47 protein-coding genes (2 of these 47 cut by a window edge) are annotated in these 57,671 nt (G+C 54.6%); 4 read left to right on the top strand and 43 right to left on the bottom strand.

The annotated features are described in order from the left end of the window. The 14 genes from AC0YNX_RS17185 to AC0YNX_RS17120 form a co-directional block, all read right to left on the bottom strand. A protein-coding gene (locus tag AC0YNX_RS17185; protein WP_475816924.1) for a lipid II flippase Amj family protein crosses the window boundary here: on the bottom strand, positions 1-161 show its 5' portion. It extends 631 nt beyond the left edge of the window; the window shows 161 of its 792 coding nt (coding positions 1-161); its start codon is at positions 159-161; the stop codon falls past the left edge of the window. Between the two features lie 32 nt (positions 162-193). After that, positions 194-664 (bottom strand): N-acetyltransferase family protein, encoded by a 471-nt coding sequence (locus AC0YNX_RS17180; protein ID WP_475816923.1) that lies wholly within the window; start codon positions 662-664, stop codon positions 194-196. A 987-nt stretch (positions 665-1,651) separates the two neighbouring features. Further along, positions 1,652-2,392: a glycerophosphodiester phosphodiesterase gene (locus AC0YNX_RS17175; protein ID WP_475816922.1), complete on the bottom strand. Its 741-nt coding sequence runs from the start codon at positions 2,390-2,392 to the stop codon at positions 1,652-1,654. Between the two features lie 24 nt (positions 2,393-2,416). After that, on the bottom strand, positions 2,417-3,340 hold the full coding sequence (locus tag AC0YNX_RS17170) for a carbohydrate ABC transporter permease (protein WP_475816921.1): 924 nt from the start codon (positions 3,338-3,340) through the stop codon (positions 2,417-2,419). 16 nt (positions 3,341-3,356) lie between these two features. Continuing rightward, positions 3,357-4,229, bottom strand: a complete 873-nt coding sequence (locus tag AC0YNX_RS17165; RefSeq protein ID WP_475816920.1) for a carbohydrate ABC transporter permease — start codon at positions 4,227-4,229, stop codon at positions 3,357-3,359. Position 4,230: 1 nt separating this feature from the next. Continuing rightward, entirely contained in the window at positions 4,231-5,286 is a 1,056-nt protein-coding gene (locus tag AC0YNX_RS17160) for an ABC transporter ATP-binding protein (RefSeq protein ID WP_475816919.1), read from the bottom strand. Next, entirely contained in the window at positions 5,240-6,136 is an 897-nt protein-coding gene (locus AC0YNX_RS17155; RefSeq protein WP_475816918.1) for an HAD family hydrolase, read from the bottom strand. The genes AC0YNX_RS17160 and AC0YNX_RS17155 overlap by 47 nt, the downstream gene beginning before the upstream one ends. 84 nt (positions 6,137-6,220) lie before the next feature. Beyond that, positions 6,221-7,573: an ABC transporter substrate-binding protein gene (locus AC0YNX_RS17150; RefSeq protein WP_475816917.1), complete on the bottom strand. Its 1,353-nt coding sequence runs from the start codon at positions 7,571-7,573 to the stop codon at positions 6,221-6,223. 164 nt (positions 7,574-7,737) lie between these two features. Then, positions 7,738-8,391: a glycerol-3-phosphate responsive antiterminator gene (locus AC0YNX_RS17145; RefSeq protein WP_475816916.1), complete on the bottom strand. Its 654-nt coding sequence runs from the start codon at positions 8,389-8,391 to the stop codon at positions 7,738-7,740. After that, positions 8,388-9,230, bottom strand: coding sequence for a metallophosphoesterase family protein (locus tag AC0YNX_RS17140; protein WP_475816915.1), 843 nt, complete (start codon positions 9,228-9,230; stop codon positions 8,388-8,390). The genes AC0YNX_RS17145 and AC0YNX_RS17140 overlap by 4 nt, the downstream gene beginning before the upstream one ends. A 380-nt stretch (positions 9,231-9,610) precedes the next feature. Next, entirely contained in the window at positions 9,611-12,091 is a 2,481-nt protein-coding gene (locus tag AC0YNX_RS17135; RefSeq protein ID WP_475816914.1) for a carbohydrate-binding protein, read from the bottom strand. 111 nt (positions 12,092-12,202) lie between these two features. Next, positions 12,203-14,182, bottom strand: coding sequence for a D-apionate lactonase family protein (locus tag AC0YNX_RS17130; protein WP_475816913.1), 1,980 nt, complete (start codon positions 14,180-14,182; stop codon positions 12,203-12,205). 86 nt (positions 14,183-14,268) lie between these two features. After that, on the bottom strand, positions 14,269-15,321 hold the full coding sequence (locus AC0YNX_RS17125) for a Gfo/Idh/MocA family protein (protein WP_475816912.1): 1,053 nt from the start codon (positions 15,319-15,321) through the stop codon (positions 14,269-14,271). Between the two features lie 131 nt (positions 15,322-15,452). Then, positions 15,453-17,543 carry a LuxR C-terminal-related transcriptional regulator gene (locus AC0YNX_RS17120; protein WP_475816911.1) on the bottom strand — a complete coding sequence of 697 codons (2,091 nt, stop codon included), beginning with the start codon at positions 17,541-17,543 and terminating at the stop codon, positions 15,453-15,455. A gap of 188 nt (positions 17,544-17,731) precedes the next feature. Between AC0YNX_RS17120 and AC0YNX_RS17115 the strand changes: the two genes are divergently transcribed. Further along, positions 17,732-18,499, top strand: a complete 768-nt coding sequence (locus tag AC0YNX_RS17115; RefSeq protein WP_475816910.1) for a stalk domain-containing protein — start codon at positions 17,732-17,734, stop codon at positions 18,497-18,499. A 146-nt stretch (positions 18,500-18,645) separates the two neighbouring features. After that, on the top strand, positions 18,646-19,851 hold the full coding sequence (locus AC0YNX_RS17110) for an outer membrane protein assembly factor BamB family protein (RefSeq protein WP_475816909.1): 1,206 nt from the start codon (positions 18,646-18,648) through the stop codon (positions 19,849-19,851). Between the two features lie 61 nt (positions 19,852-19,912). On the opposite strand, the gene AC0YNX_RS17105 is transcribed toward AC0YNX_RS17110, so the two are convergent. From AC0YNX_RS17105 to AC0YNX_RS17020, 18 genes are all read right to left on the bottom strand, one after another. Continuing rightward, positions 19,913-21,373 (bottom strand): leucyl aminopeptidase family protein, encoded by a 1,461-nt coding sequence (locus tag AC0YNX_RS17105; RefSeq protein WP_475816908.1) that lies wholly within the window; start codon positions 21,371-21,373, stop codon positions 19,913-19,915. A 37-nt stretch (positions 21,374-21,410) separates the two neighbouring features. Next, a complete protein-coding gene (locus AC0YNX_RS17100) occupies positions 21,411-22,130 on the bottom strand; it encodes a glycerophosphodiester phosphodiesterase (protein ID WP_475816907.1) in 720 nt (239 codons plus the stop codon). Between the two features lie 49 nt (positions 22,131-22,179). Beyond that, on the bottom strand, positions 22,180-23,190 hold the full coding sequence (locus AC0YNX_RS17095; protein ID WP_475817229.1) for a LacI family DNA-binding transcriptional regulator: 1,011 nt from the start codon (positions 23,188-23,190) through the stop codon (positions 22,180-22,182). Positions 23,191-23,225: 35 nt separating this feature from the next. Beyond that, positions 23,226-24,044: a 5-deoxy-glucuronate isomerase gene (gene iolB / locus AC0YNX_RS17090; RefSeq protein WP_475816906.1), complete on the bottom strand. Its 819-nt coding sequence runs from the start codon at positions 24,042-24,044 to the stop codon at positions 23,226-23,228. Positions 24,045-24,068: 24 nt separating this feature from the next. Next, positions 24,069-25,112: an inositol 2-dehydrogenase gene (iolG, locus tag AC0YNX_RS17085; protein WP_475816905.1), complete on the bottom strand. Its 1,044-nt coding sequence runs from the start codon at positions 25,110-25,112 to the stop codon at positions 24,069-24,071. Positions 25,113-25,140: 28 nt separating this feature from the next. Further along, positions 25,141-26,610, bottom strand: coding sequence for a CoA-acylating methylmalonate-semialdehyde dehydrogenase (locus tag AC0YNX_RS17080; RefSeq protein WP_475816904.1), 1,470 nt, complete (start codon positions 26,608-26,610; stop codon positions 25,141-25,143). A 22-nt stretch (positions 26,611-26,632) separates the two neighbouring features. Then, the gene (gene iolC, locus AC0YNX_RS17075) at positions 26,633-27,646 is read right to left on the bottom strand and encodes a 5-dehydro-2-deoxygluconokinase (RefSeq protein WP_475816903.1); all 1,014 of its coding nucleotides are present in this window, start codon (positions 27,644-27,646) and stop codon (positions 26,633-26,635) included. A 3-nt stretch (positions 27,647-27,649) separates the two neighbouring features. Beyond that, complete coding sequence (gene iolE / locus AC0YNX_RS17070; RefSeq protein ID WP_475816902.1) at positions 27,650-28,555, bottom strand: myo-inosose-2 dehydratase; 906 nt, start codon at positions 28,553-28,555, stop codon at positions 27,650-27,652. A gap of 18 nt (positions 28,556-28,573) precedes the next feature. After that, positions 28,574-30,439: a 3D-(3,5/4)-trihydroxycyclohexane-1,2-dione acylhydrolase (decyclizing) gene (gene iolD / locus AC0YNX_RS17065; RefSeq protein ID WP_475816901.1), complete on the bottom strand. Its 1,866-nt coding sequence runs from the start codon at positions 30,437-30,439 to the stop codon at positions 28,574-28,576. 209 nt (positions 30,440-30,648) lie between these two features. Next, a complete protein-coding gene (locus AC0YNX_RS17060) occupies positions 30,649-32,247 on the bottom strand; it encodes a methyl-accepting chemotaxis protein (protein WP_475816900.1) in 1,599 nt (532 codons plus the stop codon). Positions 32,248-33,449: 1,202 nt separating this feature from the next. Continuing rightward, positions 33,450-34,253, bottom strand: coding sequence for a glycosyltransferase family 2 protein (locus AC0YNX_RS17055; RefSeq protein WP_475816899.1), 804 nt, complete (start codon positions 34,251-34,253; stop codon positions 33,450-33,452). 40 nt (positions 34,254-34,293) lie between these two features. Beyond that, positions 34,294-35,310 (bottom strand): NAD-dependent epimerase/dehydratase family protein, encoded by a 1,017-nt coding sequence (locus AC0YNX_RS17050; protein ID WP_475816898.1) that lies wholly within the window; start codon positions 35,308-35,310, stop codon positions 34,294-34,296. Next, positions 35,292-36,155 (bottom strand): dTDP-4-dehydrorhamnose reductase family protein, encoded by an 864-nt coding sequence (locus tag AC0YNX_RS17045; protein ID WP_475816897.1) that lies wholly within the window; start codon positions 36,153-36,155, stop codon positions 35,292-35,294. Before AC0YNX_RS17045 ends, AC0YNX_RS17050 begins: the two co-directional genes overlap by 19 nt. Next, positions 36,152-37,135, bottom strand: a complete 984-nt coding sequence (locus AC0YNX_RS17040) for a polysaccharide biosynthesis protein (protein ID WP_475816896.1) — start codon at positions 37,133-37,135, stop codon at positions 36,152-36,154. The genes AC0YNX_RS17045 and AC0YNX_RS17040 overlap by 4 nt, the downstream gene beginning before the upstream one ends. Next, on the bottom strand, positions 37,125-38,222 hold the full coding sequence (wecB, locus tag AC0YNX_RS17035) for a non-hydrolyzing UDP-N-acetylglucosamine 2-epimerase (protein ID WP_475816895.1): 1,098 nt from the start codon (positions 38,220-38,222) through the stop codon (positions 37,125-37,127). The genes AC0YNX_RS17040 and wecB overlap by 11 nt, the downstream gene beginning before the upstream one ends. A gap of 43 nt (positions 38,223-38,265) precedes the next feature. Then, positions 38,266-39,795 (bottom strand): glycosyltransferase family 4 protein, encoded by a 1,530-nt coding sequence (locus AC0YNX_RS17030; protein WP_475816894.1) that lies wholly within the window; start codon positions 39,793-39,795, stop codon positions 38,266-38,268. 242 nt (positions 39,796-40,037) lie between these two features. After that, the gene (locus AC0YNX_RS17025; protein ID WP_475816893.1) at positions 40,038-41,177 is read right to left on the bottom strand and encodes a CgeB family protein; all 1,140 of its coding nucleotides are present in this window, start codon (positions 41,175-41,177) and stop codon (positions 40,038-40,040) included. 50 nt (positions 41,178-41,227) lie between these two features. Further along, the gene (locus tag AC0YNX_RS17020; protein WP_475816892.1) at positions 41,228-42,319 is read right to left on the bottom strand and encodes a CgeB family protein; all 1,092 of its coding nucleotides are present in this window, start codon (positions 42,317-42,319) and stop codon (positions 41,228-41,230) included. 236 nt (positions 42,320-42,555) lie between these two features. On the opposite strand from AC0YNX_RS17020, the gene AC0YNX_RS17015 reads away from it, so the two are divergent. Beyond that, entirely contained in the window at positions 42,556-42,762 is a 207-nt protein-coding gene (locus tag AC0YNX_RS17015) for a cold-shock protein (protein ID WP_090576719.1), read from the top strand. A 282-nt stretch (positions 42,763-43,044) separates the two neighbouring features. Continuing rightward, a complete protein-coding gene (locus tag AC0YNX_RS17010; RefSeq protein WP_475816891.1) occupies positions 43,045-45,267 on the top strand; it encodes a putative bifunctional diguanylate cyclase/phosphodiesterase in 2,223 nt (740 codons plus the stop codon). Positions 45,268-45,407: 140 nt separating this feature from the next. Here AC0YNX_RS17010 and AC0YNX_RS17005 read toward each other — a convergent pair whose 3' ends face one another. From AC0YNX_RS17005 to AC0YNX_RS16955, 11 genes are all read right to left on the bottom strand, one after another. Continuing rightward, on the bottom strand, positions 45,408-45,710 hold the full coding sequence (locus AC0YNX_RS17005; RefSeq protein ID WP_475816890.1) for a hypothetical protein: 303 nt from the start codon (positions 45,708-45,710) through the stop codon (positions 45,408-45,410). After that, the gene (locus tag AC0YNX_RS17000) at positions 45,710-46,069 is read right to left on the bottom strand and encodes a hypothetical protein (RefSeq protein WP_475816889.1); all 360 of its coding nucleotides are present in this window, start codon (positions 46,067-46,069) and stop codon (positions 45,710-45,712) included. The genes AC0YNX_RS17005 and AC0YNX_RS17000 overlap by 1 nt, the downstream gene beginning before the upstream one ends. Further along, positions 46,066-46,413: an alpha-helical endospore appendage domain-containing protein gene (locus AC0YNX_RS16995; RefSeq protein ID WP_475816888.1), complete on the bottom strand. Its 348-nt coding sequence runs from the start codon at positions 46,411-46,413 to the stop codon at positions 46,066-46,068. The genes AC0YNX_RS17000 and AC0YNX_RS16995 overlap by 4 nt, the downstream gene beginning before the upstream one ends. 21 nt (positions 46,414-46,434) lie before the next feature. After that, positions 46,435-46,722, bottom strand: a complete 288-nt coding sequence (locus tag AC0YNX_RS16990; RefSeq protein WP_475816887.1) for a nucleoside-diphosphate sugar epimerase — start codon at positions 46,720-46,722, stop codon at positions 46,435-46,437. Between the two features lie 110 nt (positions 46,723-46,832). Then, complete coding sequence (locus tag AC0YNX_RS16985; RefSeq protein WP_475816886.1) at positions 46,833-48,188, bottom strand: glycosyltransferase family 2 protein; 1,356 nt, start codon at positions 48,186-48,188, stop codon at positions 46,833-46,835. Positions 48,189-48,216: 28 nt separating this feature from the next. Further along, positions 48,217-49,398 (bottom strand): GT-D fold domain-containing protein, encoded by a 1,182-nt coding sequence (locus AC0YNX_RS16980; RefSeq protein WP_475816885.1) that lies wholly within the window; start codon positions 49,396-49,398, stop codon positions 48,217-48,219. After that, on the bottom strand, positions 49,395-50,117 hold the full coding sequence (locus tag AC0YNX_RS16975) for a sugar phosphate nucleotidyltransferase (protein WP_475816884.1): 723 nt from the start codon (positions 50,115-50,117) through the stop codon (positions 49,395-49,397). Before AC0YNX_RS16975 ends, AC0YNX_RS16980 begins: the two co-directional genes overlap by 4 nt. Before the next feature lie 24 nt (positions 50,118-50,141). Continuing rightward, positions 50,142-50,894: a glycosyltransferase family 2 protein gene (locus AC0YNX_RS16970; protein WP_475816883.1), complete on the bottom strand. Its 753-nt coding sequence runs from the start codon at positions 50,892-50,894 to the stop codon at positions 50,142-50,144. Continuing rightward, a complete protein-coding gene (locus tag AC0YNX_RS16965) occupies positions 50,891-51,964 on the bottom strand; it encodes a hypothetical protein (RefSeq protein WP_475816882.1) in 1,074 nt (357 codons plus the stop codon). Before AC0YNX_RS16965 ends, AC0YNX_RS16970 begins: the two co-directional genes overlap by 4 nt. An 8-nt stretch (positions 51,965-51,972) precedes the next feature. Next, positions 51,973-53,127: a glycosyltransferase family 2 protein gene (locus AC0YNX_RS16960; RefSeq protein ID WP_475816881.1), complete on the bottom strand. Its 1,155-nt coding sequence runs from the start codon at positions 53,125-53,127 to the stop codon at positions 51,973-51,975. Between the two features lie 239 nt (positions 53,128-53,366). Then, positions 53,367-57,671, bottom strand: partial view of a WIAG-tail domain gene (locus tag AC0YNX_RS16955; RefSeq protein WP_475816880.1) — the 3' portion only. The gene runs 1,581 nt beyond the window's last position; the window shows 4,305 of its 5,886 coding nt (coding positions 1,582-5,886); its start codon lies off the right edge, out of view; the stop codon is at positions 53,367-53,369.

The following is a 57,671-nucleotide window of genomic DNA, read 5'->3' as shown; positions in this document are numbered from 1 at the left end:
AGGTTCGCCGTACGCGAGACGAGAACGACGATGCCGGTTAACGACAGCGCGACAGCGATTTTGTTCAGCCGGACGCCAGCGAGTCGGACTGCATAGGATAGCGTTTCTGTTGTATGGATAATCATCGTCATCAAGAATACGATAATCAGATTGTTCGTCAACGCTACGTCATCTCCATCGTGTTCAAAATAAGCTACCAGTGTTTCTCCAGCGCTTCCTCACTCGGACGGAATCCGCTTCTTTCATAGAATTGAACACTGGTGCTGCTCGGCCATAGAATGAGAAACTCGACTGCTTGCTCCTTCGCCCACTGTTCCATCGTTTGATGAATTCGGGTACCGATTCCTCGGCCTCTATAGGCGGGACGGGTATAGACGTTCGTGACGTAACCGAAGTAGGGGTCCTCGCATCTGCCGGGTCTAGGCACTTTATGAATGAGCTGCAGGTACATATGCGAGACAATTCGCTCGTCCTCTTCGGCGACCCAGATGTACCAGTCTCCGCAAGTAAGTGCCCGTTCGAGAAACGCCGAGCACGTTTGGTAGAACTGTTCTTCGCCTTCGGCCTCCTGCTGCAGCTCCGGATAATCCTCCATCGTGAACGCATAGCGGATGTGGACAAGCTCACTTATATCGGCTTTCGTTGCTAATCGGATTGTCGTCAATAGGACTCCCCCTTCATGTTCCTCGCAACTCTACTATACTAAACTACTCTACGAATGGAAAATCTATGATTCTTATACAAAAAAATCCGCCTGCTTGGGCTGCTGCTCGAAGCTTAAACGGTCGGGGGTTGTGAGCGAGAGAAGGTGTGTCTCGGGAGGGGGGAGTTTGCCGGGTGCGGGGCTTGAGAGAGGGTTTTGCCTCTCTCGAGTCGGAATTTTCCGGCTGTCGGGGCTGAGAGAGGGTTTTGCCTCTCTCAGCGGGGCATGAGCCTGTTTTCACACTGCTTTAGCCACTGAGAGAGGGTTTTACCTCTCTCGAGTCGGAATTTTCCGGCTGTCGGGGGCTGAGAGAGGATACATCCTCTTTCGGCTTGCTTTGCCAGACTTGAGAGAACATATATGTTCTCTCACCACAAATTGCTGCACTTTCTCGCGCCGAGAGAGCGTTTGTGTTCTCTCAGACATTCCCGGTCGACTTCGTGGCTAATATACGCTCTGAGAGAACGTATATGTTCTCTCACCACAAATTACGACACTTTCTCGCGACGAGAGGACGTATGTGTTCTCTCAGACAATTCTCCGTTTACTCCTAGGCTAATTTGCACTCTGAGAGAACGTATATGTTCTCTCACCACAAATTGCAGCACTTTCTCACGCCGAGAGAACGTATGTGTTCTCTCAGCCAATTTCCCGTCTGCTCCTAGGCTAATTTACTCTCTGAGAGAACGTATATGTTCTCTCGCCACAAATTGCAGCACTTTCTCACGCCGAGAGAACGTATGTGTTCTCTCAGCTAACTTTCAAAGCGTCATCGAGCAGCTGAGAGGTGGAATCCCCAACTCTCTCCTCTCTCCTCTCGCCTCCCGACTCTCAACTCCCCTTTCCCCCTCCAACTATCCATCCCCGCCCATCACAATAAAGCCCGAATCCGAACAACGGATTCAGGCTTGGATTCCAGCTCAAATTCAGGCTTCCCTTACATCTAACCTATCGCGACGCGGGCTGCTGTCTCGCAAGCTCCAACAAACGATCCGGGTAGTTGGTCGTAATGCGGATATCGGGATAGGCCGCTGCGATTTGGGCGAGCTCACCGGCATCGTCCACCGTCCAGACGCCGATATCGACACCGCGCTCCTGCATCTCCTCAATCAGGTCAGCAGTCATAAAGCGATGATCGATTGAAATACTTGTCGCCCCCGTATGGACGAGCTGCTCCCAGATGAGCGTGGGCTTGCCGAAGAAGATGAGTCCCGTCACGACGGAGGGATCTATCTCATTCGCCTTCTTCATCGAATCGTGGTCGAACGACGAGAGGACGACCTGTTCTCTCATCTCATACTGCTCAACGAGCGCAAGCACCTTCGCTTCGATGCCTTCATAATTGCCACCCATCGTTTTCAGCTCCACCGCCAGCTTGCAGCGTCCCTTGGTCAACTCGAACACTTCGGCAAGCGTTGGAATTCGCTGACCTTCGAACGCCGGATCAAACCAGCTGCCGGCATCGAATTCACGCAGCTTCTCATAGGTGAAGGCATCGATCGGGCCGCTCCCATTCGTCGTGCGCTCCAGCGTATGGTCATGAATGACGACCGGCACCCCGTCTTTGGATAAATGAACATCCAGCTCGATGTAGTGGATACCCGGCTCTTGCAAAGCCAATTCGAAAGCCGCCATCGTGTTCTCAGGCGCTGCCCCGGAGCAACCCCGGTGTGCGACGATTGTTATCATAATCTAAATCATCCTTTCAACCCGTTATTTGACGCCGTTATAGACAAATGCGCGAATAATCTGCCGCTGCGAGAAGAAGAACACAATCAGAATCGGTGCTACGAGAATCAGGTTACCCGCCATCAGTGTATTCCAGGTTGCGACGCCTTCGACCTCCCTGATCTTTGCGATACCGATCGGAAGAGTACGGGCTGTTTCGTTCGTCGTCATGACGAGCGGCCAGAAATAGTCGTTCCAGTGCGCGATAAAGCTGAACAGCGTGAAGGTAACCAATACCGGCTTGACGAGCGGCACCATAATATTAACGATGATTTTCCATTCGCTCGCTTGATCCAGACGCCCTGCCTCAATCAGCTCCTCCGAGACTCGCATGAAGGCTTGGCGAAGAAGGAAAATACCGAAGGCGCTGGAAGCGAACGGAAGAATGAGACCAAGATGCGTGTTGAGCAGCTTCCACGAGCTGAGCTCCAAATAAACGGGCAGAAAGATCAGCTGGGCTGGAATCATCAGCGTAACCATAACGATCCCGAACAGGAAGCCTGATCCCGCAAACTTGTAGCGTGCAAAAGCATAGGCTGCCGGAATGATCGTCGCCATCTGCAGAATGAGAATGCCGCCAGCGATGATGATGCTGTTCGTGAAATAGTGCAGGAACGGCCCCGTGTTCCAGGCTTTCGCGTAATTTTCCCAGACGGGGTCGCGTGGAATCCATTCCGGTGGAAAGATCATCGTTTCTGGCAGTGTCTTCAGTGACGTCGAAATCATCCAAATGAACGGCATCGCAAAGATAAGCACGAGCAGAAGCAGTCCGGTAAGATTAACTGCTTGCAGGACATAACCAACCGCTCTCCTGAACAACGCCGGCCGTCTAGCAGTTCTAACCACCGGGAGTTCACCGGCAACTGCCCCGATCTGACTGACGCTTAGCTCTCGATTTACGGCTTTCATTGGAACTCACCTCTTCCTATCGATAATGAACGCGTCTAGAGAGAAGACGGAAATATACGAGCGTCAGTGCGCCGACGATACAAAGTAGAATGACTCCAGCAGCCGATGCATAGCCAATCTTGAAGAATCGGAAGCCATTCTCATAGATGTAATACACGAGCGTGTTGGTCGAGTTGATCGGACCGCCTTGCGTCATGATCGCGATCGTCTCGAACACCTGGAATGAACTCAGCATGTTGATGATGACCAGGAAGAAGATCGTCGGCGACAGCATCGGCAGAATCAGCTTCGTGAATGTTGTCCAAGGCTTGGAACGGTCAAGCGACGCTGCCTCGTAAATATCCGCGGGAATGCTTTGCAAACCTGCGATAAAGACGAGCGTGTTGTAGCCGACGCCCTTCCACACCGCGACGATGACGAGCGAGACGAGCGACGTACTCGGATGCGACAGCCAGGCCAGCTTCCCGAAGCCGAACAATCCGATGACCCAGTTGAGCAGACCGTATTCGGGATCCATGAGCCAGCTCCACAAGAGGGAGATGGAAACGAGCGAAATGATATGCGGACTGAAGATCGCCCCTTGCACGAAGCCGTAAAATAGACCTTTTCGGTTCAGCCACAACGCGAGCAAGAGTGCCGTCACAGTCGTAAGCAACACCGTTAGCACCGTATAGATCGTCGTATTCGAGAGCACCTTGCGGAAATCTTCGTCTGTCAGCAAATCCTTGAAGTTCTGCAAGCCGACGAACGCTTTCGTCGGACTGACGAAGTTCCAGTCAAACATGCTCAAGTAGATCATGTAGAAGATTGGATAAATAAAGAACAGGGAGAAGATGATAATCGCCGGAGCGACCATCCCGTACGGACGCAGCTTTTCCCAAGTCGTCATGTTATACGCCCCCTGCCGCGCTGGCATAAACACCGCGCAGCCGCTCGCCATTCAGGCCGAAATAGTATAGCCGATCATATGGGACGACGACCGACACCCTTGCATCCTCAACCATTGGCTCGAGAAACGTTTTGACGAAGAAGATGCCGGTTTGGGATTTGATCTGATAGATCGTTTCCGCTCCCAAGCTCTCACGCGTAATGATTTCTCCCTCGAACCTATACCCACGAGGCGTATTACCCGTTTGGATTAAGGCATGCTCCGGGCGGAATCCGACGTGCAATGCATGATCGCCTGCCGTAAGGGCAAGCTCCTGCGCATCCCGGATGTCCATCACGTTCATTGACGGGGTTCCGATAAACTGGGCGGTGAACAAATTCGCAGGATCATGATACAGCTTCATCGGAGTCTCAGCCTGCTGGATGACGCCGCCGTTCATGACGACGATTTCGTCGCCCATCGACATCGCTTCCACTTGATCGTGCGTGACATAGACGAAAGTCGTGCCAAGACGCCTATGCAGCTGGATCAGCTCCGTTCTCATCTGGTTCCGCAGCTTGGCATCCAGATTCGAGAGCGGCTCGTCGAGTATGAACACTTTCGGCTTCTTCACCATTGCTCTGGCGAGAGCGACGCGCTGACGTTGTCCGCCTGACAGCTGCTGCGGCTTCTTATCCAGGTAAGGCTTCAAGCCGACAATATCCGAAATATCGTTAACCAGCGCTTCCCGCTCTGTTCTGGATATGCCTCTGTTCTTCAAGCCGAACTCGATATTGCCGCGTACGGTCATGGTTGGGTACAAAGCGTAGTTCTGGAACACCATCGCAACATCCCGCATCCCTGGCGCCGTATCGTTCACGCATTTGCCCCCGATCCAGATTTCGCCGCCGCTTGCCTTCTCGAGCCCTGCGATCATCCGCAGCGTCGTCGATTTCCCGCAGCCTGACGGTCCGACCAGCACCGTGAACGATCCTTCCTTAATCGTCAAATTCAAATCCGAAATGACGGTCTCATCCTTGAACTTCTTGCTTATATGCTTCAGCTCGATCTTCGCCATCCTCGAATTGCCTCCTTGTTTTAGCTGCCTGAATGTTATGCATCAGCTGCTCCAGCTCTTCCAGCGTAGTGAATCGCAAATCCCAAGCTTCCGGATCTGCACTTTCGTAAGGTGAAATGAAACAAGTTCTGCCGCCCAGCCGCTTGACAGGATGAAGGTCGTTCCAAGGATTATCCCCGACGGACAAGATTTCATGGGGCTGATAACCCTCTTGCAGCAGCTCGTTAACTAGATGCTGAATGCCCCGCGGCTTCTCCGCGTCGCAATATATGGCGTCGAACATATCGTGAATCTGCATGTAGTGAAGAAACTCGATTCCGGATGCGAGATACGTATTCGTCATGACGATTTTTTTCTCCACCGCATCCAGCGCCGCGATCGCCTCGAACAGCTCGCTGCGAGTTTCGAACCGGTACGGAGCAAGAACCATCTCCTCGCGGACACGTTCAAACGCTTGCCTGATCTTCTGTTCAGAGACCTTATACTTATGGCCGATGACCGCGGCAATTCCCCACGGATCGCCGATATGAATCAGATCGGAAGTCGGCGCGTCTGCATCCAACCCGGCTGTAATCTGTCCGTCCCAAGTGAAGCCATGGACGAAGCCGTCACCGCTTCTTAGCAGCATGCTATCGTCGTGAATGTTATAGAAATGTCCGAATTGAACGGAATGCCTGCCAGACAGAATCGCTCTTGCGAGACTGATCGCAGCTGCCGACTCCGATTCCTGTTCAGTACCCTCTAGCATGTAGTGAATGTAACGATCCATGAAAGAATCTTCCTGATAGAGCGTGCCGTCCATATCAAAAATAATGACTTTTATAGCTGACAACCAATTCTCGTTCCGCATAAACGGGACCCTCTTTCGTTGCTGTGATTAAAGGGAGATCATCCTCGGACCGGCCGAAGACGATCTCCTGACAAGTCGATTAGATTATTTGCTTAACAGCTTGTTCGCTTTATCAGCCGCTTCGTTTAGTGCTTCCTGCGGTGTCACGTCAGGGGTCAGAATCGCTTTCTCGATCGCTTCACGAACCAGCTTAGCGACTTCCGGATAAGCATTCTCCATCGGACGAGGTCTTGCATACTCCAGCTGATCAACGGCTACTTTATACTGCGGGTATTGCTTGAAATGCTCTTGAATCTCATCTGTTTCTACCGCGGACATGCGAGTTGGCAAGTAGCCGACATGCTTATGCTGGTAGATTGTGTTTTCCTTGGTCGTCATGAATTTGATGAATGCCCATGCTGCTTCTTTCTCTTCTTCGCTGCTCTTCGATGTCATAACCAGCTGGCAGCCGCCCGTAGGAACGCCATAATTCTTATTCGAAGGCATGAACGCCGTTTGGAGCTCGAAGTTGTTTGCTTTTGCAATTTCAAGCGTTCCGGTTACGCCGGCCGTCGAAGCAAATTTAAATGCAGACAGCTGGTTGGCAAAATCTTTATCCGCCGTCGCTCCCGCTTCGTCGCCTACTGGAATTTTGATCAGCTTCTCTGTCACAAGCTTCTTCCAGAAGGTAACCGGCTCTACGCCTTCCGGCGAATTGAATGTCGCTGTTTTGCCATCTTCGGACAGCATATGACCGCCGCTTTGCGCGACTAGTCCTTCATAGAACCAGATGTCGGCCGGAACTGTCATGCCGAGCTTGCCTTTTTCTTTCAGAACGCGTGAATATTCTTCCAATTCATCCCATGTCTTCGGACCTGCCGGGTCGAGGCCTGCGTCCTTCAGCATCGTAACGTTCTTATAAAGGATCGGCGTGCTGCGCATAAACGGAAGACCGTACAACTTGCCGTCTACGTAGGCGTTCCCCATCAAGCCTTTGTTGAAATCATCCAATTGCAGCTCTTCTTTGTCGCGATCCGCGTACTCCGTCAGCTCTTGAAGCATGCCGGAATGGGCGAATACGCCAGTGGACGAAATCTCGAGATCGGTCACAGCCGGCGCGTCGCCTGCCGCGAACGCAGCTTGTACTTTCGCGTGAAGATCGTCGTAGTTGCCTTGATGCTCGGCGACGACTTCGTATTTGTCTTGCGAAGCGTTAAACTCTTTGACCAAATGCTGCTTGGCTTCCTCGATTTTTTCCCCGAAAGCGTACCAATACTTAATCGTGATCTTCTTCTCCGGCGCAGCCGCCTCGGTGGAGTTGGCATTCGTACCTACGGCATTGCCTGCCGCTGCCTTGTTATCCCCGTTTTGCGTTTCTTTCGTTGCTCCGCATGCCGCGAGAACCGTGCACATCGTGACAGCAAGCGTAAGTCCAGTAAGCTTCTTAACCAATTCCATTCCCTCCATGTTTGAATTGCAGCAAAAAAAACCTGAATCCAGCCGCCGACGCGCAAAGTGCGCATCTGCTGCTTGACCAGGTTTCTCCATTACTCCAACCCATTGCTATTTACTTTACATTGCCTATGATAACGCGCTTTTATTATTGCTGTGTTAGCGAATTGCTAAGATATCTTAAACGTGCTTGGCTGATCCGTTTCCCGAAACCCACTAGCGCATGACCACAGCTCCGGCTTGGAGGAACTGATCGCTGTCGCGCCATGGGCTAAGCAAGCAACCGCATGAGAGCATTCGAACAACAGTCCGCCGGTAATAATCGGCAGCGTGGTGAATGCTTTGACCCTTCCGATCATCTCCGGAATGCGCGCAGGCATAACCTCGATGATATCGGGCTCGATCTGCGTAATGCTTTTGGATATATTATCTAGCCCTTCGGTATCGATCAGGAAGAAGCGCTGAATTGTGACGAGTCCGAGCTTCTTAGCTGTCTTCACGACACTCGTCTTCGTGGTGATAATGCCTGTCGGTTTAATAACCTTTGCCAAATAGTCAATGCCATGAATGTCGGTGCTGAGCCCTCCAATCTTCTCCAGATGGAGAAAGACGGGAAGCCCATGATTCAGGAATAGATCGACATACCCTTTCAGAACGCCGATATGGCCGGTTAGCAGAAAGACCCCGCTCAGCTGCTCCCTGTTCTTCAAAGCGATTTCAATATGCTTCGGCTCTTTAATAGAGGCAATCATCCGCTGGGAGGAGAGTCTGCTGAAGAAAATTTCCCGATGGCTGGACTGACTTACTCTCGCTTCAGCCTTCATGGCGTCCGAATCGACCGGCGAAGCGGAAGGACGATCTCCCTTTCCTCATCTGTCCCGCGCGCTTCCGCTGTTGGGGAGAAAAATTTGATATGGCTATGAATCGTCGCCGCATGCTCCTTCAGATCCGCGTCTTCCACGTCAACCGCCGAAATCCGAATCTCTTCGCCGTCAATTTCCACAACCCGGAACGCTTGCTGATCCAGACATGCGGACAATTGGACGAATACCCAGTTGTTCTGCTGCACGATCGAATCGACATGCGTGTGACCGTTGAAATAGATGCCGGGGCCTTCCTTCTGACTCAAAATACGCCACATATCCACACTTGGATGGATCGAGCCTTTATCCTTATCCGAACGCTTCGTCGTGTTATAAACGGGGTGATGGCCGAATACAAGAAGCGGCTTCGTACCGGATAATTGGACCATCTGCTCGAACCACTTCAGCTGTTCCTCGTCGATCCAGCCTCCCCAGTCAGTAAGGTCCATTTCTTTGGCGGTATCGAGGAAAACAAGCATGGCCTTCTCGGTCATCGCCGCATGATAACGCCTTCCGCCGGTGATGTTCAGCACGTCCTGCTTGGTTTGCGCATAGAGATCGTGATTGCCTAGCACATGAATGAACATCCGGTCATCGCGTCGCAGATGCTCATACACCTCTTCCAGCTCTACGGTCGTACCATAATTCGTCAAGTCGCCGAGAGAAATATGAAAATCACCTTCCATGCACAGAAATTGCTCCAGCAACGTGCGATAAAAGGCGGCGCGGGCCTCCAGCCATCGTGGAATCGCCTCATCGATTTCGTGATAATGCAAATCTCCCATCAATACCAGTCTCATGTTCGCTCTCCTTTCGTTTAACGGAAATGTTCGTCCTCCTTTATGATAGATACAAACTATTTGTTATTGGTTAACTAAAGAGGTGATTTATGTTAACTTCGATGCGAGAGAGCGGGTTTTACCGCTCTCGGCGGCAATTTGGCCGCGGGCATCGGCCGATTGGGCAGCTGAGAGTGGCTTTTTCCTCGCTCAGCTCGCCAATTAGCGGTTTTTCGGCTGTGAGAGCGGGTATTCACGCTCTCGGAACGCAGCGACAAAAAGCTGAGAGAACATATAGGTTCTCTCAGCTCTCTTTGCTCCGTCTATTCAGATGTTTAACCATCCGAGAGAACGTACACGTTCTCTCACCACACTCTTCCTGATCAAGCGCCGGCCGACACTTAGAAACCAGTGTTCCCATTCAACGTCGGCACGAGCAAGCTGCTTGCGTTCGTATAGTTCGCCAGTGCGTTACCTGAAGCGAAGTTGAAGTTAAACTGCGTGTGGCCGCCACTGTCCCCAAAGGACGTATTGTCGATGTGGATGCCCTCGGTCTCGCCGTTCGAGATCGTGTTGAGCTCGACGCGGACATTTTGCATCGGATTCACATCCAGCCAGAAGTGAAGGCTCGCATGATTATGCCCCGTATGCCCAGCCTTGTTAATTGTGTTTCGCTGGAACTTCAGTCCATTGATGGTATACGAAGGCTTGGTCGGTTCAACCGGCTCCGTCGTCACGATCATGCCCGCATTGTAGGTGCTGTCGATCACGTTGTCGCGGTAGATCAGGCTGTTGCCGCCAACGTCCGACATCCCTCTGCCCCAGTAGCTCGCAACGATGGTGTTGAACTGCGCCGTATTGTTCTGAGCGACGCCCTCGAAGTTCATCAGATTCACTTGCGCAACGCCGTCATCGCCCAAGCCGCGCATGTAGTTGTTCTGCGCCATGTTGTTCGCGTTGCCGTCATCTCCCCAGTGGATCGCATCAAAATACGTATTCATGATCCGGTTGTTCTGAATCACTGAATTCGACCAGTCATTCCAGCCTTCGAAGCAGCCGACATGCTCTCCCCATAGATTTTGCAGCACATTGTTCGAGCCTGCACCGTCCGTTGTTGTGATGATGATGCCGTAGCGCGAGTCACGCTGCGTATCGACGCCGCTTATGCGAAGATCGGAGATCGTCGTATTGTTGTTGATCTCGAAGCCAACTTCACCGCCCCAGTCGCTATTCGTAATCGTGCTGTGCAGATGCGAATACCAGATACCTGCACCTTTGATCGTCACGCCGGACGGGACCTGGATTTTATCGCTCTGGTTGTACGTACCTGACGGGAACCAGACACCTTTGCCCGCACTCGCTGCCGCATTGACGGCATCTTGAATAGCTGTCGTATCATCGGCTACCCCATTACCAATTGCATTGTACGGAGCCGACTTGACCGAGATGAAATTCGCTGGCATCGTAAGCGGAGCCCCCGCCGTCTCCAAATCGATCAGATCGATCCCATACCACGCCAAGCTGTTCCCGGAATCCTTCTGGATTTTGACCGTATCACCCGCATTCAACTCCAAGGCAAAATCCTTATCATCAAAGCTGCGCACATACGTCGAACCTGGCGCCGTGTCATAGTTGAACGTCGAAGCCAGGGCCAGATCCTGACGTTTCACACCATTTACATAGAGCGCAATGGAGCCGCTGGTATTCTGCGGAATGCTGTACCGCAGCATGAGCCGATTCGCATCACGAACATTCGTCCACGTCACGGATTCGCCTGTTGCATCGAGATGAACGTAGCTTTTGCCAGAGGAAGCTTCCTTCTTCACGGCCGCATCGTTGTTCCGTGTCGCACCGCCGCCCAGCGTACCGCCCTCCGCTTCATAAGTGGTAAAAGGAACCGTCGCTCCCCGAGTGTTGTTATTCGTCAACCGTAACCAGTTCACGTTCGCAATCCCTGAGCCCACGACGCCTTTGATGTACAAACTGTGCACGCCCGTAGCAGTCCCCGTTATCGGCCAAACTTGTGTCTCGAACGTCGTCCAGCTGTCTGTATTCGCTACCGTAAACGTACTGATGACCGGCCCCGTCAAGCTGTCCAGCCGCATCTCGAACTTGCTGCCTGTAGCGACGGCTGCGACGCGAGCCTCCAATGTCTTGTAACCGCCGCTTAGATTGACGTTGTTGAAAACAAGATAATCATTCGCGTCGAAGCTCCCGATCAGCGAACCACCGCCCGTATCCGTTGTCGCCGTACTCGTCACACCTGACATCGCATTGTACGCTTCGGCTTCAAGCTTCACAGCCGTCGTCATCGTAATGGTCGGCGACCAATTCGTTTCATCAAAATCCATATTGCCGTTCGCGCCAATCGTGAAATAAATGGCGTCGCCCGCTTCCACATGAATATCCGAGACGCCGCTTGGTGTCACATCCGCCGATGATGTGACGGTGGCACTCCACAGCTGCGTCGTGTTTTTGCAGATTTTTGCAATGACGCCGTTGCTGCTCGCATTGACTCTCGTGATCGGCCCAGTAATTGCGATATTCCCCGCCTGTGGAGCGACCCATTTCTTCACCGCATCGGAAGCCGTTTCCGGATGGAAAAATGAATCCCGGACGTAGGGATAACCGGAGGTTTCCTTCCATTTTGCCGGAGCTATGGCATCGTATTGGCTAAGGTACGAATATGTCGTGCCTGACTTCTTCATATTGAACCAGTTGTTCACGCCTTGAACGGAACCGAAGGAGGATTGCGCGCTGTACGTGACTGTCTCGAAAATGGGAGCTGCCTTCGTCTTCTTCGCGTCTGTTACGAAACAGCTTGCAATTAGAGCTGCAGCCATAAGGCCGAAGATCCCATACTTCAGCATGCTTCTTAACATGAATGCATTTCTCCTTTGTTAGGGCGGTTGGGTGGTTGGGCCGAAAACAAAACTGAGAGACGGTTTCCTCGTCTCTCAGCCTCAATTCAAGCGCGCTTATGCGCTCATATTCTATTCATCTATAATCGCAAAAGCGAACGGCTTTAGCGTCAACTCGAGCGTGCCCGCAGAAGCAGCCGGCTGCGATGGCAGCGGACGCTCCTCCAGCTGCGGCGACAAGGCATCAGCAGCTGCGAAGCTGCGCTCGTCAAGAACGCGCAGCCGTGACGGTAATAACCCGCTGGCGCCAAGCTTCACTTGCAGCGTGACCGCTTCATTCGTGTAGTTGGCGAGAACCAGCGCCACCCGGCCATCACTTCCGCGCAACGCCGCTGCCTCGCAGCTTAACGGATCGGATACGCGGCATTCCAGCAGCTCAGCGCTTTGAAGCTCGCCAGCCAAGGCGAGGGCATGGAACAGCGGGTACACCGAAGCCGCACCTTCCCGCATCACCCCGAGCGGGCCGACCGTTTCGTAATAGCACACGCGATTCGCACCGGCTTCCGCTAGATGACGCAAGCTGCCAAGTGTCCAGCCTGCTCCGAACAAGGACCACTGGCGCGCATCTACATGATAGGCGCGATCCTCCGCTTTGCGCCTTGCCTCTATGCTTGAGGCAACCGGATTCATGCGCGGCTTCAACGCGATCGGTCCGACGCTGAGCGCAAGCCCCGGTGCAAGCTCACGAGCGCTGCGCACCGTATCGCCTTGCGCGGAGACGGTCTCCGCAATGGATGCAATATCGAAGGCATGCACCTGCGGATTGATCGTATACATCACCGCTTCAAGCTGTGGAGCGACCAGCTGCGGCGCACGGTTCAGCTCAGCGAAGTAAGCCCGGGTTCCGCCGCCGACTCGGAACTGCAAGCCCGCTGCGTCCCGCACCTTACTAAGCTCAGTCAACAGCTCCCTCGAGCTAACAATACTGCTCTCATCGTAAATAAATACCGTGTCCACGAGCACGCCGCAGTCTGCAATCGCCGCAACCAACGCCTGCAGCTGTTCCGGCCGCACCACAGCGTCGCCACTGCACACGACTTCCAGTTCCAAGCAAACGCCAAGCCTTGCTGCAGCATCCGACGCACTAGCGAACGTAGACTCCCATTCCGGCTCAGTCAGCTTCAGCAGCGTTCTTCCATAAGAAAGTTTCAACCGTTGAAGCGCCTCAATTTCCCTTTCATGATGCAGATGACCTGGCGTTATCGACAGTCCAATCTCTGGGATACGTCCAGTAACCGCTTCTCCAAGCTCGACTGCGACCGCTGCAGCCGTATCATCCGCTAGAACGAGACCTCTCCCTACATCGTCAACATACGGCTCTGAGCCAATCAGACGAAGTGTCACTTGCTGCTGCACACGCTGCCCTTGAGCGATTTCAACGGGAAAAGGCAGCCGCAGCGGCGTGCAGTAAGTTTTGAAGGAGGCGTCCGTCCAGTTGCGCTGATCCTCCATCTCGAATAGGTCGCCTGCAAAGCGCAGCTCTGCAGAAACCCCCTCCGTGGCATGATAGCGAATCGCAGTCATGTCGAAGAAAGGCTGATGCGGCGAGATACGATCCGGGAAAGCTCCCGCGAGCACACCGCCATCGGCCGACTCTACCTCAACAATGCGACCCGCCAGCGAGGACGGATGCAGGACGCAGAAGCCAATACGATTGCGTAGGAAGCTGCTGCCTGCAATCCCATCGAACGAGAACGTAATGGTGCCGTCCGCCTCGCCGACGATCAAGCCCTTCCATTCAAACTCAATCTCGCCCTGCCGATGCTCCGCGACAAAAGCGACCTCGAACGAATCGGCCCGCCGCGTCACTTGCTGCTCGCGAAACACCGGCTTAATCGTGCCCCAGTTCTGGTCACGAACAGCTGCATAGATACCGCGGACAATCTCCTGCCCTCGGTAACGAATATACCGCAGCCCGCCTTCCTCCAACACGGCGGTCAGCGGTCCGGCCTGCAGCCTGCGCCGCTCAGGCAATGGCTCCGAGGAGCCGTATCGTAGTTGCCTTACATCATACTCGCTGCGGCTTACCATCCTGACACCACCACAAGCCATTCCGCATCCATCAATCTCTTCCTCATCGACCTAACCGCTCCCTCTTCGCGCTTGATCGCCTTCCAGCTCTCTCTAGCTTCACTCTGCTAGGAATCAAAACTTATCGCTTGATGCGTGCGCGCGCTCTCATATGCGGAGAACGTCAGCCGCAGCGTCCGCAAATTGTCTTCGCCGCTCGTCTGGAACGGCTCGCCTGACTCCAGGCAGTGGATAAAATGCGACGACAGCCGGAAGTGGCTCTCATCATGATCCAGCTCGGTCGGTCCCGCAAGCATGCGTTTGCCACCGTTATTGTCAATGATCGCGATGCTGCCATCGCCATACAGCTTCAGCGTCGCTTTGTCGCCGTCGATTACGAACTGTTCGATATGATGCGCCAGCACGATGTCCGGTTCAAGCGCCCCTTGGAGCTCCCGGCGAGTCGCCCAGCTCATATCCAGCATGCCATAGTAACCGTCATGCCCGAGCGTAACGATGCCCGCATCCTCTCCAATGATGTGCGGACTGCTGTACTGAAATTCCGCATACAGCCGCTTCGGCTCGCCAAGCAGGAAGCGCCACGTATCGAACCAGTGAACGCCCATCTCATAGAAGATAAGCCGCGGCATCTTCGTGAAGAACGGTTGAGGCAGCTTCATATCCTGCGACATCCGCATTGTAAAATAATCCGAGTGCATATATCTCGCAGCCAGTACGCGGCCAATCTCTCCATCATCCAGCGCCTGCTTCATCGTCTGGAAGATCGACAGCCAGCGCCAGTTCTCCGTCACCATGAGACGCACACCTGCATCTGCGGCTGCCTGCACCATTCGCTCAGCTTCCTCATAGGATTCGGCGAAAGGCTTCTGGCAAACCACATGCTTACCTGCCTTAGCTGCCATCTCGACAAAGGCCGGATGCGTCTCCGGACCCGTTACAATATCAACAATATCGATATCCGCCTTCTCCAGCATCTCCTCGAGCGATCCGTAGAGCTGCTCCTCGGGAACGCCGTAAGCACGCGCTTTTTCAACCATTTTGTCCCGGCTTCGATTGCATAGCGCTGCGATCTCTACATTCGGGATGCGGCTCCAAGCCTGCAGATGCTTCTCCGACCAGAATCCTGTTCCAACAAGCCCAATTCTCCAAACCACCGTCATTCGCCTCTCATTCGCTTGTTTGTGTTTCGTGAATACATAAAGTATGTATAATGTATACATTCACTGTCAAGCGCTATTTTCCTCCAATGAATTCGCGTTATTTCAATAAAATATATGACAAGGTTCGTTTGCTATGCTCTGCTGCGGAACGCTGCCGGGAGCTTGTTCATCAGCTGCACGCGGTTCTTTACACTCGCCTTCTTAAAAATATTCGAAATATGCTTCTTCACCGTCGCTTCGCTAAGGCAAAGTTCGCTTGCGATTTCTTTGTTCGAACGTCCCTCAAGGAGAAGGCGGGCCACCTCTTGCTCGCGGAACGAGAGCAGCACCTCCGGCGCTCCAGACAGCTCCTCAGCTTCCTGCTCCAACACATCGGCATGCCTGCTCTGCATACTGTCCTCTTCGGGCAGATCGAAGGAAGCAATCATTTTGCTCATATAACTATGCAGCTTGCTGCCCCTCGTATCCATGACATAGTAGCGGTTCATCGTCACTCCGTCGTAATCGGAATGCATGGCTCCCTCTACCACTTCAAGTCCAAGGCTCGTGCAAATCGCATACGAGATCGGGTTCTCCGTCGGCGCTGCGACCACGAATCCTGCGGTCAGAATATGATTGATAAACGTGAACAAGGACGCCTGCATCATAGAAATATCGGAGAAATCATACACATCCAGGATTTTCACAAAATAACCGGCTTTCGTATGTCCCGGTACCATGAGCTCGCTTCGTTCCGATTCCGTAAGGTGATTGAAATAAGCCGCCGAGAGCGGAGCCGAGAGCAAGTATTTCATCGTCTTCTTGTTGATTGGAATAATCTCCATCATGCCATAGACGGCGCCTTCGGCGTTGCGGATTAGCTTCACGCAGGTCGGATCAAGCTCATAGAGCTCTTTCATTCGAATTTGATTCAGAACCCCAAGGCTCTCCTTCACCGACAGTACGTATTCTTCCTGTAGCCCTGTTTCCCGGTTGATATAGTGAAGGACGGCATCACGCGCCGACTGTCTTCGGAGCTCCATATAGCGCTCAGCCTCCTCCCAATTCGACGGATGGAGCGGCTCTGCACTGAAGGAGATCGACTGCTGATAGAGTAAGAATTGCAGGAATTGATTGCCGATATAGAATAATATCTCGCCGTTCTCCCATGCCGCTGTCTTCTGTTTGGCGGATTGTTTCATCTTGTCGCAATAGAATAGGACGCAGCGCTTCCATATGCGGTGATAATATTCAGGCCTGCGAAGCCGCAGATCCGTGCCGATCGCATCCCGAAGCAAATCATGCAGCAGCCAGCCCCGCTCAACGCGCTGCACGAAGGAGTAACCGGTAAGCTTCAAGAATTGCTCGCTCGTCACCGGCTTCTCCAGCACATGGCCGAGCAGGTCTTGATTGAAGCTGCGAAGCACTGCCGAAGCCTCTACCAATTCTCTCATCTCCGGGTCAGGCACTTCACGCAGCCATGTGCTGACAACCTGCATAAACACTTCGCTGTCTGCGAATGTCTCCTTCGGCAGCGCGCCTGCAAGCGTCGTCGAGACGAGCAGCGAGAGCGTAAGCGGATGCCCCTTCGTTCTGCTCCAGATCTGCTTGACATTGTCTGTCTTCACGATACCGAAGCGCTCCAGATAGAGCTGCGCGGCATTATAATTGAGGTCGCTGAGAGGCATCTGATGGATGAGCTGCCGCCAGCCTGGCGAAGACAGCCACGAACCTTGCAGCCTGAACCTGCCGGCAAGGATAACGAGAATGCCCGGATGCAGCTGCGCGAGAAACTGCTCGCGCAGCCAATACTCCATCTCGCCGAACGATTCGAAGGAATCGAGCGCCAGCACCATTTTCCCATGGAGCGCCATGTCGGCTAACGCTTGTAAGCAGATTTCAATCAACTGTAAAGCGTCGCTGCTCTGAAGAATCGACTGTACCGGGTAACGAATCGCTCGGAGCACATGATGACAGAAGTCTACCGGATTGCCGGGGAAGACGCGGCAGTCGAGCAGCAGAAATTGAACGTTCCTCTCCTGCGCCAACCGCCGGAATTCGTGCAGCAGATAGCTTTTGCCAATTCCTCCGGTTCCGTACACATTAATGATGCCGCCTTGATCCGTCGCCCCATGAAGCCGATTGACAAAGAACTGAATTTCTCTATCACGTCCAACAAGGTAGTGCTGCTCCATCAAGTCAAGTGTCCTCGCTACCCGCTCATTACCGCTGCTTCTCTCCATGTCCACGCCCCTCTTATCTTAAGCATCAGGTTCCGTGAATACCACTGCAGTACTCCTTTTATACAACTTTCGGATACTATTTATTCTACAGCCGCTATGCTATTTTTGAAATATCTGTAAGTGAGCCTGTTGACCTAAATTTGCGACATGAATGCAGAAACATATATTTTCTTGGGAGGCTAGCCGTAATGAAGAGAAAAAGCATGATTGCCTTACTATCCGCCACAGCGCTACTGTCAATGACTACAGGAGCGTTCGCAGCCACAACGTCGACGACGATTAAGGCCGTGCTCGACGGCACGCTGCATTTCAAGAAAGACGGCAAAGACTGGCAGCCTACCGATGCCAATGGCAAGAAACAACTTCCGATTACGTACAAAGGCACCACTTATCTGCCGCTTCGTTCAACTGCAGATGCGCTCGGCGTACCCTTGAAATATGATCCGGCAACGAAGACCGTCAGTCTAGGCGAGTCAGGCACGGCAGCAACGAACAAACATATCACCTTCTATGATAAGCATATTAAGAAGGTCAAAGACTTTACAGTGAAGTATAACGATGTCATTAATAAAGCGCAGCTTGTGTTTGACGGCAAGCAGTATAATGGCGCGTATTCCTTCGCTGTAGCCCATTATGAAGACTATTACTTAACCTTCGACTTCGGCGCGAAATACAAGACGCTGCACTTAATCGTCGTCCCTGAGGTCGACATGAAGATGAAAGTATATAACGGAGATAAGCAGCAGTTATCCGATGAAATTACGCTCTATAAAGGCGAAGTGACCGAGGTCGACGTCGATTTGCAAAGCAGCCAGCAAGTCATGATCTACGGCTATGGCGTTGACTTTGGCAAGGATGTCTTCCTTAATATCCTGAAAGACAGCTACGTGACGAATGAACCTATTCCGGGTCCCGGCCTTACGCCCCCGGATGATATCGGCTCTACCATTCGCTAGACAATGAACACCAACGAACACCTTCAAGAGGGCGCATCCCGCTTCTTTCAAAGCGGACTTCTTCTTGAAGGTGTTTCTTTATGCACTATTTTGCAGCTTATCCCTATATATATGGAGCATAGGCAAGTTATGAGAGGAGGAGGAATGTGGTTACGAAACGGAGAAGATGGCTGCTCGTCTTGTCGCTCTGCATCTGTGCGGTTCTTATGATGCCAACGATTGCAGCTGCGTTACCTATTCATCTTAAGCCCGGTATACCCGCAAAACCAGTGCGTCTCGCGCCATCCGGCGAACAAATCTGGTCCAAGCAAGTCGGACAACAGAATACGACCGCTCCCGCTATTGGCCCGGACGGCACTCTCTACATGCATGTCGTTCTAGGCTTCCTAAGCGCCTATCATCCGGATGGCACGTTGAAATGGACACACAGCGGGTTCTCGTATATTACGTCCATTACGGCTAGACAAGATGGTACGGTGTATATCGTCGACGATAGCGGGCTGCACGCTTATACATCAGACGGCAATTTGAAGTGGAGCATCTCCCTCCCTTACGCGACAGCGCCGTTGTTCGGCAAAGACGGCGCCATCTATGTCGTTACGAACGTAGGAGAAAGAAGCACGCTGCAGGCCATCTCGCCTCTTGGCCAGAAAAGATGGAGCTTCGAGCTCGATCAAACATCCGATACGGTTGGAGGCGCAATCGGGCCTGACGACACGATCTACCTGAGCGGGATTCGCGGAGCGCTGTATGCAGTAGCGCCGCGAACTGCCGTAACGGTCACTCTCCCGGCGATTGGACATGAGAAGCCGAGGGAGATTACAAGGCTCATGCCGACTCCCCATCTGAAATGGAAGACGATCGTTGGAAGCAAATTCCCGTATGTGGCCATAGATACGAATGGGACCGCGACACTCTATGCCGGCTCGGATGACAGCAATCTGTACAAGGTGGATATGTCGACCGGAGCAGCCACCGTGTGGTTCTCCGCGAACGGGGCGATCATCACACAACCTGTCTTTGCTGCTGACCATACGATGTACCTTATTACTTCTAACCGCTTATATGCCATTAATCCGGACGGCACAGTCAAATGGCTGCTGCAGGCTAAGTTTCAGATCACGACATCAGTAGCTCTTGATGCGCAAGGCAATGTCTATTTCGGCTCGAAGGAATCCGTTCTGTATGCGCTCAGTTCCGGTGGACGACTGTTATGGAAATTCAAGACAGGCGGAGCCATTCTCCATACGCCTGTTATCGGCTCACTGCAGTCTGTTGCTCTTCAGCCTCCGGTCTATATCGTGTCCGATGACGGTAAGCTGTACGCCGTAAGGGCGCCTAGTTCAGTCTAGCTGGTATGACAAGAAAGTCCCCTCGGGAGCGCTGCTCGCTGCCTGAGGGGACTTTCTTGGTTTAATGCGTCGTCGTCAAATATTCGGCTAATAGCCGGACACCCCAGCCGGTAGCTCCGGGGCTAAGCTGCCCCTTGGCAGATGAACTATCCTTCGGTCCGTTCATATCGATATGCGCCCATTCCAGCGACGGATGGACGAATTTGCGCAGGAACAGCGCCGCCATTATCGCGCCACCGCCATTGCCGCTGCTGATGTTGGAGGCATCCGCATAATCGCTCGACAGGTAGCGCTCATACTCATCGACCAGAGGCAGCTGCCACACCTTCTCACCGAATGGCTCGCCTGCAACCGTTAGTGCCTTCACGAACGAATCATGGCCGAAGATTCCTGCAACGCTTGTTCCAAGTGCGCCGACGACCGAATACGTAAGCGTCGCCATATCGATTGCTTTCTTAGCCCCTAAGCTGTGTGCATAGACCAAGGCGTCAGCCAATATAAGGCGGCCCTCCGAGTCGGTATTGCCAACCTGAATCGTAACGCCATTCGCATAACGAATCACTTCGCCGGGAAGCATCGACCGATCGGATGGATTATTCTCTGCCGACGGAACGAGAACAACGACATTCGCTGCAGCAGAGCTGCGAACGAGCACATCAAGCGCTCCCAGCACGCCTGCAGCGCCAGCCATATCCATGCGCATGTCGCTAATATCGTTGTCGCGCTTCAGACTGATGCCGCCCGTATCAAACGTGATGCCTTTGCCGATCAAGGCGACTAGCGGCTTCGACGCATCCGTGCAATAACGAAGCTCTATGAATACCGGAGGATGAATACTTCCTTTGCCGACTGCCGCAACGCCGGTGAAGCCTCTCTTCCGAAGCTCCTCGCCTTCGTATACCGATACTTGCACAGGTGTGCCGGCAAAGCGCTGCACCGTTCTTTCCGCCAAGTCGCGCGGGCGCAAATAATTCGGAGGCTCGTTCGTCAAGTCGCGCGCCCACATCGTGCTCTCGGCGCGAATCTGTCCAAGCTTGACCGCATCCTCAAGCTCTTCCGTGCTCTCGTAATCGAAGTAGATGTCGATGTCTACCCGTTCCGATTTGGCAGACTTGTAGTGCTCGAACGAGTAAGTGCCGAGAAGGGAGCCTTCAACCCAAGCTTCAAGCAAGTCAGTCAGCAGGCTTGACAATTCCGCCGCGGAAGACGGGCTTTGCAGCGCTTCGAACGATACGAGGGCCGTCATCCGCTTGTCCTTAAGCAGCGCACGCCCTGCATTCCCTGCTCCATCCCGCAGGTAGGCTTGCTGGAATTGCTCGGCTCCGCCAAGTCCGACAAGCAGCAGATCCGGCTGACCATTCGTACTGTAGAACCAGGTCACCGCACCTCTTTCCCCCATATAAGGTTGAAGCGTTGCGTGCCGCAATACCTCTATCGTCTGTGCCAGCTCCGGCAAGCTTTGCGTGAAGCATGGCACAATGATGGTCTGAACCGCCGCGCTTCGGCTAACTTCGAATTTCATCGCAAGATCCCTCCATAACAACTCTCTTAAGCGTTAACTAGAGCTCTAATAGATCTTTACAAAGATTGAGAAGCCGCTCCGGCTTCCCGGTTGTAATGGCGTCCACATTCATATGAATCAACGCTTCCATCGTTTCCAGCTCATTCACCGTATACGCCCATACGAGCAACCCGGACGCATGTGCGAGTTCTACGACCTGCTGCCTGCATGTCGAGTAATGCATATTCAGTCCGACATAGCCGCCTTGGAGCGCTTGCCCGCATACTCGCTCAGCATACTCCTCATACCGCTCTGATTCCGCCTCTGTCAGATGGGTCGGCGTATTCAGCATCACTTTTATATCCGGAAAATGCTCAGCGAGCAGATCGTGTCCGGTAATGAATGCTCGTCCTTGCGCTTGCCATTCGTGCACCAGCTTCACTGTAGGCTCAATCGCCTCTACGGACTTGATGTCCAGGTTGAGCATGAGACGTTCATTATCCGAGGCGCGAAGCACCTGCTCAAGCGTAGCTAGTTCATAGTCCGCATAGCTCGGGTTCAGCAGCACCCTCATCTCTGGGTCACTCAGCTGCTCGTAGCTGTATTCGCGCAAATACGGCGTGTCATCATGAAGCAGAACCGCGGTACCGTCCATAGCGGCATGCACATCCACCTCGGCAATATGCGCGCCGCTTGCCAGCGCTTCGTAGAAGGAAGCCATCGTATTATCAGGATGAACGCCGCAGCCCGTATGAGCTGCAGTCAATGTTCTGCACATCACAAACGCCCCTTCCTATTGAAACAAAATTCGGCCGTCTAACGTAAAGTTAGACCGGCCGCCCTGTTGATTGTCTAACGATAAGCTCCGGCCCCAGTACAATGCGATTCTGCGAACCCGGCTGCCTCGGCTCGCGCTTGCCGATGATAAGGTCGACAGCAAGCTGGCCAAGCTTGTCGGTTGGCTGGGCAATAGTTGTCAGCGCCGGATCGGTTACCGTAGCAAGAATCGTATTGTCGAACCCGATAATTGAAACTTCATCCGGGACGCGAAGCGATAGCTCCTTCGCCGCCTGCAGCGCTCCGATAGCGAGCAAGTCGTTGCAGCAGAACAAGGCGGTTGGCCGCACCTTCGCTTCGAGCAGCGCGAATGCGTTGCGCTTGCCGTCCTTCACTAAGTCACGCTCGCTTGCCCGCACTGACGTCTCGGCCAGCTCTAACCCCACCGCCGCAAGCTCCTCGCGGAAGCCGCGAATCCGCTCTTGCGAGCTCGGAATCTTCACGCTCTCCGCGAGCACCGCCATATGCGTATGTCCAAGCTCGATAAGGTGGCGGGCAGCTAACCGTCCGCCCTCGTAATCGTCAATGACAACCGTATCGACATCAAGCCCTTGTAGCTCACGGGCAATTGCGGCGATCGGCACCGACTTCGCGAGCAGCTTCTCCAGCATTTCTTTGCCGCCCATACCTGTTCCAATAATGATGCCGTCCACTTGCTTCTGCTCAAGCAGCGACAAGTAGTTCTCGCCGCGTTCGTCACGGTTGTCCGTGCTGCAGATCACAATACTATAACCGTGAATGCTGCCCTGATCCTCTACGGCGCGAGCTATCTCGGCGAAGAAAGGATTGGAAATGTCGGGAACGAGCAGTCCGAGCGTATATGTTTTTTTGCCGGTTAATGCAGCGGCGATGACGCTCGGCTTGTAGCTCAGTTTCTCCATTACGCTGATAATGGCGGCGCGACGCTCTTCACTTATTTTACCTTTGCCGTTGATCACTTGTGACACTGCTGCTATAGATACACCGGCTTCACGAGCTACGTCGTATATCGTCGCTTTCATCATCCATTCCTTCCTAGGCCGATCACTCACAAAGCTTACTTGACGCTCGGATTGACCATGATCCATGCATGATCCGGGTCGTTATGGAACTTCCATGTGCGAACCGGACCGGCCATTACATTCAAATAATAACAATCATATCCGGGAGGCGCGCACACCGGATGATAGCCTTCTGGCACGAGAACGGCCTGACCGTCCTTCACGACAAGCGTCTCATCGAGCGATCTGTCATCGGTGTATACCCGCTGGATGGCAAATCCATTTTCTTGTGCGATCTTGAAATAATACGTTTCTTCCAGCAGCGATTCTTCCGGCAGCGCATTGCGATCATGCTTATGCGGCGGATAGCTCGACCAGTGCCCATTCGGCGTAAATACCTCTACGACAAGAAGGCTGTCAGCTGACTGCTGCTCTGGCAAAATATTGTGGATCTGGCGCTCAATATTACCATATCCGCGCGTTTCGCGGCCAACGTCCTCTGGCTTAATCAGCCTTGCCTCATAATTCCCGCTGCCCGGCGCGGTGCAGATGGCTACCTCAAGCTCGGTTAACGCTTCAAGCTCAAACTCATCCTCATTCGGAACGTACACCGAATAAGGTGGCGTGCGCTCAAATACGCTCATCCGGCTACCGATGTCGCGCCATTCCTTCGCTTTCGTCTTCACGTCCGCTTTGCCGCTTAACAGCACAAGGCATACTTCCCGGTCTCCCGTAGCCTGCTTACGCGACTCCCCAGCAGCAAGACGAACAACCTCAAAGCCTACGTACTCCCATCCCGCCGACTCCGGCGTAATGGCGAGCAAGCGTCCGTGCTCATCCGGCTGCTCTGCCGGTTTTACGATTAAATTGGCCATATTCGGTTATGCTCCCTTACTCCATTATGCGAAATGCAAATGCTGTTCTGCAAGCTGAACCGCTTCATCTGTCTTAACTGGCCGCCCCAGCATCAGCGACAGCTTCGCCGCAAGCGCAGCCCGCTCTGCCGCAAGCCCGTCATTACCGCTTACTGGCACCGACTTGTCATAGATAATGCAGTCGATAAACATGCGCGTCTCTTCTACATAGGCAGCTTGATAGCGTTCGAGGAAGAAGTGAAGCGGCTTATCGCGATATACCGCTTCCGCTGTGCTGATCTCCGCGGTGTTCGGGTAATCGTTCGTGACCGCAACTGAGCCTTTGGAGCCGAACACCTCCACCCGCTGATCGTAGCCGTACACGGCTTGACGGCTGTTATCAATGACGCCAATCGCACCGTTCGAGAATTTCAGCGAAACGACCGCCGTATCGACATCGCCGAATTCGGAGAATGCCGGATCAATGAGCACCGCGCCTTGCGTGTAAACCTCAGTAATTTCGCTGCCCGAAACGAAGCGAGCCATATCGAAATCGTGAATCATCATATCCATGAACATGCCGCCGGACACGCGGATATAGTCTTTATGAGGCGGGTTCGGGTCGCGGGATGTGATCTTCACAATATGCGCAGAGCCAATGGTCCCGCCTTGAACATGCTCGGCAATCCGTTTGAAATTATGGTCAAACCGGCGATTGAAGCCGATTTGCAGTTTAACGCCGGCTTTATCGACGGCTTGTGTCGCTTCGATCGTCTGCTTGATGTCCATGCTAACAGGTTTCTCGCAGAAAATATGCTTGCCCGCCGCAGCCGCTTGCTGAATAAGCGGCACATGCGTATCGGTCGATGAGCAGATGAAGACGGCGTCAATATCCGGGTTCGCAATAATCGCGCCGCTATCCTTCGTTACTGAAGCGATGCCCCGCTCAGCTGCCCATGCTTCGAGCTCCGGTCCAGCGAATAAATCACTTACCGCTGCTACCTCAACTTGCGGCAGACGGAGCAGATTGTCCACATGGATTTTGCCGATGCGGCCCGCGCCGATAATGCCAACTCTTACCTTTTGCATGCGTAACATGCCTCCTCTGAAGTGTCTGCTACCAGCGTGTCGTTACCATTTTTTTGCGAGTATAGAACTCTACGCCATCCGAGCCGTTGGCGTGAAGATCGCCGTAGAACGACTTCTTCCAGCCCGAGAACGGGAAGAATGCCATCGGAGCCGGTACGCCAAGATTAACGCCAAGCATGCCCGCGTCGATCGTCTCGCGGAATTGACGCATACTCGAACCGCTCTTCGTAAACAAGCATGCACCGTTAGCGAAGTCTGAACGGTTAGACAGCTCAATCGCCTCTTCAAGCGTCGCTACGCGAACGATGGACAGCACGGGAGCGAAGATTTCGTCCTCCCAGATTTTCATGCCGCCTTGCACACCGTCAAATATCGTCGGTCCTACAAAGTACCCGTCGCCTGAGCAAGCAGCGTCTTTACGACCGTCACGAACGAGCAGAGCGCCTTCGTTCTCGCCGATCTCAATATACTTAAGCGTCCGTTCCTTGTGCGGTCCGCGAATAACTGGCCCCAGGAATACGCCTTCCTCCAGACCATTGCCGATCGTAAGGCGGTTAGCCGCTTCGATCAGTCTGTTCACCAGTACGTCGCCAATTTCGCCGACTGCGACAACGACGGAGCAAGCCATACAGCGCTCACCGGCAGAGCCGAAGGCAGCGCTAATGATTTCCTTGACCGTCAGATCCAGATCAGCATCCGGCATAACGATGGAATGATTCTTCGCGCCAGCCAGCGCTTGAACGCGCTTGCCATGGGCGGATGCGGTTTTGTACACATATTCAGCTACCGGCTGCGAGCCGACAAAGGACACAGCTCCGATGCTTGGATGCTCCAAGATGCCATTCACGACATCATGCGCGCCATGCACGATATTGAACACGCCGCTTGGTAAGCCAGCTTCGTGGAACAGCTCTGCCAGACGATTGGCAAGGAGCGGCGTCCGCTCGGATGGCTTCAGTACGAAAGCATTGCCGCAAGCAATGGCAAGCGGGAACATCCAGCACGGCACCATCATCGGGAAGTTGAACGGCGTAATGCCGGCAACGACGCCAACTGGATAGCGGTACATGCCAGATTCCAAATTCGAAGCGATATCCGGCAGCTGCTTGCCCATCATGAGCGTAGGAGCGCCTGCAGCGAACTCGACGCATTCAATGCCGCGCTGCACTTCACCGTAAGCTTCGGTGTAGCTCTTGCCATTCTCAAGTGTAACCAGGCGAGCTAGCGACTCCCAGTTATCGATGAGCAACTGTTGATATTTGAACAGCACGCGTGCACGGCGAGGAACCGGCGTGCGGCCCCAGCTAGCCGCCGCTTCCTTCGCAGCCCGAGCGGCAGCGTCTACATCTTCTCGTGTGGAGAGCGGAACTTGCGCCAGCACCTCTTCGGTTGCAGGATTATAGACGTTCTCATAGCTCGCGGCAGCGGAAGCGGTCCATTGCCCGCCGATCCAATTTTGCAGCACTTGCGGTTGTGTTTGTGATTGTGACTGTGTCATGCTTTATGCCCCTTCCTAATCGTTAATTCGCCGTAATAAGTCCGTTGTTGCAGTCCTCGATATATTGCAGCACTTGATTCTCCGTCGGCATCGCATCCGAGCAGCTATGGCTCGAAATGACGATACAAGCCGCCGCGCTGCCAAACTCCATACATTGCTCAAGCGTCCAACCGTGCATGATGCCGTGCAGGAAGCCCGCTGCGTAAGAATCGCCCGCGCCGAATGTCTTGATAACTTTGGCCGGGAAGCTCTTCGCTCTATGGCTCTTGTTGTCTGCCGTGTAAGCGATGGAGCCTTCCTTGCCATGCTTAATGATTACGATCTTGGCAGCGTGATGGAACCACTTCGCAGCGGTTACTTGATCGCTATGCTCCGGATTCTGTTCGAACACTTCCATCATGTCGAACTCTTCTCTCGTGCCAAGAATGATATCGCACTGCGCTGCGGCCAGGTTATAGTAAACGGCCGTTTCTTCCTTCGAAATCCATGTATAAGGGCGGTAATCCAGATCAAAGGCGATCACAGTGCCATGCTTCTTCGCGTACTCCAGCGCTTGGAATACCGCTTCTCTCGAAGGGCTCTTCGCTAGCGCCGTTCCCGAGATGAGAAGCATCTTCGACCTCGCGATAAGCTCCTCGCTCACCTCGCTCGCTGTAAGCAGCAGGTCAGCGGCGTTGTCACGGTACATCAGAATGCTGCATTCCGACGGGCTCTTGATTTCCGTGAAAGCCAGCCCCGTTACTGCGCCGGTCTCATCCGTAACCACATTGGATGTTTCAATGCTGCACTTCTCCAAATAACTGTTAATGAAGCGTCCCATCTGATCATTTGCGATCTTGCCGATAAAAGCGGTCTTGCGCGAGAGCCGCGACATGCCAATCGTAATGTTGGCCGGCGAGCCGCCTACATACTTCGTGAACGTCATCGTCTCTTCCATCGGACAATTGATCTCATTGGCATTGAGGTCGATGCAGAGCCGTCCGATCGCGGTAAAGTCAATCGATTTCTCCTCAGAGAAGGTTACATAAGTCGCCATCGCTTACTTCGCACCTTTCTCTGCAACGAGGGAATCGAGATATTGAAGCGCTTTTGCTGCATATTCATAAGCGGGGTGAAGCCCTGGATCCTGTTCGCCTTCGAGCAGCGCCCAGCCACTATAATTACGATCAACCAATTCATTAATGATTGGAGCAAAATCAATGCAGCCATCGCCCGGAACGGTAAATACGCCTTTGCGGATACACGTGATGAAGTCGGAATTCTCTTCGCGAGCCTCAGCCAGCACCTCGGGACGAATATCCTTCAGATGCACGTAAGCAACACGGTCGTAGTGCTTCTGCAGAACAGACAGCGGATCCGCGCCTCCGTAGTAAGCGTGGCCTGTATCGAACAGCAAGTACACGAGGTTCGGATCTGTCAGCTCCATCAGCTTGTCGATCTCCTCTGGCCGCTCGACGACTGTTCCGCCGTGGTGATGATACGTAAGCTTTAATCCGTATTCCTTCGCAATTGCACCTGCAGCATTTAACCCTCTCGCCAGCGCTTCCCACTGTTCCTCATTCAGACGCTGTACTTCGCTTGGCGATTGCCGCGGATCGAAGTGAAGCGAACCTCCTGCCTCACAGGTGCTGATTACCGTGCTGCCCATTTCCTTAAGGAACTTGGCATGCGCTCTGTAAGCTTCTAGCTCCGACTCATGGTAAGCCGGATCAGAGAATAATACGGACTTCCATTGTGATGTCAGGCTGATGCCGCGACGTGCAAGCTCTTGCTTCAACACTTCAGGGTCAGTCGGGAATTTGCGCCCCATCTCCGTGCCTGTAAGTCCGAGCTTCTGAATTTCGTCTACGATCTGCTCGAACGTCGTTTCGTCGCCATGCTCCTTCACATCTTCTCCAACCCAGTTAATGGGATGAATGCCTAATCGAAACGGAATGTTCTTCATATGTGAATGCCTCCTCGTCTACAAAAGGGTAATGGACTGAATCTTCTCGTTCATCGCTTTGCCTGCTTTCACAACTTGTTCGCGCTCCGATATTTCTGGTACGGCAACGTTCCACCAGGACTCGTAACCGCCAGTCCCTGTGCCTGCTACGACTGGAATCTCGATCAGCGTCGTTACCGTCTCTTGCTTCGCTTGCTGGATCGCTGCTCTCAATTCCTCCGCATTGTTCGCTTTGTAAGCTTTCGCTCCAAGCGCTCTCGCATGTGCGGCAAAATCAATCTGCAAGTACTCTCCTGTAAGCCTGCCCGTCTCTTCGGAACGGTAGCGGAACTCATTGCCGAAGCCTGCGCTGCCTTGGCTCTTCTGCAAGCCGTGAATGCATCCGTAGCCATGATTGTCGAGCAGCAATATCGTGATTTTGGTTCCTTCCTGCAAGCTTGTAACCAGCTCCGAGTGCAGCATCAGATAGCTGCCGTCGCCGACGAACGCATATACCTCTCGATCAGGCTCCGCAAGCTTAGCGCCAAACGCACCTGCAATCTCGTACCCCATGCAGGAGAAGCCGTATTCCATGTGATAAGTCTTCGGCTGAACCGGTCTCCATACCCGGTGAAGATCGCCTGGCATGCTGCCTGCCGCGCATACGACAACCGAGCTTGGATCAATCGTTTCTTGAATGACGCCCAGCGCGCGGGTTTGAGCTAAGCCGAGTTCATGTTCAATCGCAAACAGGCGGTTGACTTCGTCATCCCACTCACGCTTGTGTGCTGCGATTGTATCTTCGCTATAGCTGCTTGCGTAGCTGGAGTCTGACAGTGCCGAATGGAGGGCGATAAGACCTTCCTTCGCATCCGCAGTGATCGAGACGCCGTTCAGCTTGGAGGAGTCAAATGCGCTGACGTTAATATTAACGAACTGCACATTCGGGTTCGTGAACGCCGATTTCGATGCTGTCGTGAAGTCCGAGTAACGCGTGCCTACGCCGATTATGAGGTCCGCTTCCTGCGCCAGCTTGTTCGCTGCAAGCGTTCCTGTTACCCCGACCCCGCCGACATTAAGCGGATGATTCCATGGTAATACGCTCTTGCCCGCTTGCGTCTCTGCGACCGGAATGCGATAGGCTTCTGCAAAAGCAGCCAGCTCGCGCATCGCGTCCGCATACAGTACGCCACCGCCGGCAATAATCAGCGGTTGCTTCTTGCTCGCGATTAGCGCTGCTGCGCGTTTGATCGCCTCAGGCGCCGCAGGACGGCGATCGATATAGTGAACTTTGCGCTCGAAGAAGGAGAGCGGATAATCATACGATTCTGCCTGTACATCCTGAGGAAGTGCGAGCGTAACGGCGCCTGTCTCAGCCGGATCCGTGAGCACGCGCATCGCTTGAACCGCAGCTGTGATGAGCTGCTCTGGCCTTACGATACGATCCCAATATTTGCTGATCGCCTTGAAAGGCTCATTCGCGGAGATCGTGTAATCGCTTACGACTTCCAGCTGTTGAAGCACCGGATCAGGCTGTCTGCTTGCGAAGTTGTCTCCTGGAAGCAGCAGTACCGGAATCCGATTCACGGTCGCTGTAGCAGCTGCTGTAATCATGTTGAGTGCGCCGGGACCGATCGAAGAGGTACACGCATAAATCTGCTTGCGATTCTTCTGCTTGGCAAAAGCAGCTGCGGCATGAACCATCCCCTGCTCGTTCTTGCCTTGTACATAGACGAGCTCGCCAGCAGCATTTTCCAGTGCTTCGCCGATTCCCGTCACGTTGCCATGTCCGAAGATGCCCATGACGCCTTTCACAAACTTGATTTCTTCACCGTCCACCGATATGTACTGCTGATCCAGAAACTTTAATAGTGCCTGTGCCATCGTTAATCGAATTGTGCTCATGAATGCTCTGATCCTCCTATTTATTTAATAAGGTTAAGCGCTTTACCTGAGCTTAAAATAATAGCGCCTAACATACATCTAAAGTTGTAGATTAAGCGCTTAATCTCATCATACTTATTTTGTCTTCTGTTCTCAAGTACCTCTCTCAAAAAAATTAATAGACTGTCCCAATCATCTATATGATGAATAACTCAGGACAGTCTCTTCTCTTACCTATTTGCTATATTTATCTTAAACGTTGAGATGGAATCGTTCATTGTCTCCGCGGTCTGTGCCAGAGACTGTGTCGCGCTAGCCGTTTCAATCGCCGATGCCGCTCCTTCTTCGCTCGATGCCGCTATAGACTCAATCATCAGCTTAAATTCCGATGCTCCGGATTGCTGAGATACGCTTGCTTCTGCGATCTCATATACTTTGTGCGACGTTTCGCCAACCTTTAGCTCGATGTCCTCGAACGCTTTGCTCGTGCGCTTCGATTGGCTTACGCCTTCCTCGACAACACGCACCGTCTTCTCCGTGTTCGTCTGAATGCCCCGGATGATGCCGGAAATCTGCTTCGTCGCTTCGCCGCTTCGTTCAGCCAGCTTGCGGACTTCTTCCGCAACGACTCCGAAGCCGCGGCCTTGATCACCCGCGCGAGCCGCTTCGATCGCTGCATTCAGCGCAAGCAGGTTCGTCTGTTCGGAAATTTCTTCAATGACCGCTATGATCTCGCCGATTCGCTTCGAATCGTTCACGAGCAGAGCCATTTGTTCGCTAACCTCATTCATGCTCTGGATGGAGCCAAGGATGACTTTGCCGCCGTCCTGCGCGATGCCTTCCGTCTGTCTTGACAGCTCCGCCGCTTCCTTCGCCCGTATCGATGACAGCTGGATGGCTTCTAGGAATGTTGTGAACAGCTCATACATCGTCTGCGAAGATTCCGCTTGCTGCGTGCTTCCTTGCGCCATCTCTTCTGTGCTTGCCGAAATCTCTTCTGCCGCTGCTGCTACTTGCTCGGAATTGACCATGATCTGGCCAATAAGCCGGCTCATATTGTCCACCATCTCGTTAAAGTTCTGGCTGAGTGCGCCAACTTCATCTTTGGATTGAATGTCCAATCTGTCGAACGTGAGGTCTCCTGCCGCCAACTGCTGTGAGATACTCGTCAGCTTCACAATTGGCTTGGTCATCCTCGTCACGAAGATGTAGACGATTACAGCCGATGCAATCAGGAACGCAATAATCATGAGGAGCAAGCTGATCGTTTCGCTCCAGGCCTTGGCCGTCGTCTTCGAAACATCGATGTCGACGGCATACAGCGCAACAACATTGCCGCTATCACCTAGAATCGGGTAGAATCCAGTCATCCAAGTGCCGAAACTATCTTCTGTAATATCCGTCACATGCATTTCTTTCGTCTTAAACGTCTGCTCGGCAGGTACATTGAACGAATCATCGCCAATATATTCCGATCCATATGTAAATTCGCCCACAAGCAGCGAGCTGCTCGTGACTGGGAGATAGGTTTTGCCGTCTTTGAGGGTTACAAGGTAGATGTTCGCAATCGTCCCATCCATCTCACCGATCATACGGTCAAATTCCTTGTTCATGGATAGCACATCGGGATTATCCTTGCTCGGATTGTCAATCACCGATTTCACCTTGCTGAGGTCAACATTCTCCCCGAGCATGAGCGCGTAGGCGTGAAGTCCAGTCTTCATCGAAGCTATGTTGCTCGTCTTGATCTTCGAGTACACAATACCCATCGTGGAGACGCCGAACGCTAATAAAATCGATACAATAATTAGAACTAGCTTCATTCCCATCGAAAGCCTGATTTTGCTCATTATTCATGCTGCTCCTTCTTCTTGATGTTTTATCTGGCTTTTATTTCCACTAATACGACCAACTCACCAATAATATAAGAAAATAGTTAGGAAAATAATGAGATATTATCAGCAAAGTGTTAGATTTGTGTGTCTAAACCGAAGATATGCTGTATTTTTCGGAGCGATAAACGTTTAATTTTCGTTAGTACGTCCTTTTTAGTTGCTGAGAGGAGGTTGATGCTTTCGGCCTCTAAGCAGCTTCTTCCTTCGGCTTGGACGGCCTTGTTTAGGTGCTGAGAGAGGGTTTTTCCGCTCTCAAACCTCTAACTCCCGAATGGACTGACCCGTTAAGTCGGTGAGAGAGGCTCTTCCCGCTCTCACTTCGGTTTTCCACTACAAGTGGGGGCTTTTCCGCTCTCAGCTCATATTCTCACGCTCAAACTGCCCATTTTACCGCTGAAAGAGGCTTTTCCCGCTCTCACTTCGGTTTTCCACTACTTTCGCGCTTCGAGAGAGGGTTTTTCCGCTCTCAGCTCCTATTCTCACGCTTAAACTACCCATTTTACCGCTGAGAGAGGCTTTTCTCGCTTTCACTTCGGTTTTCCACTACTTTCGCGCACCGAGAGAGGGTTTTTCCGCTCTCAATGCGCGGAATCACGTTATATGGTTAGTTTGGCGTGCTGGATGTCGGGGTTCCCGATTCTCGGGAATTGTTTGGAGGTGAATTCGACTTGAGAGTGAGAGAATCCGCTTCTCAATGAGCGGAAATTCGTTAGTTGCTTAGTTGGCGTGCTGGGTGTCGGGGTCCGGTTCTCGAGGCTTGTTTGGAGGTGAATTCGACTTGAGAGAAGGGATCCGCTTCTCTGTCGTCACGAAGTACGGAGCTGACTATTGCTGAGAGAACATATACGTGCTCTCAGCTTGCAATCTCGCTGTTTTCTCCGCTGAGAGAACGTATTTGTGCTCTCGTGGGGCGATTCGTAAGTATTTCCTCGCAGAAGCAAGCCGAGAGAACACATACGTGCTCTCAGCTTGCAAATTCGCGGATTTCACCGCTGAGAGAACATATATGTGCTCTCGAGAGCTTGTACGCCCCCGGAGGCCTCCGCTCAGGTACACGTCTGGGCGCCCCACCTCCAAACACAGCAAAGAAGCCGCCCACCTAGCGGCGGCCCAAGCGGCTTCTTACGCTAAACCATCTAGCCTCGCGCTGACTTGCGAGGCCTGCTGCTTTGCGCTGCGCGGCCTGACGGCTTGCTGCGCGGGAGAAAGCCGAGCTCGCGCACGTAAGCGCGCCAGCGCTTCTCATAGAGCGTGAACGTCTCTTTCACTTCCTGCGCGATGGCGCCTTGGTGGCGGACTGTGCCCATCGCATCATGCTTGCGGTATGCGCTTAGCGGCTCGGGAATGAGCAGGAACGGCGTCCCTGCAAGAAGCACCCGAAACCAATAATCAAGATCATGCGTGTACCTGCGGCCCTCGTGGAACGGTCCTGTTCTGCGGTACAGCTGCTTCGTCATCATGACCGTGCATCCATTAACCGGGTTGCTGCTCAAGAAAGCCCGATAGAACTCCCCTACCTGCTTGCCTGGCGGGATCAGATCAAGCTCCTTCATCCGGCCGGAACCGTCGATGATGTCGAAGCCCGTGTGGCTGATCTGCGCTTGCTGGCGCTCCATCGCCTCGACCTGACGTTTGATTTTGTCCGGGTAGAAGCGGTCGTCGGAGCTTAGCCATGCGATATATTTGCCGCTCGCCAGCCGAAAGCCATAGTTCAACGCGCTAGCCGTACCGCCGTTCTCCTTACCCACATAGTGAATGCGGCCCTCGTATGACCCCAGCTTGTCGGCGTGCACCGTGGAGCCGTCGTCGATGACTAGAATTTCAATGTTGTCGTAGGTTTGGGCCAGGGCGCTCTCCACCGCTTCCGTCACATAAGGGTCATTGTAAAAAGGAATAATTATTGACACTTTCGGCTTCGCGGACTCCTTGTTCCCTTCCATGATCCCACGCTCCCTCTCCAAGTCGGCCTCAACTATTACTTCACTGCTGCCTAGCCGCTTCAAGCGCATCCCGAAGCGACTCCGCGAGCGGGATACTCGGGATCCAGCCGAGCGTTGCCAGCCCTTCGCAGCTGACAGGAGCCGGCGATGGCGCAGCGGAATCGCCGACCTCCCACTGCAGCGGCTGCGCCGCCAATGCGCTGAACGCATCCGCGATCTCGCCGAGCGTGCGCATATGACCGGACGCGACCGGGTAGACGCGTCCGCTCTCCCCGCCGCGCAGCAGCAGCTCGTATGCGCGAATCGCATCGCGCACGTCTAACAGATCGCGCCGCTCGGTGCGCGATGAGAGCCGAAACGGCGCAGGCGCAGGCTCGCCAAGCGCCGCCAAGCGCTCCACCTGCGCGGCATACCTCGCGAGCAGCGCGCATAAGCCACCGGAGCGGCCCGGTCCAATGAGATTGGACGGCTCCGCTACGATGACGTCCATATCATAGAGCGACGTCCAGCTCTGCGCGACGAGCACCTGCATTGTTTTGCTCAAGCTGTACGGATGCGGCGGCGCGGGACGCGGCTCTCCGCTGCCGCCAAGCGCAAGCAGCGGAAAGCGCAGCATCGACCCCGCAACGACAATGCGGCACTTCGCGGGAGCCGGTACCGTCGTTGCAGCATTGCCTGACGATGTACCGCTGCCAAAGCCAAGCCGCCGCACTGCTTCGAGCACGTGCACGGTCCCCATCACGTTGCTTTGCAGCACCGCGGCAGGATCGCGCCATGACGTGCCGACGGCATTGGCGCCGGCCAGATGCAGCACATAATCCGGCGCTGCACGCTCCACCAGCGCCTCCACTTCGGCGCGTGAGCCAAGATCGCATGCCTCTACCGCATCTATCAAGCCGAGCCACACCCACTCCGCAGCGCCGGCCTCCGGCAGCCGGCGGACGACGCCAGTCACCGCCCAGCCCTGCTCGCTGAAATAGCGGCAAGCATGCTCGCCGCAGAAGCCTCCCACCCCCGTCACAAGCAGGCGCGGGCGGCTCATCCTTGCTTCATCCACTCTGCGAGCTCCGCCAGCATAGGGATATAGCTCTGTGACTGAAAGCCCCAATCGCTGCGGGTCGACACGAGCGTCCGATCCAGGAAGATGCGATCATCGGATACGATCGACACTCCCTCCACTTTGAAAGCATCCTGGAACAGCCGAAGAAGCTCCAGCTTGCTTACCGTCTCTGCAGCGGTCAGGTTGACCAGACCGCCAATCTCCGGATGCGACATGGCATATGCAGCCGCCTTCGCAAGCTCCAGCGTCGTCACGCCATTCCAGTACACCCTTGCATACCCGCTCACAGTCCCTTGCTGCTCAAGGAACCACTTTAACAATCCGATACCGCCCTGCCGTATTTCCGGTCCAATAATAGAGGTGCGAATCGTCAAGTGCCTGCCACCAACTCCATCATCGCCATTACCCCGTTGCTCGCCAAGCGCCTTCGACCTCGCGTATACGCTCGTGCCTTCCGGAACATCGTCCTCCGTATACTTGCCCCGCTTCCCGCTGAACACGCAGTCCGAGCTGATATGGATGACACGCGCGCCGATCGTATCTGCAACATGGCGCAGCCAGTGCGGCAGCAGACCGTTCACCTGGTAAGCCGTCAGCGGATGCGACTCGGCATCCTGATTAAGGACGCCGACCGCATTCAGAATGACTTCAGGCTTCACTTGCTGGACCAACGCCTCAACAGCTGAAGCGTCAGTCACATCAAGCTGCAAGCTCCGTCCCGCCGCATCGCCGGTACGCGTCGTATAGACGACCTCCATATCGTCCGTGCCAGCGGACTGCTGGAAGTAACGAACGAACAGATGACCCGCCATTCCATTACCGCCGATGATAAGCAGCTTCATGAAAGAAAACCGCCGCGAACCAGCATGGAACGAATTTCATCCTTTGTAAGCAGCGATTGGCTCGAGCTGTAGCTTTCAAAATCCACCATCGGATATCTGCTGTAATGCTGGCGAAGTCCCGGAATTTCGATCGTTGGCAGAATAACCAAGTATTCCTGATCGTACACCACCGTCGTCGTGCTCTCGTGGTCGGTCAGCAGGATCTCATGTATTTTCTCACCTGGCCTTATTCCGGTTTCCACCATCTTCGCAGGCATTCCAATCGACTCAATGAGCACTTCCGCAAGCTCCACGATTCGGCACGTCGGCATCGTCATGACGAAGATTTCTCCGCCGATGCTTTCCTCTGATGCTTTGAAGAGAAGTGTAATCGCATCTTGCAAAGTCAGGAAGAACCGCGTCATCCTATAATCGGTAATGCGCACTTGCCCCTTCGTCTTGATCTGGTTTGTGAACAGATGGACCACGCTTCCGTTCGTGCCAAGCACATTGCCGCCGCGCACGCAGACGAACGTCGTATCGGAGTTCAGCAGGTTCGCGTACACGATCAGCTTCTCGCCGATCGCCTTCGTCATGCCGTAGAAGTTCGACGGATTCGCCGCCTTGTCGGTAGAGATATAGATGACGCGCTTGACCCGGTTCGCGATTGCGGCTTCGATGACATTTTGCGTGCCGATGACATTCGACTTTAACGCTTCATAAGGCTGGTCTTCACATACGGGAACATGCTTCAGCGCTGCCAAATGAAAGACATAATCGACCCGCTCGCACGCACGCATCAATGCTTCCTTATCGCGAATATCGCCGATGCAGAAGGTAAGGCGCGGATCCTCGAACGTGCGGCTCATCGCCACCTGGCTGGACTCGTTACGGGAAAACACAATAATTTGCTCGGGCTGCTGAGGCAGCAGCTGGCGAATCAATTCGTAGCCCCAGGACCCGGTTCCCCCGGTGACCAGTATGCGCTGATTAGTAAACATTCCATTTCCCTCCAAGGACAAATTTAACCACTTTATCCGATACATCCTCTGCCAAATACCCGTCTGGACATTGCCATACCGCCGGCAGCTTCGTCATGACGACCGCCGCTTCTTCAATCCGTGCCGCATTCAAGCCGCATACGACGTTGCTGCCGCAATCAATCGTCTCCGGCCGCTCCGTCGTCATCCGAATCGTCACCGTCGGTACATGGAACAAGCAGCATTCCTCCTGCACCGTACCGCTGTCCGTAATCGCGAGATACGCGCTCTGCTCCAGCTTCACGAAGTCGAAGAAGCCCATCGGCTCGTAGAACTCGACCCGCGGGTCCATCGTCACCTGCACGGAGCCGCTGTCAATCCGCGACCGCGTACGGGGATGAACGCTGCATATAATCCGCTTGTCGAACCGAGCTGCAACACGATTCAGCCCTTCAAGGATGCCGCTCAGCCGCTCCGGTACATCCACATTCTCTGCGCGGTGCGCTGTGACCAGCACGTAGCCTCCGGCTTGCAATCCCATACGCGCGAGCACATCGCTCGTATCAATCTGCGGTGTGTAGTGCTGAATGACTTCATGAATCGGATTCCCTGTCAGCACGATCCGGTTGCTCGGGAAGCCTTCGCGCAGCAGATTTCCTTTGCTATAGGACGTATAAGGCATGTTGATGGACGATACCGCGTCGATAATCCGCCTGTTCTTCTCCTCCGGCACCGACAGATCGTAGCAGCGGTTGCCCGCTTCCATATGCACGACCGGGATGCCCATCCGCTCTGCGATAATGGCGCACAGCGCACTGTTCGTGTCGCCGAGCAGTAGGACGACATCCGGCTTATGCGTCGTCAAGATTCGCTCCATCTCCGCAAACATGACCGATAACTGGCCGCCAAGCGTCTGCCGCGCACCTTCAAACAAATAATCCGGCGGGCGTAGCCCGAGGTCCTCGAAGAACACATCGCTGAGCGTCCGGGTGAAGTTCTGCCCGGTATGCACGAGCACATGTTTGTCGGCCAGCGCATCCAGCTTTCGAATGATGAGACTGAGCCGAATAATTTCCGGACGCGTGCCCAATATCGTTACAACTCGCATTCCATCCATTTCCTCCCCTCATCTGTTCAAAATGTTCTTTCGGCTATCGGCGCGACCGCTTCCGCCGCCCTGTGCCTGAGCCTGCTGTCCGCCTTAATCGTCTGCGTCCACTGCGGAGCCCTCTTCTTGCAGATCCGCCGGACTTGCGGCGGCGGCGTCTGCGGTTAAGCAAGCCGCTGCCGGCCCGCCCCCGCCGGCGCCTTCTTCTTAGTGCCGTGCCAATCGGCGCGCCTTTCGGCCATGCGGCAATGACGGCGTCCGGGAGGACGCGCGCTTCTTCCACGCGGTAACCCATGTTAAGCAGCAGCTTCATCGAATGAATCAGGCGCAGCACGCCGTCCTCGTACAGGAAAACGGAGGGCGATCCCGCGCCTCGTACCAGAGTCAGCGGTGTATAGCCGCGAACGCCAAGCTGCTCGACGAACCTGCGCAGCCGCTCGCGGTAAGCGGCGATGCCGTATACGGCGTGCGCGGCTTGCGCATTGCGAGCGCTGATCGCTCGCAGCGCGGCATCATCAGCCAGCAGAGAGGATACAGCGCCTGTCAGCATCGCCGTATCGCCGGTTGGCACCGTGAACACCTCGTTGCCCGTGGCTCGGCCTATTTCAGAGAGTCCGCCGGAGCCATAGGCGACGACTGCCTTGCCGAATACCATGCCTTCGAGCGCCGTCATGCCGAAGCCTTCGATCGTAAGGCTCGGCACGACGAGCACATCCATTGCCGAATACAAACTCTCTACCTGCTCCTCGAAGCGGACCCACCGGAACCGCTCCATTAGGCCTCGTTCACGCGCAATGTCAAGGCAACGGTCGAAGTAGCCCGCATCGACAGGGTTGCCGACGATGAGATACATCGCATGCGGATACTGCACCGCGGTGTTAACCGCCATCTGCATGAAGTGCTCGAGCCCTTTCGCTTCGAAGATCGATGAAGAGATGTAACCGACGAACCGGTGGTGATCCGCGATGCCGAGATGCCTTCTGCGGTTCGCCCGATGCATGCTCCAGCTGTCTGGTGAAAGCTCCTCCTGGTGCCAGGAAGGAGGGATGAGCGTCGACTTCGCTCTTAGGCCAGGCGTGCCAAGCGGGGCCAGCGTCGATTCGGAGATGCCGATGACATAGTCGGAATACTGCTCGATAATCGAGGCAGCCATGCCGGAGTGAGGCGTATCGCGGAGCGTCTCCATGACCGACCAGATAACCGGAATGCCGAGCGCTTTGCCGACGATCGCAGGCAGTGGATGGACGCAGGTGTTCGCGATGATGATATTCGGCCGTACTCCGTCAATGAGCTTTACAAGATCGCGCCATGCCGCGTCCCGTTCGATTCCGGCGATCTCTTCTTGCATATGCGGCAATGCAAGATAGAGAGGGACGACAAGCGGAATGTGGTGCACAATGACCGTAATGCCGAGCTTCCTCGCATTCGCGGCAATGACGCCTTCGTTCGGCACAACAAGCGTACATTGGAAGGAAGGCAGCAGCTCTCGCACCATAAACAGTAAAAGCTTCTCTGCGCCGGTCACATACTGCGGACTGCAAATATGCGAGAAGACCAGCATTTTCGGTTTCACACTCACACGCTTCAATCGGCCTGCCTCACCCGTTTGTTCGAAACGAGCAGGCACTCACCTCCGCCCGGTAACTTTGCTGCTTCCTACTGGCTACTTATAAACTCTAAATCTCCCAGTTGTACAATATATTGAGCAGGCCTTCTAATTGGCACGACACTTGAACCCTAATCAAACGTACAAAATGCCGCTTTAATGGCTCCGCCTTCTACATGGAGGGACATTGGCGTAACCTCGCTCGCCTCTCAACCCGGAAATAGAATCGCTAGCATCGCTTCGATCCGATTGTTGTACGTATGCTCCGTCAGCGTCCTGTGCATGCCTTTCATGGCGATCGCCCTTCGCTCATCCTCGTGCGTGAGATAATATTGGATCTTCTCTACCATCTCTTCCGGAGAGGCATAGGTAACAATATCAACGCCAGGAGTATAGAAGGAGACCAGATCGCTGCGGATATCTGTCAGCTGCAATGTGGCGCAAGCGGAAATTTCAAACGTGCGCGGATTCGGCGATACAGCCGGAATGCCTGCGCTGTTGTTGTTGAACGTCTCATCATCATGAGCGCGATGCATGTTAATGGCGATTCTGGCCCCGTTGTACATGTTCGCCGTCTCTTCCGGTCCCATCCAGCGGCCAAGTCCGATCTTGCCCCCCATCTGCTTGAAGTCGCGGAGCCGCTCCCACCAGATGCCGGAAATATGCGTGTCCTTCGTCGCTAAGTAACGAGTCACTTGGTTAAAGAACTCGACGCGCTTCCAATAGGCTGATCCGATGAAGCAGATGTCATGGCGCTGCGAGCGAAGCGGATTGCGCGGTCTGAAGTACGCTGGATCTGCGCCGAGCGGCAAGTAGTGCACGCGCGGACAGCCAAGCTGGCGGTAATAATCGACGCATACGAGCTCTAGCGTGAAGACATCGTCGAAGAAAGGCGCGATCCCTTTCGTAATGTCCGTATAGTACGGATCGTCGGTAAACCAGATCGCCGTCCGAATGCCGGCTTCGCGCATACGAGCGGCATGGATGACGTTGAACTGCAAGCCGTCCAGGACGATAACGACATCCGGACGGATCCGCAGGGCAATATCGGCGACGGGCTGCTGCGAATCGGTAATCGTCAACTGGGTCACTTGTCCGCGCAGCGCATTCGCGACAGACTCGTCAATCGGCGAGTAAGGAAATCCTTTGCCCGTTGCTACGAACATGACATGCGCTTGTCTAAGGCCGAAAGGGCGAATCGTTCGCTGCAGCACCGACTCGCACTGCCCGAACCAGTGGCCGTGCTGCCAGCCGAGTCGAAATCCATCCGTCCTCCCTCTGGCTATCCCCGGAAACTTGACAAGCTTTCGGCCGCGGCTGCGCCGTTTGCGCGGTGATCTTCTTCGCATGGCAGTCACTCCTCTCTTGCTTCTCGCACTTGCATGCAGACTGGCCCGCACTACCATTTCAGTGCCTCGGCTACCGTATGAAGCCGCTGCACGAAGGAGTGGTCGGCAAGCGTGCGCTTCAAGCCGCGCAGCGCGATTAGCCGGCGCTCCTCTTCATGGGTTAAATAATAATTCAGCTTGGCTACCAGCTCACTCGGCGAATTAAAGGTTTCAAGCTCAATGCCCGGGCGAAAATAACTGCCTAAATCTTCACGCTCATCCGTCAGCTGAAGCGTGCCGCAGGCGGCGATTTCAAACGTGCGCGGATTAATGGAGCGACCCGGCAGATTGAGACTGTTCTTATTGTCCTTGCCTGCTTCAGTCGTGCGATGCATATTGATCACGATCTTCGCTCCGTTGTAATAGCGAATAGATTCCTCAACCGGCAGCCAGCCTTGGCGTATGAATGGCTTCAGCTGTTTGTAGCTGCGCAGCCGATCCCATAGCCCGCCGGCAATAAACACCTTGCGTCCTTGCAAGTAAGGGGCGATCGCATCGAAGAGCTCCACCCGGTTCCAAAATGCTTGCCCGATAAAACAAATATCGCTGCGGTATTTGGCCTCCACCTTCATCGGCTTGAACAGCTGCGGATGAACAGCGAGCGGCATGTAGATGACCTGCTGGCAGCCAAGCTCCCTGTACAGCTCAACCGTGCTTAGTTCATGGGTCAGCACGACATCATAGCGCGGGGCAATGTGGATCGTATCTGCCGTCACATACGGGTCGTCGGCAAACCAAATCGCCGTCCGTATTCCTAGCGCACGCACGGCGTCTACCTGTTCTAAATGATTGCTCGGAAACACATGCAGCCCGTTCAGCACGAGCATCCAGTCCGGCCGAATGAAGGACGCCTGCTCCGCCATAATCTTCGGATCAGCCACATGCACCTCGCGCACCGTCTGGCGAAGCGCTTCGACAATGCCCATATCAATCGCCTCAAAGCCTTGCGGGATGTATAGAACGCACACATTCAGCTTCTTCGGCGCCGGAAGCTGGATGTGCTGGCTAATCGAATCGCAGGCGCCGTCCCTTTGGCCGCTCGCATACCCCGCCGCGAACCCTGCCCTTGCCGCTTTCGCAGTTCCTTTTCGCTTTAAACGCACTCACGCACACCTGCCCCATTATGTTCTGCACCATATATATGCGAGTGACAGGCAAGGCTCTTGGTCACTTGTCCGCGTAAGCGGCCAAAATTGGCGTTTGACCCTGAAGTACAAAAAAGTAGTATAAATTTGGGAGTGCAGTCACATATTATAAGAGGTTAGGCAAGCAAAGACGGTGCCCTCTTGCACCTGCGGGGGGCACTGATTTTGCGCGAAATACGAAGGGGGTCTTGATTATTCATTTCTCAAAGAAGCACGTTGAGCCGATTCCGGAAGAACAGACAGCCATTTGGACATGCAGTAATGAAGATTGCTCCTGCTGGATGAGAAACGATTTCTCGTTCGGTGAGTTTCCAAGCTGTCCAATTTGCCATTCCAGCATGACTAGCGATACGAAGAGCTTGCCGGTGCTGACAAACGGCACGAAACGAAGTTTTCAGTAAGCGATCATGCGATCTAGTTTTGCCATGCAAACAAATAAAGCCTCTCCCTGCCGTGCCAGGAGAGGCTTTATTTGTCGTTATTAGGAGATAATCTGACATGGAAACGACAAGTTTTGACCAATTTGCTCATATTTAACCATAATTATACATGCGAATCAGGTCTTCAGACTCATCCACGAAATCGGGATTTTATGGAAAATAGAATCAATCATATCCGCAGCATGCGTGATTAGCATTCCATTCGTTCCTTCTCTCGACCTATTTCCGTAAGGATGTGATGACTTGGCGACACAGTACGAGAGGCTTAGCTCGAAGCTTCTGACTTATACATTGATATTCCTCATTATCAATGCACTCCCCATCTATGGCATCGTTTACTACTTGCAGCTCATTACTTTCAGCGTGTTCATTCATTTTGTCAGCTACATTATCCCGCTTGGCATTCTGCTCTACTTGGTTTACCGCAACACCTATATGATGCTTATTGGCAAATACCTCATATCCGCCTACTCCTTCGTCCTTTGCTACATTATCATGTGGTACATCTCAACATCCAATGCCAGCTTTGTGGTCTTCCTCATCGCGCTTCTCTCACTCATCTATCTGGACCGCACCGTCACCATTCTCGCCAGCGTTTACGGACTTTTTGTCCTTACGATCCATCAATGGCTCAATCCCTACCTTCAGCCAACGGACCTGCTCAGTCGGATTGTCCTGTTCACTTTGTTCATGATGTGCTGCATTACATGTGTCAGCGTATGTATCATCGGGCGTAAAATAATCACCGGCGCACAAAATAGCGAGAAGCGGGCGCTGGAGAGCGAGCATCGCTACAAGCAGATCTTCGAGATGTCGCCCGAAGCTTACGTCGTGCAGGTGAATGCACGGATTGTTCATATTAACAAATCCGGGCTGCAGATGATTGCGGGGAAGCAGCTGGATGATATTGTGGGCAGAAGCGTTTATGACATGATTGTGCCAGAGTACGACACCGTTGTTAGAGAGAAGATCACGGCTTTAAAGCAAGGAACGCTGCCGTACGACCGCACCGAGCTGCGCATCTATAAATTGAACGGCGAAGTCATTGATGTGGAAGCACAGTCGATCTTGACCTACTTCAACGACAGCCCCGCAATCTTATCGAACTTCAGAGACATTACCGAGCAGAAGAAATCGCGTGAAACGATCCAATATATGGCGTATTACGACCAGCTTACCGAGCTGCCGAACCGCTACTTGTTTATTCAGCAGCTGGAGACCGCGCTGCGCATAGCTGAGCAGCACAGGAGCAGCTTCGCCGTGCTGTTCCTCGATATGGACCGGTTCAAGTCGATTAACGACTCGCTCGGTCATCCGATTGGCGATGCGCTGCTTCGCAGCTTCTCAAGCCGTTTTCGGGCGCTGTTGCATGAGGATGCTTTTGCCGCGCGGCTCTCGGGAGATGAATTTGTTATTTTGCTGCCGAATTATTCGGAGGATGCAGTCCGTTTGTTTATTGGCCAGATGCTCGCTGTGCTGAACGAGCCCTTCTTTATTAAAGGGCAGGAGGTTATCGTGACGACAAGCATCGGTATCGCGATGTACCCGGAGAACGGCCAGGATGCGGACACGTTGATCATCAACGCGGATGCCGCGATGTATGCAGCCAAAGAAGAGGGACGCAATCAATATAAGTTCTTCAACCAGCAAATGTGCGACGACAATCATCGGAAGACGAAGCTGGAGCAGGATCTGCGCAAAGCGCTGCATGGCGGCGAGCTTTATCTGGTGTATCAGCGCAAGGACTGCATTCAGAGCGGGCAAATCAGCGGCTTCGAAGCGCTGCTGCGCTGGAAGCATCCACAGCTCGGCGCGATCTCGCCAGGCGAGTTCATCCCGGTTGCTGAAGAGACTGGACTCATCGTCGCTATTGGCGAATGGGTCATTCAAGAGGTATGCGAGCAGCTGAACCGCTGGAAGAATGTGGACTTATCGCCTCTGCCGGTATCCATCAATTTATCCGTTCGCCAGTTCAAGCAGGATCATCTCACCCAGATGATCGCGCGCATACTTCATAGCTGCGAAGTCGATCCAAGCTTGATTGAGCTGGAGATTACGGAAAGCGTCGCTTCAGCGAACTACGAGGAGACGCTCATTCATAAGCTGTATGAGCTGAAGAAACTCGGCCTAACGATCTCTATTGATGATTTCGGTACCGGCTATTCCTCGCTCAGTTATTTGCAGAAGCTGCCTGTAGATACGCTCAAGGTGGACAAGTCGTTCATTAGAGGAATAGAGACCAGTCCAGACAATTTGGCGATTGTCACTGCCATCATCAGCATGGCGCATAGCCTCAAGCTGCGCGTACTCGCCGAAGGGGTCGAGAACGAAGAGCAGCTTGTGCTGCTTAAAGCACATCAGTGCGACGGCGCGCAAGGGTATCTGCTCGGCTATCCGTCACCTCCCGAGGAGATCGAGCTGCTGCTGGCGCGGCGGGATGCAAAGGCGGGCAGTTTGGCGACCTAGCATGTTGTTCATCTTGTTCCTTGACTGCCAGCACAACACAATAAAGCCAAGAGTCGCCCCTAACGACTCTTGGCTTTATGCGTTATTCCGGCTTTTCGCCGTCTGCGCTAGCACGGACAGCCGATTTCGCTCTTTCTCCATCAAGGCTGCTGCTCGTAGGCAAGCTGATGCCCATCCTCGAACCCCTTGGCAAAACCGAGGTTATAGCCTTGATTGTACGCTTGATCAAATGCGCGATTATAGTTGCTCTGCCCTTTGAATTTGCGCTTGCGGCCACGCTGCAGCCTGCGCTGTCCGGACGTGCCGCCCCTGGTGCCGCCTCCGGTTTTCACCGTTCGTTTGCGCTGCTTTCCCGTGGCTTGAACAGCTGGGCTAATACCCTGCTTGCGTGCTCCTGCTGCTTTGCTGATCTTCATACGGCTCTTGCTTGCAGCTGCGATCACTAATTTCTCCTCCTCTTCCGTTTCGGCGGGGATTGGTGCCTGCGAGCCACTGATTCACGCTGTTCATCCCACTCGCTGCTGAACCAAGGCTGCGCAGGAACTCGATTGCGAGCGACCATGCGTTTCGTCGATGCACGTGGAGCGCGATCCGGTTCGGCCGCCACTAGCGACATCGCCTTGAACGTCTGCTGCAAGGCGGCGAGCGACTTCATATTGCTGGACATCACTTCTGCAAGGCCAGACGAATGCTGCGCCGAATCCGCAATAGACTCCAGAATACGGGCAACCGCTTGCTGGCTGCGAGTTAACGAAGCGATCAGCTCAAGCCGAATCTGCCGCTCCTTCTCATTCCAGTTCATTCGAATTTTTCTCCCAGGTCGAAGGTGCCGCCGCCCATCATGCCCCCCGTCCCATTACCCATATTCATCTCGTCTACATGGCGCAGCGCGGCCTTCAACACACTCGTCATGCCCTGATTCAGCCTGGCGAGGCCATAGATCACCTCAATAAGCTGCTCGTGCACGTTCTGCGACGATTTGAAACGGTCCTGCTCTTCCACGAACGCATCGGCCGTCACATGATTGCACAGCCATGAGCGCACCTTCTCGGCTTCGACTGCTTTCGCTTCAAGGATCATGGCAACATTCCATTGCACCTTGGCGGAAGCGTCCAGCATTCTTGCATAGGATGTTTCCCGGCTCATTCCCGCACACGCTCCTTGCCGCTATTCCTCGTCTTCAATGTCGAGCTCCTTCATGACCGCTGTAATGGTGAGTGCCAGCGATTCCTGGAGCTCGGCAATGCTGTTCAAATAGGCGACGACGTTCTTCGTCACCAACTGCGAATTATCCATTAAACCGCCGAAGCCGCCAAAGTTCGGATGCTGATCCGGCAGCCCATGCACGAGCTGCGACATGCGCACAGCAACATGGCGCTCGGCCTCCAGCACGCGCGCCAGCTGTTCATGAGAATGGGACATATGCTCAACGATTTCCGTTACAATATGCTGCATCAGGAGAGACTCCCTTCTCTTCACGTTCACATCACAGGCGGATCGGTCTCTACACTAGCATATGCGCGGCGTCTGCCGCATGGCACACGCCTTTTGTGATGCGCATCAGATTACAAGTGCTCCGCCGTTCGGATCGGCGCTATGATCGGCAGCCCTTCGGGAAGCGCAGCGACTTGCTCCGCCGACAGCTGACTGCTCGGCTTCAGGACCAAATGCCAGCCTTCCGCTGCTTTCGCACTGACGACTCTGCGCCTGGAACCATTTTCGACCATGTACAACATACCGTCCGTCCCTCTTGCCATCAGCCCTTCTGACCATGGCAAGCCCTCCACCGTAACGCCATGCCACTTCGCCACCGCTTCCTCGGAGGAGATCGGCTCGCCAATTGCCCAGCGTCTCAGTTCAACTCGCGACAGCCTTGTGGCTGGCACCGCAACCGGGCCGACAATCGGACGTCTGATGCCCTCCTCAATCCAATAGAACGTCTCGTGTCCGCCTCGAACGATAACATGCTGCGGGAAGAAAGCAGTCTCGCCTATCGCTTGCGATTCATACCCCATCCCTTTCATGACATGAACGAGGTCATGGGGATTGCCCCATTTGTCCATATACACATGCATATTGTGATCGTTGACGACCGGCAAGCGCTCGCCAAGCGCCTTCATGCTCACGCTGCCAAAATGGTGAATGAACGTATCGCGCGCAATAATAAGCGAGTAGCCCTGCAAGCGCACACGTATGTTGTAGTCGTCATCCTCGTAATTGCCGACGGTGAACCCTTCGTCCATAAAACCGGTCTTATCCCACACCTCGCGGCGCATCAGCAGACAGAAGCCCGTCAGCCGGTCCGTCCGCTGCCATCTCGCCGGATTCGGTGCATTGTGCTGCCTTGCGAAGTTCGGCATCCCTTTGACCGTCTTATAAGGGACGTCAATTCGCTGGTCGCCGCTGATGTAATTGGTAACCGGACCGACCATGCCGATCGAAGGCGAGCTGTTCAAGCATGCGAGCATATTGCTCAGCCAGTTCTCCGCGACAATCGTATCGTTGTTAAGCAGCAGCAAATACGAGCCTCGCGCCATCATCATGCCGACGTTGATCGCCCCTGCAAAGCCGCGGTTCGTCTCCAGCACGCGGTAGCGAACCGCACTGCCGAGCGTTGCCAAATAAGCTGCCGAGCCATCTGTGGATGCGTTATCGACGACAATGATTTCGTAAGGCGGATGCGTATACTTGCTGATGCTTGCAAGGCACAGCTTTAAGTAATCGACTTGATTGTAATTCGGAATGATGATGCTCGTGCCTTCAAAGTACGCGCCGAAGCTGCTCTTTCCCGTGCGCAGCCCTTCCTGATAGCCAAAATCCATTCCGGTCCGATATCGGCCGGACCAGGTTGGAACCGCCGCCCGCGTCCGTCGCTGCTTGGGGCGGCGCTTCGGACGACGCGTTTCCGCCAGCTTTCTCATCGGTTCATCACGCTCCTGTTCTTCCCGGTTACAAGGACAACTGTCCTTTCGCGATGGCATCCGCCATATGGCCGAAATCAAGCGCAGTTCTGCCGAGCTCATTCGCGATACGCGTACATAAGATGACAGCCGGTATCCCTGCGGAGACGAGTGCTAGATCGAAGTGGATGCCATGTGCCTCATGCATGACGCGATCCACATCTTTGACTCCTCGCACCGGAGTAATCATGCCAGAGATAGTGAACCCGTGCTGAGCCAGCACATGCACAAGCGCCGGTGCGGTGTTGCCGATTATGAGCAGGTTCTTGCCTGCGATCAGCCGGCTCAGCAGACCGGATTGCTGAAGCGCATAGTTCACGGTCGAGCTCGTCAGCCTGAGCTGGCCAAGGTCGATATGGTTCGCGCGGAACACGGCATGCAGCAGTGGGTGAAAATGCTTCCGCCGCGACTGCGGCACCCCTACGACCGTAGCGCCCCGAATCGCATTCACGAGCTGTTCGCGCGCATCAAGATCCGGTGGAACGACGCCTGCATAAGGCAGAAAGGTGCCTTCGCGGCTAATTGTACCGGCATCATAGATGACATCCTGCGACAACGTGAGCAGCTCTCCATCGCCAAGCCGTACAATCGAGCACGGCCGGCGCTCATGGATCGCTTGCTCCATCTCTCCGTACACCTCATGCACGCCGAGCAGCGGCAAGCACCTTGGAACAAGCTGGGAAGCACCTAGCGCAATAACTTCCTGCATGCTGACTTCCGGCAGCAGCAGTTGAAGCGGCAGCGCTTGTTCCAGCATTTGCTCTCCGCCTTCATACTTGCCAAGCTCGTAGCCGGCCGAGTACGCATTGTCGTGATATTGGCGATGTTCGCCAGGAGGATGCGCAACCGCTGTCGTTCTCCGTCTGCGGCGGTTCTGCCTTCCGCCAAGCGGACGCTTCCGACCTCCGCCGGTTCTCCGCTTCGTCCCTTGCGGGCGCAGGCGGGAGATCGGACGAGCTTCGGATGGTGCAGCCGCGCCTGCTGCGGGCTTTCGTTTGACGCTCGGTTTCTGCACGGCACCTGCTCCTGCTCCTGTGGTGGATTTTATCGGTGCATCTGTCGATTGAGATTGGACCTTGCTTGTCGATATAGACGGCTGTTTCACCTTGGGCAGCAGCACACGGTTCGCGCTTATCGTCATGCCGGAGCTTACTTGTGCGCGTCTCTTCATGGCTCATCGCCCATCATCTTTATCGCTGCCTCGTGGAGCGATTGGAATGTGCCGGCATCCGTCCACCAACCGCTCAAATGGCGATACTCGAGCTTACCTTTGCTGGCGTACACATTGTTCACATCGGTAATTTCCAGCTCGCCGCGCTGTGAAGGCGACTGGGTGGCAATGAATGCAAACACGCTGCTGTCATACATATAAATGCCGGTCACGCAGCTGTCGGTCTGCGGGTTTGAAGGCTTCTCTTCAATGTACGTAATGCGCCCGCTCTCGTCGAACAACGGGACTCCATAGCGCTCCGGGTCCGGCACCTGCTTAAGCAGCACCATCGCCCCGTCTTGCTGCTGCGCGAACGCATCCAGATGCGGACGCAGCGATTCCTCATACAGATTGTCTCCGAGCAGCACGACGAATTTGGATTCATCCCCAATATACGACTGTGACAGCGTCAGTGCCTGTGCGATTCCGCCCGCTTCTTCTTGAATCCGATACGTCAGGGACACGCCGTACTCCTGACCGCTTCCGAGGAAAGCCGTAAACATTCCTGCTGCATGACGGCTCGTAACGAGCATGATGTCTGTTATTCCTGCTTCCTTGAGGCTGTTAATGCTGTAACAAATCATCGGAAGCTTCCCAACCGGAAGCAAATGCTTGTTGAGCAGCCTCGTCAGCGGCAACAGCCTGGTTCCCGTTCCGCCGGCCAAGATGACAGCTTTCAAATCCATGACCTCCTTAAATAACTGTTACAAGAATGTCGCAGGGTCTACATGCCATTTGGCAATAAATAGGTCCCGGTTGCGCTCGACGAGCTGCTGCAGCTTAAGCGGATCCTTCCGCTTGAAGCTGACGCTCCCCTTGTGATGCACAAATACATCCTTGCACATAAGCAGATTGTAGCCGTGCATCCGTGCTCGCAAGCTGTAGTCGTCGTCTTCGTAATGGCCAGGAGAGAACCGTTCATCCAGCTCGCCAATCCGCTCATACAAGCTGCGTTTGAACAGCATGCAGAAGCCGACTAGACGGTACATCGGCTCCGTCTTTCCCTCTTCCCTGACAAGCGCCTCCGCAGCTGCAAGGTGAAACTCCTCCATCGTCGTGAACGGGTAATCCACCTGCTGCCTGCCGCTTACGTAATTCGTCACAGGTCCGACGATTCCGATATCTTCCCGATCGTTCAGCGTTCGCAGCAAAGCCGGCAGCCAGCCCGCCGATACCGTGACATCATTATTGAGCAGCATGAGATACTCGCCGCTAGCGACGCGCAGCCCCATATTGCATGCAGCCGGGAAGCCGATGTTCTGAGGCAGCGACAGACAGGGGATACCTGCCCCCCTGCACCAGCTGCATGTGCCGTCTGTTGATCCGTTATCGACCACGATCACTTCATAAGGGGTTCGTGTTCTGTCGGTATATTGTGTAATGGCGTTGATCGCTTCCTCCAGCAGCGCGAGGCCATTGAAGGTTGGAATGATGATGCTCGTTGTACCGTTCATCATTGCGCGCCTCCTGCCGCACTGCGGCATCTGGAATGATCCGGCATCGCAAGTCTTGCGCCTTTCAGCTTCATGGCAGCCCGCAGCGCTTCAATGTGATCGCCGAAGATGACCTGCTTCGCTTCCTGTGTATGGTGGCTATGGCTGAGGCTAATTGGCAGCCGAGCCGGCGAGCTCTTGCCTTTGGCAGATTTCATAATCGAGCAGGCTTGCACCCGAAGCCTCTGCTGAATCGCGGTCACATGAGCAAGCGGCGGAACGGCGAGCGTCTTCACGCCGACTGACTCTATGGCGGCTCTCGTCCACGCGTGCGGAAGAAGCCCCACAGAGCTTACGCCCAGCTCCTGTCGGCCTAGCGACCAATTAACAAAAGCTCTCACGCGCATGAGGTCATCCCACTCCCGGAACGGACCAAGCCGCGAAGCGTAGCTGACCAGCGCGACATCCGCCCCTGCCTGCGCAGCCGCGAGCAGCTGCGCTAACTTCTCCGCTTCAATTAACTGTGCGGCGTCGGCGAACAACACGATCTCTGCTCGCGTCACTCTTGCGCCGATGGCTCGCCAAACATCAGATCCAAGCGATTCCCCCGGATTCAGAATCTTAATCTCAGGAAGCGCCCTTAATTCAGCGAATTGCGCCTCGCTTGCGTCTTCTTGCACGACAATGATCTCCTCCAAAGGCAACTGCAGCAGCTGTTTGATGCTGGCTGCACTTGCATCTGCCCCTGCGTGGACAACGGCAGCAGCGCTCCTCGTTAGCGGAACCGGCAGCCAAGCGCCGACATGCAGACCGAGCGCGGCGGCGAAACCGCTGGCAAACGCGCGGCTTTCTTGTACTCTTTTGCCTGCTGTCGACGCTGTTGCTGGCTGCTTCGCCATATAGCGCCTCGTCCATCGCTCGTTCATTTGCAGCTTCGCTTCATGGCTGCTTAGACGCCCGCCTCCATTTTGCTTCAGCGCGGTGCCCTCCGTGTAGCCGGCATTGTACGCACCATGATGCGAGCCGCCCGAAGACTTGCCTGTTCGTCTCCCTCTTCCGCTGCGGGAAGCGCGTTTGCTCTTACCAGATCGCATCAATGCCATCACCTCACCAGTTCACGTTTTCGCATTGCATCCACATAGCCGCCGCGCTCGTCGGTTTGCTTCGCGAGCCAGTCAATGGCCTCCAGATGATCGCCGACAATGAGGAACTCCAGCGGATTCAACCGTTCGCGTTTCGCCCTCGGCAGGTTCAGCTTGCCTACGTTGATTCGTTTGACCGCTGTCACCGCGAGTCCCTGCTGCACCGCCTTTGTATGCGCAAGCGGCGGAATGGCCAGTGCGTCCGTTCCGATTGCGGCTAGCGCACGGCGGCTCAGCGCATGGGGCACAGCCGTCATGGACGTTCCCTTCAGGTCCGGCCGGCCGAGCATCGCGTTCAGTGCATGTTTGGCAAGCACAACGCTGTGCACGTTCGCTTTGTTCGTCGGACCTGAATAATTGTTGAGCGCCACATCGACGCCATCCCGCAGAATCGCATTCGTATACGGCCGAAGCTCCGAAGCGCGGAGTACCATGTCACCGTCAATGAACAGCAGCACCTGGCCTCTTGCGGCCGCTGCGCCTACACTTCGTCCGACATCATGGCCGAGCGGCTTCTCGAACTGGATGACCCTCGCTCCCTTGCGCCGCGCAACGGCAGCCGACCCGTCTGTTGATCCGTTAATGACGACGATGACTTCGCTGCTCGGATGAACTAGCTTTGCTTGTTCGATTACGCGGCTAATGGTGCGGCGCTCGTTCATAACGGGGATGATGACCGACACAACAGGCGAATCAGCAGCTCGAGCTTCGATTGGCGGCATGACAGCAGGGAATTCCATCGCAGGCGGCGCATTGTGAGCTGCTCGCATCATGTCTTTCGCAAGCGACCTGCGGGATGATGCGGGGACGGAAGCTGGAGACTTACGCGATCTTTTTCTTGATCTAGATGTTGATGCTGACGTAGTCGCTAGTGCTGGTCCGGGTACGGATTTAGCAGCGGTCCGAACGGCCTTGCTGCTCACGCGGCGATGAGCGGATTTCCGCGGTACTCTCTTCGAGCTCGCTCTGCTGGCAGCTTGTGCAGGTGATGATGGCGATGAAGCTATCCGGCTTCCCGTCAGGTTAGCTGGCTCAGTGCCGATCGGTAGCGGCCGCTTTGGCGAGAGGAACATCCCTTTATGAGTGTGCAAGCCGGCTTTTGCGATGGGCTTCATGGACACCTTCACCTCTGGTTAAACTGTCTTTTTACCACATAGTGTATGGCTAGTAGAGAGTAAGAGGAACGGCTGTTGTACGTCAAGGCGCACGCCTCGCTTCTTGTTTGCAGCGCGTGAATCGGCATGGAATCTAGCGATTTCTTCTATAGATGGCAGATAGGATGGAGCGAAAATCAAAAAACCGGAGGTCCTCATTTCGAGAACTCTCCGGCTTGTTACATGGGGGATGCAGTTGTCTATTGGCCAATCGCGATCCAGTTCACGAGTCCGATTGGTTCTGGGGTAATCCGCGTACGCACAATGGTTAATTGTACGGCTGCGGCTGTCTTGGTCTTAATAACCGCGAAGCAGGAAGGCTGATCCGTCGTAGCGACGAACACGTAGGAAGGACTGCTGAACGGTTGGTCGAAGCCGATCGTGATATCCAGCAACTCGCCCATGCTGCCTTGGAAATTGTACGGTGCAAGCCCAAACTGCTGGATGACCGGCGCTTGGCGCTTCACTGTCGTTACAGGCGTAAAGCCGAGCTTCTCTGCACCGATGCTGCCATCCTCCAAAGCCGAGGCGTCGACTGTAGTGCTAACAGGTGCAACCGGTGCAGGAGCAGGAACAGGAATGGCATCCGGCGCCAGATGTGCTGCAGTAATGGAACCTAGAGCAATCTTAGCTCCATTGACCGCTCCGTCAGCGAGCTTCTCGCGGCCAACTGAGCCGTCGAGCAGTTTATCTTTGCCTACCGAACCATACGCCAATTTGCTTCCGATTACTTCGCCGTCGCCGAGCTTGCTTGCCGTCACACTGCCGTCGATCAGCTTCGCACTGCCGACTGACCCATCCGCCAGCTTGCTTGCGGTTACGCAGCCATCGCCGAGTTTGCTCGCTGTTACTGAGCCATCGAGCAGCTTCGCACTGCCAACTGACCCATCCGCCAGCTTGCTTGCTCCTACTACGCCTTCGCCAAGCTTGCTAGCTGTTACGCTGCCGTCGACCAGCTTTTCGCTGCCTACCGAGCTGTCAGCCAGCTTGCTTGCTCCTACTACTCCATCACCGAGCTTGCTCGCTGTTACGCTGCCGTCGACCAGCTTTTCGCTGCCTACCGAGCCATCCGCCAGCTTACTCGCTCCTACTACTCCTTCGCCGAGCTTGCTCGCTGTTACGCTGCCGTCGACCAACTTTTCGCTGCCTACCGAGCCGTCAACCAGCTTTTCACTGCCCACAGAGCCGTCAACCAGCTTTTCACTGCCCACAGAGCCAACTGCCAGCTTGCTTGCATCTACGACTCCATCGCTGAGCTTGCTCGCTGTTACTGAGCCGTCGATCAGCTTCTCGCTGCCTACCGAACCGTCAGCCAGCTTGCTTGCTCCTACCACGCCTTCGCCGAGCTTGCTCGCTGTCACCGATCCGTCGATCAGCTTCGCACTGCCTACCGAGCCATCTGCCAGCTTGCTTGCTCCCACTACGCCTTCGCTGAGCTTGCTCGCTGTTACGCTGCCGTCGATCAGCTTCGCACTGCCTACCGAGCCATCTGCCAGCTTGCTTGCTCCCACTACGCCTTCGCCGAGCTTGCTCGCTGTTACGCTGCCGTCGATCAGCTTCGCACTGCCTACCGAGCCATCTGCCAGCTTGCTTGCTCCCACTACACCTTCGCCGAGCTTGCTCGCTGTGACCGATCCGTCAATCAGCTTCGTACTGCCTACCGAGCCATCAGCCAGCTTGCTTGCTCCGACTACGCCTTCGCCGAGCTTACTCGCTGTTATGCTGCCGTCGATCAGCTTCTCGCTGCCAACTGAACCGTCAACCAGCTTCTCGCTGCCGACCGAGCCGTCTGCCAGCTTGCTCGCTACGACTGCTCCGTCCGCAATTTTGCTGGACTGCACTGCACTTTCTGCGAGCTTGCTCGCCTGTACCGCGCCGTTCGCCAGCTTATTCTCCGTAACGCTGCCGTCGACCAGATCCGGCTGCTCCTGCTCGAGCAATCCCGGCGCCAGCTTATCTGCCGTAATCGCTCCGTCTGCCAAAGCATCCGTACCTACTGCGCCAATGGCCAGCTTCTCTCCGGTGATTGCACCGTTACACAGAACAATGCTCTCGATTGAACCTGGTATAAAATGTGCCGTCGTCAGCGAACGAGCCGCAATCTTGCTCATCGTGACCGCACCGTTCTGCAAGCTGTTCTCGCCAACGGCTCCTGGTGCCAGCTTCGTGCCGGATACAGCGCCGTCGCCCAGCTTATTCGTTACGACCGAACCGTCGCCAATGGCTTCGCTGCCAACCGAGCCTGGCAGGATATGCCCCGCCCCGATCGCTCTTGGAGCGAGCTTCGCGGCTGTTACTGCGCCATCTTGCAGATGCGGCTCGCCAATTGCGCCGCCCGCCAGCTTCGCGCTATCGATAACGCCATCGCGCAAGGCTTCTGCGCCTACAGCGCCAACCGCGAGCTTCGCGCTCACAACCGAACCGTCACGCAGCGCTTCCTTGCCAACCGCTCCCGCCGCCAGCTTCGAGCTGTCCACCGCGCCGCCTCGCAGCGCATCTGTGCCGACTGCTCCGCTTGCCAGCTTCGCGCCAATGACCGCTCCATCGCGCAGCGCTTCCTTGCCGACCGCTCCGTCTGCCAGCTTCGCGCTGACGACTGCTCCGTCGCGCAGAGCATCTGCGCCAACTGCTCCGTTTGCCAGCTTCGCGCTTACAATCGCTCCGTCGCGCAGCGCTTCCGCGCCAACCGCGCCTGCCGCCAGCTTCGTGCTAATGACCGCGCCGTCGCCGAGCGCATCAGCGCCAACCGCACCTTTTGCCAGCTTCGATCCGCCAATCACGCCTTCACCTAGCGCTTCTGCGCCAACTGCTCCCGCTGCCAGCTTCGAGCTAACGACAACGCCATCGCTGAGCGCTTCAACGCCAACTGCTCCGTTTGCCAGCTTACCGCTGGTTACCGCTCCATCTGCGATCGCTTCGGTGCCAACGGAACTGGAAGTCAGATGCACGCTCGTAATGGACTTCGATGCGATTTTGCCAAGTGTGACCGCACCGTTCTGCAGATGCTTCTCGCCGACTGCTCCTGTGCCAAGCGCTTCCGGACCAACTGCTCCGCTAGCCAGCTTCGCGCTGTTTACCGCTCCGTCGCTAAGAAGGTCGGTGCTCACAGTACCCCGCTTGATTTTGACGCCATGAATAATGCTGTCCGGCGCTTTCTCGAACGTATAGAACTCCGATGCCAGATGCGCCTGCGTAATGGAGCCTTTGCGGATGTGATAGCCTTGGATGGCCTCTGCCTTCAAATGTTTGCCCGCAATGGTCTCCAATTGAATATGGTCGCCATTGATCGCCAGCTGCGCCAGTTTCGAGCTAGTTATCGCTTCATTGCACAGCTGATCGGGGCCAACCGATTCATCTGTCAGATGAATTTGCATCACGCTGTCCACTTTCAAATGATTGCTGCCTACCACCGACTCTGCCAGATGATTCGAGTCGATCGAAGCTGCCGCTATATGCTGGCTGCGGATAGCTGAAGGCTCGATGACGCGGGAACCGACAGATTCGTTCTGCAAATGATAGCTTGCAACACTGCCTTCCGTCAGCTTCGAGGAAGTAACCGAATCATTGCCAAGATGCACCTCGTGCACGCTTACCGGCGCCAAATGCACACCATAGATCGACTGTTCCGCCAAATGCTGACTGTTAACCGCCTCGTTCGCGAGATGGCTTCCGTTCACCGAGCCTGTCGCCAGCTTCTCGCTCGTCACTGAGCCAGAGCCGAGCGAATTGCTGCCGATGATGCCGCCAGCCAGATGCCGCTCTCCGATAGCGCCGTTTGCGATATGATCGCCATTCACGACGCCTTTCGTCAGATGCTTCCGGTTAATCGTGCCAGGCGCAAGCTGATCGCTTGTTACTGAACCGTTCACAAGCTTCGCTGTTGTAACGCTGCTGTCAGCCAGCTTGCTCGAAGTGACGGCACAGTCGGTCAGTTTATCCGTCGATACGCTCTCTGGCGAGAGCTTCACTGAGTTGACAATGTGATCCGCCAAGTGGTGAGAGTAGACCGCACCTGCTGCCAAATGCCGCTCGGTGACTGAACCGCTTGCGAGCTTGATGGATTTAACCGCTCCGTCTTGCAGCGCGCTTGTTTCAATCGCCCCTTCACTCAGGTGCGACGCGTCGATAAGGCCAGGCTGCAAATGCATAGCCCCAACTGCTTCAGGCGAAATTGCTTCCTCCGTCACCGTGCCTGGCGACAGGTGGAAGGCACGAATCGCTTCCGGCGCGATTTTATCAAACGTAATGGACTCGTCAGCGATATGCTTGGTCTGGATCGCCAACTCGCCAACCTTCGCACTGCTTACACTTCCTTCAGCGAGCTTGCTCTCGATTACCGATGCGTCAGCCAACTGCGCCGGACCTACCGCTGCGCCGCTGATATGAACTTGCTTTACAGCTTGCGGTGCAATCTTCTGGTCAGTAACCACATTCGCCGTGAGATGCGCCGTTTCAATACTATCTGCAATCAGCTGCTTGGAGCCGACCGAATTCTCTTTCATGTG

It is taken from the genome of Paenibacillus sp. J31R98 (assembly GCF_056269245.1).
Note: the sequence above shows the minus strand (reverse complement) of the source record. Positions and strands in the feature narration are given on the sequence as shown.

What these genes read in the sequence shown, in the direction of transcription:
- AC0YNX_RS17175 (WP_475816922.1), bottom strand. Translation starts at nt 2,392, where the DNA reads ATGATAACAATCGTCGCACACCGGGGTTGCTCCGGGGCAGCGCCTGAG.
- AC0YNX_RS17170 (WP_475816921.1), bottom strand. Translation starts at nt 3,340, where the DNA reads ATGAAAGCCGTAAATCGAGAGCTAAGCGTCAGTCAGATCGGGGCAGTT.
- AC0YNX_RS17165 (WP_475816920.1), bottom strand. Translation starts at nt 4,229, where the DNA reads ATGACGACTTGGGAAAAGCTGCGTCCGTACGGGATGGTCGCTCCGGCG.
- AC0YNX_RS17160 (WP_475816919.1), bottom strand. Translation starts at nt 5,286, where the DNA reads ATGGCGAAGATCGAGCTGAAGCATATAAGCAAGAAGTTCAAGGATGAG.
- AC0YNX_RS17155 (WP_475816918.1), bottom strand. Translation starts at nt 6,136, where the DNA reads ATGCGGAACGAGAATTGGTTGTCAGCTATAAAAGTCATTATTTTTGAT.
- AC0YNX_RS17150 (WP_475816917.1), bottom strand. Translation starts at nt 7,573, where the DNA reads ATGGAATTGGTTAAGAAGCTTACTGGACTTACGCTTGCTGTCACGATG.
- AC0YNX_RS17145 (WP_475816916.1), bottom strand. Translation starts at nt 8,391, where the DNA reads ATGAAGGCTGAAGCGAGAGTAAGTCAGTCCAGCCATCGGGAAATTTTC.
- AC0YNX_RS17140 (WP_475816915.1), bottom strand. Translation starts at nt 9,230, where the DNA reads ATGAGACTGGTATTGATGGGAGATTTGCATTATCACGAAATCGATGAG.
- AC0YNX_RS17135 (WP_475816914.1), bottom strand. Translation starts at nt 12,091, where the DNA reads ATGTTAAGAAGCATGCTGAAGTATGGGATCTTCGGCCTTATGGCTGCA.
- AC0YNX_RS17130 (WP_475816913.1), bottom strand. Translation starts at nt 14,182, where the DNA reads ATGGCTTGTGGTGGTGTCAGGATGGTAAGCCGCAGCGAGTATGATGTA.
- AC0YNX_RS17125 (WP_475816912.1), bottom strand. Translation starts at nt 15,321, where the DNA reads ATGACGGTGGTTTGGAGAATTGGGCTTGTTGGAACAGGATTCTGGTCG.
- AC0YNX_RS17120 (WP_475816911.1), bottom strand. Translation starts at nt 17,543, where the DNA reads ATGGAGAGAAGCAGCGGTAATGAGCGGGTAGCGAGGACACTTGACTTG.
- AC0YNX_RS17115 (WP_475816910.1), top strand. Translation starts at nt 17,732, where the DNA reads ATGAAGAGAAAAAGCATGATTGCCTTACTATCCGCCACAGCGCTACTG.
- AC0YNX_RS17105 (WP_475816908.1), bottom strand. Translation starts at nt 21,373, where the DNA reads ATGAAATTCGAAGTTAGCCGAAGCGCGGCGGTTCAGACCATCATTGTG.
- AC0YNX_RS17100 (WP_475816907.1), bottom strand. Translation starts at nt 22,130, where the DNA reads ATGTGCAGAACATTGACTGCAGCTCATACGGGCTGCGGCGTTCATCCT.
- AC0YNX_RS17095 (WP_475817229.1), bottom strand. Translation starts at nt 23,190, where the DNA reads ATGAAAGCGACGATATACGACGTAGCTCGTGAAGCCGGTGTATCTATA.
- iolB (WP_475816906.1), bottom strand. Translation starts at nt 24,044, where the DNA reads ATGGCCAATTTAATCGTAAAACCGGCAGAGCAGCCGGATGAGCACGGA.
- iolG (WP_475816905.1), bottom strand. Translation starts at nt 25,112, where the DNA reads ATGCAAAAGGTAAGAGTTGGCATTATCGGCGCGGGCCGCATCGGCAAA.
- AC0YNX_RS17080 (WP_475816904.1), bottom strand. Translation starts at nt 26,610, where the DNA reads ATGACACAGTCACAATCACAAACACAACCGCAAGTGCTGCAAAATTGG.
- iolC (WP_475816903.1), bottom strand. Translation starts at nt 27,646, where the DNA reads ATGGCGACTTATGTAACCTTCTCTGAGGAGAAATCGATTGACTTTACC.
- iolE (WP_475816902.1), bottom strand. Translation starts at nt 28,555, where the DNA reads ATGAAGAACATTCCGTTTCGATTAGGCATTCATCCCATTAACTGGGTT.
- iolD (WP_475816901.1), bottom strand. Translation starts at nt 30,439, where the DNA reads ATGAGCACAATTCGATTAACGATGGCACAGGCACTATTAAAGTTTCTG.
- AC0YNX_RS17060 (WP_475816900.1), bottom strand. Translation starts at nt 32,247, where the DNA reads ATGGGAATGAAGCTAGTTCTAATTATTGTATCGATTTTATTAGCGTTC.
- AC0YNX_RS17055 (WP_475816899.1), bottom strand. Translation starts at nt 34,253, where the DNA reads ATGGAAGGGAACAAGGAGTCCGCGAAGCCGAAAGTGTCAATAATTATT.
- AC0YNX_RS17045 (WP_475816897.1), bottom strand. Translation starts at nt 36,155, where the DNA reads ATGAAGCTGCTTATCATCGGCGGTAATGGAATGGCGGGTCATCTGTTC.
- AC0YNX_RS17040 (WP_475816896.1), bottom strand. Translation starts at nt 37,135, where the DNA reads ATGTTTACTAATCAGCGCATACTGGTCACCGGGGGAACCGGGTCCTGG.
- wecB (WP_475816895.1), bottom strand. Translation starts at nt 38,222, where the DNA reads ATGCGAGTTGTAACGATATTGGGCACGCGTCCGGAAATTATTCGGCTC.
- AC0YNX_RS17025 (WP_475816893.1), bottom strand. Translation starts at nt 41,177, where the DNA reads ATGCGAAGAAGATCACCGCGCAAACGGCGCAGCCGCGGCCGAAAGCTT.
- AC0YNX_RS17000 (WP_475816889.1), bottom strand. Translation starts at nt 46,069, where the DNA reads ATGAACTGGAATGAGAAGGAGCGGCAGATTCGGCTTGAGCTGATCGCT.
- AC0YNX_RS16995 (WP_475816888.1), bottom strand. Translation starts at nt 46,413, where the DNA reads ATGAGCCGGGAAACATCCTATGCAAGAATGCTGGACGCTTCCGCCAAG.
- AC0YNX_RS16990 (WP_475816887.1), bottom strand. Translation starts at nt 46,722, where the DNA reads ATGCAGCATATTGTAACGGAAATCGTTGAGCATATGTCCCATTCTCAT.
- AC0YNX_RS16985 (WP_475816886.1), bottom strand. Translation starts at nt 48,188, where the DNA reads ATGAGAAAGCTGGCGGAAACGCGTCGTCCGAAGCGCCGCCCCAAGCAG.
- AC0YNX_RS16980 (WP_475816885.1), bottom strand. Translation starts at nt 49,398, where the DNA reads ATGAAGAGACGCGCACAAGTAAGCTCCGGCATGACGATAAGCGCGAAC.
- AC0YNX_RS16970 (WP_475816883.1), bottom strand. Translation starts at nt 50,894, where the DNA reads ATGATGAACGGTACAACGAGCATCATCATTCCAACCTTCAATGGCCTC.
- AC0YNX_RS16965 (WP_475816882.1), bottom strand. Translation starts at nt 51,964, where the DNA reads ATGCGATCTGGTAAGAGCAAACGCGCTTCCCGCAGCGGAAGAGGGAGA.
- AC0YNX_RS16960 (WP_475816881.1), bottom strand. Translation starts at nt 53,127, where the DNA reads ATGAAGCCCATCGCAAAAGCCGGCTTGCACACTCATAAAGGGATGTTC.